The sequence below is a fragment of the Pseudonocardia hydrocarbonoxydans genome (genome assembly GCF_006539565.1).
Lineage (GTDB): Bacteria > Actinomycetota > Actinomycetes > Mycobacteriales > Pseudonocardiaceae > Pseudonocardia > Pseudonocardia hydrocarbonoxydans.
The window spans coordinates 1-51,732 of the sequence record NZ_BJNG01000009.1 but is presented as its reverse complement, the minus strand read 5'-3'; the positions used below and the strand labels follow the sequence as shown (position 1 = coordinate 51,732).

Annotated in this window: 53 protein-coding genes and 1 tRNA gene; 21 read left to right on the top strand and 33 right to left on the bottom strand. The window is 75.2% G+C overall.

Features of this window, described 5'->3' with window-relative positions:
* Window positions 1-162: 162 nt before the first annotated feature.
* Window positions 163-1,185 carry a selenide, water dikinase SelD gene (gene selD, locus PHY01_RS05315; RefSeq protein ID WP_141277394.1) on the bottom strand — a complete coding sequence of 341 codons (1,023 nt, stop codon included), beginning with the start codon at window positions 1,183-1,185 and terminating at the stop codon, window positions 163-165.
* Window positions 1,186-1,208: 23 nt separating this feature from the next.
* Here selD and selA point away from each other — a divergent pair, with 23 nt between their 5' ends.
* From selA to PHY01_RS05295, 4 genes are all read left to right on the top strand, one after another.
* Complete coding sequence (selA, locus tag PHY01_RS05310; RefSeq protein ID WP_141277393.1) at window positions 1,209-2,516, top strand: L-seryl-tRNA(Sec) selenium transferase; 1,308 nt, start codon at window positions 1,209-1,211, stop codon at window positions 2,514-2,516.
* Window positions 2,504-4,282, top strand: a complete 1,779-nt coding sequence (selB, locus tag PHY01_RS05305; protein ID WP_141277392.1) for a selenocysteine-specific translation elongation factor — start codon at window positions 2,504-2,506, stop codon at window positions 4,280-4,282. The genes selA and selB overlap by 13 nt, the downstream gene beginning before the upstream one ends.
* Window positions 4,283-4,300: 18 nt before the next feature.
* A complete protein-coding gene (locus tag PHY01_RS05300) occupies window positions 4,301-4,714 on the top strand; it encodes an STAS domain-containing protein (RefSeq protein ID WP_141277391.1) in 414 nt (137 codons plus the stop codon).
* Between the two features lie 132 nt (window positions 4,715-4,846).
* Window positions 4,847-5,140, top strand: coding sequence for a WhiB family transcriptional regulator (locus PHY01_RS05295; RefSeq protein ID WP_141277390.1), 294 nt, complete (start codon window positions 4,847-4,849; stop codon window positions 5,138-5,140).
* Window positions 5,141-5,207: 67 nt separating this feature from the next.
* On the opposite strand, the gene PHY01_RS05290 is transcribed toward PHY01_RS05295, so the two are convergent.
* The 3 genes from PHY01_RS05290 to PHY01_RS05280 all read right to left on the bottom strand — a co-directional run bounded on the left by PHY01_RS05290 (window position 5,208) and on the right by PHY01_RS05280 (window position 8,770).
* A complete protein-coding gene (locus tag PHY01_RS05290; protein ID WP_141277389.1) occupies window positions 5,208-5,708 on the bottom strand; it encodes a Dps family protein in 501 nt (166 codons plus the stop codon).
* A gap of 107 nt (window positions 5,709-5,815) precedes the next feature.
* On the bottom strand, window positions 5,816-6,427 hold the full coding sequence (locus PHY01_RS05285) for a hypothetical protein (RefSeq protein WP_141277388.1): 612 nt from the start codon (window positions 6,425-6,427) through the stop codon (window positions 5,816-5,818).
* Window positions 6,428-6,598: 171 nt separating this feature from the next.
* Window positions 6,599-8,770 carry a SpoIIE family protein phosphatase gene (locus PHY01_RS05280; RefSeq protein WP_141277387.1) on the bottom strand — a complete coding sequence of 724 codons (2,172 nt, stop codon included), beginning with the start codon at window positions 8,768-8,770 and terminating at the stop codon, window positions 6,599-6,601.
* A gap of 169 nt (window positions 8,771-8,939) precedes the next feature.
* Here PHY01_RS05280 and PHY01_RS05275 point away from each other — a divergent pair, with 169 nt between their 5' ends.
* The 4 genes from PHY01_RS05275 to PHY01_RS05260 all read left to right on the top strand — a co-directional run bounded on the left by PHY01_RS05275 (window position 8,940) and on the right by PHY01_RS05260 (window position 11,855).
* Window positions 8,940-9,332 (top strand): STAS domain-containing protein, encoded by a 393-nt coding sequence (locus PHY01_RS05275; RefSeq protein WP_170183648.1) that lies wholly within the window; start codon window positions 8,940-8,942, stop codon window positions 9,330-9,332.
* Between the two features lie 85 nt (window positions 9,333-9,417).
* A complete protein-coding gene (locus PHY01_RS05270; protein ID WP_141277385.1) occupies window positions 9,418-9,858 on the top strand; it encodes an ATP-binding protein in 441 nt (146 codons plus the stop codon).
* Window positions 9,855-10,634 carry a SigB/SigF/SigG family RNA polymerase sigma factor gene (locus PHY01_RS05265; protein WP_141277384.1) on the top strand — a complete coding sequence of 260 codons (780 nt, stop codon included), beginning with the start codon at window positions 9,855-9,857 and terminating at the stop codon, window positions 10,632-10,634. Before PHY01_RS05270 ends, PHY01_RS05265 begins: the two co-directional genes overlap by 4 nt.
* A gap of 27 nt (window positions 10,635-10,661) precedes the next feature.
* Window positions 10,662-11,855 (top strand): NAD(P)/FAD-dependent oxidoreductase, encoded by a 1,194-nt coding sequence (locus PHY01_RS05260; protein WP_141277383.1) that lies wholly within the window; start codon window positions 10,662-10,664, stop codon window positions 11,853-11,855.
* On the opposite strand, the gene PHY01_RS05255 is transcribed toward PHY01_RS05260, so the two are convergent.
* Entirely contained in the window at window positions 11,852-12,073 is a 222-nt protein-coding gene (locus PHY01_RS05255) for a DUF3618 domain-containing protein (RefSeq protein WP_141277382.1), read from the bottom strand. The two genes, PHY01_RS05260 and PHY01_RS05255, sit on opposite strands and share 4 nt — an antisense overlap.
* Before the next feature lie 81 nt (window positions 12,074-12,154).
* Between PHY01_RS05255 and bcp the strand changes: the two genes are divergently transcribed.
* The 3 genes from bcp to PHY01_RS05240 all read left to right on the top strand — a co-directional run bounded on the left by bcp (window position 12,155) and on the right by PHY01_RS05240 (window position 13,380).
* On the top strand, window positions 12,155-12,622 hold the full coding sequence (bcp, locus tag PHY01_RS05250) for a thioredoxin-dependent thiol peroxidase (protein ID WP_141277381.1): 468 nt from the start codon (window positions 12,155-12,157) through the stop codon (window positions 12,620-12,622).
* 40 nt (window positions 12,623-12,662) lie between these two features.
* Complete coding sequence (locus PHY01_RS05245; protein ID WP_141277380.1) at window positions 12,663-13,340, top strand: HNH endonuclease; 678 nt, start codon at window positions 12,663-12,665, stop codon at window positions 13,338-13,340.
* Window positions 13,305-13,380: transfer RNA gene (locus tag PHY01_RS05240), tRNA-Leu, on the top strand. Before PHY01_RS05245 ends, PHY01_RS05240 begins: the two co-directional genes overlap by 36 nt.
* Here PHY01_RS05240 and PHY01_RS05235 read toward each other — a convergent pair.
* The gene (locus tag PHY01_RS05235) at window positions 13,381-14,025 is read right to left on the bottom strand and encodes a TVP38/TMEM64 family protein (RefSeq protein ID WP_141277379.1); all 645 of its coding nucleotides are present in this window, start codon (window positions 14,023-14,025) and stop codon (window positions 13,381-13,383) included. It abuts the tRNA gene before it with no gap.
* 106 nt (window positions 14,026-14,131) lie between these two features.
* Here PHY01_RS05235 and PHY01_RS05230 point away from each other — a divergent pair, with 106 nt between their 5' ends.
* Entirely contained in the window at window positions 14,132-14,530 is a 399-nt protein-coding gene (locus tag PHY01_RS05230; protein WP_141277378.1) for a carboxymuconolactone decarboxylase family protein, read from the top strand.
* 5 nt (window positions 14,531-14,535) lie between these two features.
* Here the strand turns inward: PHY01_RS05230 and rdgB are convergent, their stop codons facing one another.
* Together rdgB and rph are read right to left on the bottom strand one after the other, a co-directional pair.
* Window positions 14,536-15,129 (bottom strand): RdgB/HAM1 family non-canonical purine NTP pyrophosphatase, encoded by a 594-nt coding sequence (gene rdgB, locus PHY01_RS05225; RefSeq protein ID WP_141277377.1) that lies wholly within the window; start codon window positions 15,127-15,129, stop codon window positions 14,536-14,538.
* Window positions 15,126-15,872, bottom strand: a complete 747-nt coding sequence (gene rph / locus PHY01_RS05220) for a ribonuclease PH (protein WP_174824082.1) — start codon at window positions 15,870-15,872, stop codon at window positions 15,126-15,128. The genes rdgB and rph overlap by 4 nt, the downstream gene beginning before the upstream one ends.
* A gap of 63 nt (window positions 15,873-15,935) precedes the next feature.
* Between rph and PHY01_RS05215 the strand changes: the two genes are divergently transcribed.
* Entirely contained in the window at window positions 15,936-16,406 is a 471-nt protein-coding gene (locus tag PHY01_RS05215) for a DUF2231 domain-containing protein (protein ID WP_141277376.1), read from the top strand.
* On the opposite strand, the gene PHY01_RS05210 is transcribed toward PHY01_RS05215, so the two are convergent.
* The 11 genes from PHY01_RS05210 to clpS form a co-directional block, all read right to left on the bottom strand.
* Window positions 16,403-17,176, bottom strand: coding sequence for an MBL fold metallo-hydrolase (locus tag PHY01_RS05210; protein WP_141277375.1), 774 nt, complete (start codon window positions 17,174-17,176; stop codon window positions 16,403-16,405). The two genes, PHY01_RS05215 and PHY01_RS05210, sit on opposite strands and share 4 nt — an antisense overlap.
* 10 nt (window positions 17,177-17,186) lie before the next feature.
* Entirely contained in the window at window positions 17,187-17,579 is a 393-nt protein-coding gene (locus PHY01_RS05205) for a hypothetical protein (protein ID WP_170183647.1), read from the bottom strand.
* Complete coding sequence (locus PHY01_RS05200; RefSeq protein WP_141277374.1) at window positions 17,572-17,937, bottom strand: hypothetical protein; 366 nt, start codon at window positions 17,935-17,937, stop codon at window positions 17,572-17,574. Before PHY01_RS05200 ends, PHY01_RS05205 begins: the two co-directional genes overlap by 8 nt.
* Window positions 17,934-19,103 (bottom strand): MFS transporter, encoded by a 1,170-nt coding sequence (locus tag PHY01_RS05195; protein ID WP_246085709.1) that lies wholly within the window; start codon window positions 19,101-19,103, stop codon window positions 17,934-17,936. Before PHY01_RS05195 ends, PHY01_RS05200 begins: the two co-directional genes overlap by 4 nt.
* Complete coding sequence (gene murI, locus PHY01_RS05190) at window positions 19,100-19,900, bottom strand: glutamate racemase (RefSeq protein WP_141277373.1); 801 nt, start codon at window positions 19,898-19,900, stop codon at window positions 19,100-19,102. Before murI ends, PHY01_RS05195 begins: the two co-directional genes overlap by 4 nt.
* 13 nt (window positions 19,901-19,913) lie before the next feature.
* On the bottom strand, window positions 19,914-20,525 hold the full coding sequence (locus PHY01_RS05185; protein WP_141277372.1) for a rhomboid family intramembrane serine protease: 612 nt from the start codon (window positions 20,523-20,525) through the stop codon (window positions 19,914-19,916).
* Between the two features lie 65 nt (window positions 20,526-20,590).
* The gene (locus tag PHY01_RS05180; RefSeq protein WP_141277371.1) at window positions 20,591-21,538 is read right to left on the bottom strand and encodes a PLP-dependent cysteine synthase family protein; all 948 of its coding nucleotides are present in this window, start codon (window positions 21,536-21,538) and stop codon (window positions 20,591-20,593) included.
* Window positions 21,539-21,545: 7 nt separating this feature from the next.
* The gene (locus PHY01_RS05175; protein WP_141277370.1) at window positions 21,546-21,815 is read right to left on the bottom strand and encodes a MoaD/ThiS family protein; all 270 of its coding nucleotides are present in this window, start codon (window positions 21,813-21,815) and stop codon (window positions 21,546-21,548) included.
* A gap of 44 nt (window positions 21,816-21,859) precedes the next feature.
* On the bottom strand, window positions 21,860-22,438 hold the full coding sequence (locus tag PHY01_RS05170; protein WP_141277369.1) for a M67 family metallopeptidase: 579 nt from the start codon (window positions 22,436-22,438) through the stop codon (window positions 21,860-21,862).
* 63 nt (window positions 22,439-22,501) lie between these two features.
* Window positions 22,502-23,053, bottom strand: coding sequence for a DUF2017 domain-containing protein (locus tag PHY01_RS05165; RefSeq protein WP_141277368.1), 552 nt, complete (start codon window positions 23,051-23,053; stop codon window positions 22,502-22,504).
* Window positions 23,050-23,349 carry an ATP-dependent Clp protease adapter ClpS gene (gene clpS / locus PHY01_RS05160; protein WP_141277367.1) on the bottom strand — a complete coding sequence of 100 codons (300 nt, stop codon included), beginning with the start codon at window positions 23,347-23,349 and terminating at the stop codon, window positions 23,050-23,052. Before clpS ends, PHY01_RS05165 begins: the two co-directional genes overlap by 4 nt.
* Before the next feature lie 38 nt (window positions 23,350-23,387).
* On the opposite strand from clpS, the gene PHY01_RS05155 reads away from it, so the two are divergent.
* Complete coding sequence (locus tag PHY01_RS05155; protein WP_141277366.1) at window positions 23,388-24,683, top strand: nicotinate phosphoribosyltransferase; 1,296 nt, start codon at window positions 23,388-23,390, stop codon at window positions 24,681-24,683.
* Between the two features lie 13 nt (window positions 24,684-24,696).
* Complete coding sequence (locus PHY01_RS05150) at window positions 24,697-25,239, top strand: isochorismatase family protein (protein ID WP_141277365.1); 543 nt, start codon at window positions 24,697-24,699, stop codon at window positions 25,237-25,239.
* Window positions 25,240-25,400: 161 nt separating this feature from the next.
* On the opposite strand, the gene PHY01_RS05145 is transcribed toward PHY01_RS05150, so the two are convergent.
* Entirely contained in the window at window positions 25,401-26,279 is an 879-nt protein-coding gene (locus PHY01_RS05145; protein ID WP_141277364.1) for a thioesterase family protein, read from the bottom strand.
* 402 nt (window positions 26,280-26,681) lie between these two features.
* Between PHY01_RS05145 and PHY01_RS05140 the strand changes: the two genes are divergently transcribed.
* Together PHY01_RS05140 and PHY01_RS05135 are read left to right on the top strand one after the other, a co-directional pair.
* Entirely contained in the window at window positions 26,682-28,682 is a 2,001-nt protein-coding gene (locus PHY01_RS05140; RefSeq protein ID WP_170183646.1) for an ATP-dependent DNA helicase, read from the top strand.
* 279 nt (window positions 28,683-28,961) lie between these two features.
* Entirely contained in the window at window positions 28,962-29,882 is a 921-nt protein-coding gene (locus PHY01_RS05135; protein WP_141277362.1) for a hypothetical protein, read from the top strand.
* A 520-nt stretch (window positions 29,883-30,402) separates the two neighbouring features.
* Here the strand turns inward: PHY01_RS05135 and PHY01_RS05130 are convergent.
* The 5 genes from PHY01_RS05130 to ctaD form a co-directional block, all read right to left on the bottom strand.
* On the bottom strand, window positions 30,403-32,277 hold the full coding sequence (locus PHY01_RS05130) for an SEC-C domain-containing protein (RefSeq protein WP_141277361.1): 1,875 nt from the start codon (window positions 32,275-32,277) through the stop codon (window positions 30,403-30,405).
* An 80-nt stretch (window positions 32,278-32,357) separates the two neighbouring features.
* Window positions 32,358-33,536: a winged helix DNA-binding domain-containing protein gene (locus PHY01_RS05125; protein WP_170183645.1), complete on the bottom strand. Its 1,179-nt coding sequence runs from the start codon at window positions 33,534-33,536 to the stop codon at window positions 32,358-32,360.
* A 37-nt stretch (window positions 33,537-33,573) separates the two neighbouring features.
* Window positions 33,574-34,260 carry a peptidyl-tRNA hydrolase gene (locus tag PHY01_RS05120; RefSeq protein WP_370467445.1) on the bottom strand — a complete coding sequence of 229 codons (687 nt, stop codon included), beginning with the start codon at window positions 34,258-34,260 and terminating at the stop codon, window positions 33,574-33,576.
* 73 nt (window positions 34,261-34,333) lie between these two features.
* A complete protein-coding gene (gene serB, locus PHY01_RS05115; RefSeq protein WP_141277359.1) occupies window positions 34,334-35,551 on the bottom strand; it encodes a phosphoserine phosphatase SerB in 1,218 nt (405 codons plus the stop codon).
* Window positions 35,548-37,302, bottom strand: a complete 1,755-nt coding sequence (gene ctaD, locus PHY01_RS05110; protein ID WP_141277358.1) for an aa3-type cytochrome oxidase subunit I — start codon at window positions 37,300-37,302, stop codon at window positions 35,548-35,550. The genes serB and ctaD overlap by 4 nt, the downstream gene beginning before the upstream one ends.
* Before the next feature lie 87 nt (window positions 37,303-37,389).
* On the opposite strand from ctaD, the gene PHY01_RS05105 reads away from it, so the two are divergent.
* Entirely contained in the window at window positions 37,390-38,244 is an 855-nt protein-coding gene (locus tag PHY01_RS05105) for an ABC transporter permease (RefSeq protein WP_174824081.1), read from the top strand.
* Here PHY01_RS05105 and PHY01_RS05100 read toward each other — a convergent pair.
* The 3 genes from PHY01_RS05100 to PHY01_RS05090 all read right to left on the bottom strand — a co-directional run bounded on the left by PHY01_RS05100 (window position 38,169) and on the right by PHY01_RS05090 (window position 42,022).
* Window positions 38,169-38,957 (bottom strand): PIG-L family deacetylase, encoded by a 789-nt coding sequence (locus tag PHY01_RS05100; protein WP_141277357.1) that lies wholly within the window; start codon window positions 38,955-38,957, stop codon window positions 38,169-38,171. The two genes, PHY01_RS05105 and PHY01_RS05100, sit on opposite strands and share 76 nt — an antisense overlap.
* A 37-nt stretch (window positions 38,958-38,994) precedes the next feature.
* Entirely contained in the window at window positions 38,995-40,827 is a 1,833-nt protein-coding gene (locus PHY01_RS05095; protein WP_141277356.1) for an AAA family ATPase, read from the bottom strand.
* A 67-nt stretch (window positions 40,828-40,894) separates the two neighbouring features.
* Entirely contained in the window at window positions 40,895-42,022 is a 1,128-nt protein-coding gene (locus tag PHY01_RS05090) for an NDMA-dependent alcohol dehydrogenase (protein WP_141277355.1), read from the bottom strand.
* Window positions 42,023-42,178: 156 nt separating this feature from the next.
* Between PHY01_RS05090 and PHY01_RS05085 the strand changes: the two genes are divergently transcribed.
* The 3 genes from PHY01_RS05085 to boxB all read left to right on the top strand — a co-directional run bounded on the left by PHY01_RS05085 (window position 42,179) and on the right by boxB (window position 46,959).
* Entirely contained in the window at window positions 42,179-43,774 is a 1,596-nt protein-coding gene (locus PHY01_RS05085; protein ID WP_141277354.1) for a benzoate-CoA ligase family protein, read from the top strand.
* A 72-nt stretch (window positions 43,775-43,846) separates the two neighbouring features.
* On the top strand, window positions 43,847-45,544 hold the full coding sequence (gene boxC / locus PHY01_RS05080; RefSeq protein WP_141277353.1) for a 2,3-epoxybenzoyl-CoA dihydrolase: 1,698 nt from the start codon (window positions 43,847-43,849) through the stop codon (window positions 45,542-45,544).
* Window positions 45,545-45,546: 2 nt separating this feature from the next.
* On the top strand, window positions 45,547-46,959 hold the full coding sequence (gene boxB, locus PHY01_RS05075) for a benzoyl-CoA 2,3-epoxidase subunit BoxB (protein ID WP_141277352.1): 1,413 nt from the start codon (window positions 45,547-45,549) through the stop codon (window positions 46,957-46,959).
* 67 nt (window positions 46,960-47,026) lie between these two features.
* Here the strand turns inward: boxB and PHY01_RS05070 are convergent, their stop codons facing one another.
* The 5 genes from PHY01_RS05070 to PHY01_RS05055 form a co-directional block, all read right to left on the bottom strand.
* Window positions 47,027-47,665, bottom strand: a complete 639-nt coding sequence (locus PHY01_RS05070; protein WP_141277351.1) for a hypothetical protein — start codon at window positions 47,663-47,665, stop codon at window positions 47,027-47,029.
* The gene (locus PHY01_RS26215; RefSeq protein ID WP_170183644.1) at window positions 47,662-47,817 is read right to left on the bottom strand and encodes a hypothetical protein; all 156 of its coding nucleotides are present in this window, start codon (window positions 47,815-47,817) and stop codon (window positions 47,662-47,664) included. Before PHY01_RS26215 ends, PHY01_RS05070 begins: the two co-directional genes overlap by 4 nt.
* A 478-nt stretch (window positions 47,818-48,295) precedes the next feature.
* A complete protein-coding gene (locus PHY01_RS05065) occupies window positions 48,296-48,928 on the bottom strand; it encodes a response regulator (RefSeq protein WP_218030012.1) in 633 nt (210 codons plus the stop codon).
* Window positions 48,925-51,111 carry a sensor histidine kinase gene (locus tag PHY01_RS05060; RefSeq protein ID WP_141277350.1) on the bottom strand — a complete coding sequence of 729 codons (2,187 nt, stop codon included), beginning with the start codon at window positions 51,109-51,111 and terminating at the stop codon, window positions 48,925-48,927. The genes PHY01_RS05065 and PHY01_RS05060 overlap by 4 nt, the downstream gene beginning before the upstream one ends.
* Before the next feature lie 2 nt (window positions 51,112-51,113).
* On the bottom strand, window positions 51,114-51,590 hold the full coding sequence (locus PHY01_RS05055; protein ID WP_141277349.1) for a hypothetical protein: 477 nt from the start codon (window positions 51,588-51,590) through the stop codon (window positions 51,114-51,116).
* Between the last annotated feature and the right edge of the window lie 142 nt (window positions 51,591-51,732).

Here is a 51,732-nt window from a genome sequence, read left to right as displayed (position 1 = left end):
CCCCCGCCTGGAGCACCGGCCGGTGCCGGTCGCCTCGGCCGCCGCGCCGCGCAGCTACGCCTGACCCCCGCGAGTCGGGACATTCCTGCGACCGAGTCGGGCCCTCCGTGCGCACGCACCCGGCGGCGGTCTCGGTCGCACGGATCTCCCGACTCGCGGGGGTCAGTGGAGGGTGATGCGGCCCGTGCCCGCGCGGACGGTGCCGATCACCGCGGCGGGCGGGCCGAGCTCGGCGACCGCCTCCGCCGCCCGCTCCGGGGCGGCGCCGAACAGCAGGCCGCCGGAGGTCTGGGCGTCGGCGAGCAGCAGGAGGTCGACCTCGCCGAAGCGCCCCGCGTCGACGCCGGGGGCCACCCAGTCGCGGTTGCGCCGCGAGCCACCCGGGACGGTGCCGGCCTGCGCCAGCGCGCGCACGCCGTCGAGGAACGGGACGGCGGCGACGTCGATCTCCGCGTCGACGCCCGACGCCGCGGCCATCTTGGACAGGTGCCCGAGCAGCCCGAACCCGGTGACGTCGGTGCAGCCGGTGGCGCCCGCGGTGAGCGCGGCGGCCGCGGCGGGGCCGTTGCTGCGCGTCATCGACGCGACCGCCGCCTCGGCGAGGCCCGGGGGCACCGTGCCGGCCTTGATCGCCGTCGTGGCGATGCCGATGCCGAGCGCCTTGGTGAGCACCAGCGCGTCGCCGGGGCGCAGGCCGGTGTTGGTGAGGACGCGGTCGGGGTGCACCTCCCCGACGACGGCGAGGCCGTACTTGGGCTCCGGGTCGTCGACGCTGTGCCCGCCCACGACGGCGAACCCGCTCTCCGCCCCGATCTCCGCGCCGCCGGCCAGCACCTCGCCGAGCAGTGCCATCGGCAGCTCGTCCCGCGGCCAGGCCACGATGTTCAGCGCGAACAGCGGCCGCCCGCCCATCGCCCAGACGTCGGACACCGCGTTCTGTGCCGCGATCCGGCCCCAGGTGCGGGCGTCGTCGACGACGGGGGTGAAGAAGTCGGTCGTCGCGACGAGCGCGCGGTCGGCGTCGAGGCGCCAGACCGCGGCGTCGTCACCGGTCTCGGTGCCGACGAGCAGCTCCGGCGCTCCCGACGGGGTGAGGGCACCCAGGATCTCGGCCAGGTGCCCCGGGCCGAGCTTGCACCCGCACCCGGCCCCGTGGCTGAACTCGGTGAGTCGGCGGCTCGGCATGGGAGGACCCTAGGCTGACGGACGTGACCGACGTGCGACGCCTGGTGCCGCGGACCGACGCCGTGCTCGCCCAGCCCGCCGTCGCCGAGGCGGCGCGGCGGCTGGGGCGGTCGCTGGTGAAGCAGGCCGTGGTGGCCGCGCAGGGCCGGGCGCGGGTCGGCGACATCGACCCGGCCGACGTCGCCGCCACCGCGCTCGCCGCCCTGCCCGCCACCCCGACGGCGCTGACGCCGGTCGTCAACGCCACCGGGGTGCTGCTGCACACCAACCTGGGCCGCGCGCCGCTCTCCGCCGCGGCGCGGGCCGCCCTCGACGTGGCCGCGGGCACCTGCGACGTCGAGCTCGACCTGGCGACGGGCGGGCGCGGCGCCCGCGGTGTCGCCGCCACCGACGCCCTGCTCGCCGCCGTGCCCGGGGCGGCCGCGGCGCACCTGCTCAACAACGGGGCCGCGGCGATCGCGATGGTCGCCGCCGCCCTCGCCGGGGGCGGGCGCGAGATCGTCGTCGCGCGCGGGGAGCTGGTGGAGATCGGCGCCGGCTTCCGCATCCCCGACCTGCTGACGGCCACCGGCGCGCGGCTGCGCGAGGTCGGCACCACCAACCGCGTCACCCCGGCCGACTACGCCGACGCCGTCACCGACGCCACCGCGTTCGTGCTGAAGGTGCACCCGTCCAACTTCGTGGTCACCGGGTTCACCCGCTCGTGTGCCGTCGACGAGCTCACCGGGCTCGGGGTGCCGGTCGTCGCCGACATCGGCTCCGGGCTGCTCGCCCCGCACCCCCTGCTCCCCGACGAGCCGGACGCCGCCACCACCCTGGCGCAGGGCGCCGCGCTGGTCACCGCGTCCGGCGACAAGCTGCTCGGCGGCCCGCAGGCCGGGCTGCTGCTCGGGGGGCCCGGGGAGGGGGCCGGGCTCGTCGCCCGCATCCGGCGCCATCCGCTGGCCCGCGCGATGCGCGTCGACAAGCTCACCCTCGCCGCGTTCGAGGCCACCCTGCGCGGGCCGGTGCCGCCCACCCGCGCCGCGCTCGACGCCGACCCGGCCACGCTGCGGGCCCGGGCGCGGGCGGTCCTGGCGCGCCTGCCCGGGATCGACGCGGCCGTGGTCGACAGCGTGTCCACCGTCGGCGGCGGCGGCGCACCGGGCGTCACGCTGCCCAGCGCCGCGGTGTCGCTGCCCGAGCCCTACGCCGCGGCCCTGCGCGCCGGGCGGCCCGCCGTGCTGGGGCGTCTGGAGCACGGCCGGTGCCTGCTCGACCTGCGCGCCGTGCCCCCCTCGTCCGACGACACCCTGGTCGAGGCGATCACCCGCGCGCCGTGCAGGTCCTAGCCACCGCCGGGCACGTCGACCACGGCAAGTCGACGCTGGTCCGCACCCTGACCGGGATGGAGCCCGACCGCTTCGCCGAGGAGCGCCGCCGCGGCATGACCATCGACCTCGGCTTCGCCTGGACCGACCTGGGTGCCGCGGGCACCGTCGCCTTCGTCGACGTGCCGGGCCACGAGCGGTTCGTCACCACCATGCTCGCCGGGGTGGGGCCGGTGCCGGGTGTGCTGCTGGTCGTCGCCGCCGACGAGGGATGGATGCCGCAGTCCGCCGAGCACCTCGACGCCCTGGTCGCCCTCGGCGTCCGCGACGGCCTGCTGGTGATCACCCGCACCGACCTCCTGGAGCCCGACCTCGCCCTCGACGACGCCCGCGCGCACCTGCGCGGCACGCCCCTGGAGGCGGTCCCGGCCGTCGCGGTGTCGGCCCGCACCGGCGCCGGGATCGACGCCCTGCGCGCCGAGCTGGGCGCGCTGGCGCGGCGCCTGCCCGCCCCGGACGACGCCGCCGACGTCCGGCTGTGGGTCGACCGCTGCTTCACCGTGCACGGCGCGGGCACCGTCGTCACCGGCACGCTGCCGGCGGGCCGGCTGCGCGTCGGCGACGAGCTGGAGACCGCGGGCGGGCGGCGGGTGTCGGTGCGCGGGCTGCAGAGCCTCGGCGCGCCCGTCGGGGAGGCGGGCGGGGTGAGCCGGGTGGCGGTCAACCTGCGCGGCGTGCCGCGCGAGGCCCTCACCCGCGGCGACGCCCTGCTGACCCCCGGCGCGTGGCTGGCGACCGGCACCGTCGACGTCCGGCTGCGGCCCGGCGGCGGGGAGCCGCCGCGCGAGCTGACGCTGCACGTGGGCTCCGCGGCCGTCACCGTCCGGGTCCGCCCGCTGGGCCCCGACACCGCCCGGCTGCACCTGCGCGAGCCGCTGCCGCTGCGGGTCGGCGACCGGGCCGTGCTGCGCGACCCCGGCCGCCGCCGGGTGCACGCCGGCGCCACCGTGCTCGACGTCCGCCCGCCGGAGCTGCGGCGCCGCGGCGCGGCCGCCGCCCGGGCCGGCGAGCTGGCCGCGATGGGCGACCGGCCCGACCCGGCCGCCGAGCTGCGCCGCCGCGGCGTCGTGCGGCGCGCCGAGCTGGCCGCGATGGGGGTGCCCGTCGACGGGCTCGGCCCCGCCCCCGGCGGCTGGCTGATCGACCCGCAGCGGGCCGCCGCGGCCGCGCGCGACCTCGCCGCCGCCGTCGACGCCCACGACCGGGCCGACCCGCTCGACCCCGGCCTGCCCACCGAGGCCGCCCGGCGCGCGGCGGGCCTGCCCGACGCCCGGCTCGTCGACGCCGTGCTGCCCGGAGCGCCCGGGCTCGCCCACCGGGACGGGCGGGTGGTGCGTACGGCCGCCGCCGGGCTGACGCCCGCCGTCGTCACCGCGCTGGAGGCCCTGCGCGCGGACCTCGCGCGGGCGCCGTTCGCCGCTCCCGACGCGGCACGGCTGGCCGGCCTGGGTCTGGGACCGCGGGAGGTGGCGTCGCTGGTGCGCGCGGGCGAGCTGCTGCGCCTGGCCGACGGGGTGGTCCTCCTGGCCGGGGCCGACGACCGTGCGGTGCGGGCCCTGTCCGGGCTGCCCGCGGAGTTCACCGCGAGCCAGGCCCGGCAGGCGCTGGGCACCAGCCGGCGCGTCGCACTGCCGATGCTGGAGCACCTCGCGCGTACCGGCCGGACGGTCCGCACCGCCGACGGGGGCCACCGCCTGCGCGCCCCGGGTGGCACCGGGCCCCCCTGAGCCCTACCGTGTCGGTCGATGTCCGAGACGCGTGAGACCCCGACCCCCGACCCCGCCCCGACCCGTCGTGGCGGTGACACGGACGACCAGATCAGCCTGGAGGTCCGGCCCGCCGGCACCGGCCAGGTCGTGATCGAGGTCGGCGGCGAGGTCGACATGCTCACCTCCCCGCAGCTCCGGGCGGCGGTGCTCGACCGGTTCGCCCCCGACAGCGGCGTGGAGCTGGTCGTCCTCGTGCTCGACGGCGTCACGTTCCTGGGCACCAGCGGCCTCGCCGCGCTGATCGAGGTGCGCGAGGCGGCCCACGCCGCGGGCGTCGAGCTGCGGCTCGCGTGCACCGCCCGGCGGGTCCTGCGCCCGCTCACCATCGCCGGGCTGGTGCCGCTGTTCGACATCCACGACACCCTCGACGCCGCGCTCGCCGCCACCTGAGAGCACCCCGGGCCGGGGTGATTCACGTCACACCGGACGGCTTACCGCGTTTGGTCGACCGCCGGATCGGGAATCAGTGCTCCGATCGCCCGGCAGTTCCGGGCACGGACGCATGATGAGGTGACTTTCGCGATGAGCGACGTTTCCCGGCTCCCCGGTCCGATGGACCACGCCTGGCAGTGGCAGCGCCTCGGCTCGTGCCGTGGCATGGACAGCGCCAGCTTCTTCCACCCGGACGGCGAGCGGAACCCGTCGCGCGCCCGGCGCACCGCGCAGGCCAAGGAGGTCTGCCACCGGTGCCCCGTCATCGACATGTGCCGGGAGTTCGCGCTGGAGACGCGCGAGCCGTTCGGCGTGTGGGGCGGGCTGGCCGAGGCCGAGCGCCGCGTCATCCTCGAACGCCGCGGGGTCCCGCTGGCCAGCTGACCGCCCGGTCACCGCAGACGAGGACGGGCCCACCCGCGGGGGGTGGGCCCGTTCTTCCGTGTCCGGCTCAGGCGCCCTGGTAGCCGATGTTCTGGGCCTGCCACATCCAGCGGGCCTTCTCCAGCTCCGCGACGATGCCGATGAACAGGTCCTCGGTGACCGGGTCGGTCTTGCCGGTCTCCTCGATGCGCGGGCGCAGCCGCGCCACGACGCCGTCGAGCGCCTCGAACACCTGCGCGATGACGTCGCGGTCGCGCACCCAGCCCGCCACCGGCGTGGCGATGCCGGTGGTGGCGGCGACGGTGACCGTGCGGCCGTCCGGGGACACGCCGACGGCCGCGGCCCGCTCGGCGACGGTGTCGGAGAACGTGCGGGCGGTGTCGACGAGCTCGTCGAGGTGCAGGTGGACGTCGTGGAACTGGCGGCCGACCAGGTTCCAGTGCGCCTGCTTCGCGACCAGCGCCAGGTCGACCAGGTCGACCAGCGTGGCCTGCAGCGCGGCGCCGGTGACGTCGCGGGCGGCGTCGTCGAGGGTGCTGGGGATGGGGTGGGCCGGGGATGCGGCCATGACGGGACCTCCAGGGGTGGTGGTGGCGCAGTCGGTTCGGTACTCACCCGTTCCAACGGGTCGTCCGGACCCGCCATTCCACCGCGGCCGCCGACGTGGCGGGCGCCTCAGCCCGGGTCGACGACCGTCAGCTCGTGGCAGCGGTAGCGCAGCAGCGGGATGCCGTAGACCTGCGCGATGCGTTGCACCGCCCGGTCGACGACCACCCGGTCGACGCCCGCGCGCACCGCGTCGACCTGCGGTCCCAGCAGGTAGACCCCCGGCTCCGGGTCGAACCCGACCAGCTCGCTCAGCGCCGCCACCAGGTCGTCCTCGGCACCGGGCCCCAGCGGGGAGCGCAGGCCCAGCCGGTGCACCGTCAGGCCGGGGAGCCCGAGCTCGGCGACGCGGGCCCGCAGCGCGTCGCCGCCGTCCTCGTCGTCCCAGTCGCCGTCCTCGTCGTCGAGGTCGGTCGCGCCGTCGTCGAGCAGCACCGCGTCGCCGACGCCCAGCACCCCGACCGGGGCCGGGCCGCCCACCGGGTCGTCGTCGCAGGCGACCAGCAGGTCGATCGACCGGCCGCCCTCGAGCAGGCGCACGAGATCGGACCCCGGCCGCAGCAGCTCCACGGTGCACACCGAGACGGCGACGAGGCGCCGCTCGGTGACCGGCCGGACGGACCGCCCGGCCGCCGCCGGAGCCTCGGGCGACGGCAGCGCGCCCGCCGGAACCGCGACCATCCACTGCCCCCTCGCCCCGGCCGTCGACACGCTCCGGGACGGGCGCGGATCAGCTCTACCGCGCCGAGTCAACCGTGTCCCGGCGACGGTCCCCGCATCATGCACGGGTACATACGCCCAGCGGCCCGGAACGATCTCCGAGCGGCCGGTCGCCCGGCCGGTGCCCCGGCCTCAGCCGGTGATCCGGACCGCCAGCAGCGCCACGTCGTCCGTCAGGCGGGTGGGCGCGCACGCGGCCAGCACCCGCTCGACGAGGTCCTCCGCGGCGACCCCCGCCGGCTGTGCCGCGACGGTGTCCTCCAGCAGCCGGGTGCGCTCGTCGGCGTCGTGGCCCGCCACGTCGGTGAGCCCGTCGGTGTAGAGCAGCAGGACCGAGCCGCGCGGGCACCGCAGGTCCTCGACCGCCCGCGCGCCGCCCGCGGCGTGCCCGAACAGCGGCACCGCGCCGATCATCGGCGACCGCTGCTCGTCGAGGCGGCGCAGCGAGCCGTCGGGCGCCAGCAGCAGCGGTGCCGGGTGCCCGGCGTTGGCGTAGCGGACCACCCGCACGCCGTCGGCGTCGGGCGCCTCGATGCGGGCGTAGAACGCGGTGGCCATGGCGGCCATCTCCAGGCCCTGCACCAGCTGGTCGCAGCGGTCGAGGACCGAGCCGGGGCCGCGACCCTCCCAGGCGTAGGAGCGGACGACACCGCGCAGCTGCCCCATCGCGGCGGCCGCCGCGAGGTCGTGCCCGACGACGTCGCCCACCGCGATGCCGACGGCGCCGTCGGGCAGCGGCAGCACGTCGTACCAGTCGCCGCCGACCTGGTTGCCGTCGGCGCCGACGAGGTAGCGCGCCGCCACCTGCAGCCCGTCGACCTCGGGCACCACCGGCAGCAGGCTGCGCTGCAGCGTGGCCGCCGCGGCGTGCTCCACCTCGTAGAGCCGGGCGTTGTCGACCGTCAGACCGGCGCGTCCGGCCAGGTCGGTGGCCAGGTGCAGGTCGCGCGAGCCGTAGCGGCGGCCGTAGGGCAGCTGGGTGAGCAGCGTCAGCGTGCCGAGCACCCGCCCGCGCGCCCGGATCGGCACCACCATCGCCGAGCGCAGCCGCAGCGCGTCGTACACGCGGGCGGCCTCCGGGTCGCCGGGGTGCCGCTCGGCCCCGGTGTCGGGCAGCTCCGCGATCAGCTGCGGGAGGTCGCCCGCGAGCACCCGGCCGGTGTCGCTGGACGCGCCGGCGCGGTAGCCCCGCAGCTCGCCCAGCAGGCGCAGCCGGTCCTCGTCGGCGACGTCGCGGGCGGCGACGGCCAGCCGCGTCGGGGCGGCGACGCCCGGCCGGTCGAGCAGGTCGATCGCGCACAGGTCCGCCAGCTGCGGCACCACGATGCGGGCCAGCCGCGCGCAGGCGTCGGCGACGTCGAGGGCCTCGGTCATCTGCGTGGTGGCCTCGGCGAGCAGGCGCAGCTGGCTGCGGCTGGACTCCGCGTCGGCCAGCGCCGTGGCGCGCTCCTGCTCCACCGTCACCCGCTCGGTGACGTCGTTCTGCACGCCGACGAAGTTGACCAGCTCACCCGACCCGTCGAAGACCGGGGAGATCGAGACCTGGTTCCAGTACGCCGACCCGTCCTTGCGGTAGTTGAGCAGCAGCGAGGTGAACGGCTCGCGGCGGCGCAGCGCGTCGGCGATCCGCTCGACGGTGGCCCGGTCGGTGTTGGGGCCCTGCAGCAGCCGGCAGTTGCGGCCCACCACCTCCTCGAAGGAGTAGCCGGTGAGCCGGGTGAAGGAGGGGTTGACCCAGACCAGCGGGTCGTCGGGCAGGCGCGGGTCGGTGATCGTGAACGACATCTCGGTGGCGACGACGGCCCGGTCGCGCAGCACCTCCAGGCGCCTGCGGTCGCCGTGCTCGGTGCCGGAGATCTGCAGGAACACCACCAGGGCCCGGGTCTCCAGCCCGGCCCCCTCCGGGACCGGGCCCGCCCCGGCGAGGCCGAACCCGGTGACCCACAGCAGCCGGCCCTCGCTCGCGTCGCGCTGCTCGGCCGTGACGGTGGACCCGCGCCGGGCGGCGTCGTGCACCGCCACCGGCTCCCCGGCGACGGGCACCCCGGCCGCCACCAGCGACAGCGGCGAGGTCGTGTCGCTCATCCGCATGCCACCGAGGTCGGTGAGCCCGGCCGCGTCACCCCAGGCGTCGACGTCGACGGGCAGGGCCACCCGGTCGCCGGTCAGCTCGATGGCCGCGGCGTTGGCGTAGACGACCTCGCGGCTGGCCAGGTCGATCATCAGGACGGCGGCCGGGGCGCCGTGCAGGACGTGCGGCAGGTCGGCGGCCGCGAGGCCGACCGCCGCGGAGACATCGGTCACGGCGACACTTTAGGAGACGTCGCCAGCGCGCGCCTGCCGCGACCGCCGACGGTAGGGTCGTACCCGAGAGCGGTTGAGTGCACAGCCGCCGCCGCGCGCCGGCCCGACCGGCGCGCCGTCCGCGCCCCTGCCCGCGGACCGTTCTTCCCCTGTGCGTGGAGGTCCCGCAGTGTTCGACACGATTCCGTCAGCGACCGGCGACGACGCCGCCGCGCAGGCGATCGTCACCGCCCTCACCCGCCCGCAGTCGGGTACCGCGCTGCTCACCGTCGCCGGTGAGATCGACACCGTCACCGCCCCGCACCTCGAGGTGGCGCTCGACACGCTGGTCGGCGCCACCGACGGCACGCTGGTGGCCGACCTCACCGGCATCACCTTCCTCGCCTCCAGCGGGCTCGCAGTGCTCATCCAGGCCGCCCACCGGGCCGACCGCTCCGGACGGCGGCTCCGACTGGTCGTCTCCGGCCGCCAGGTGCGGCGCCCGCTGGAGATCACCGGCACCGACCAGCTGTTCGACATGTACACCGATCGCGCCTCCGCAGGCCTCGCCTGCGACGATTGAGCCGCGCCTCGATTGATCTCCCCCGTCCGGGGTAGCAAGATGGCCCCGCACGTCCCCGCGCCCGACCCGGAAGGAGACCGGCAGCGTGTCCGATCTGGACTCCCCCCACCCCGCCGAGACGCTCGACGGGGTGTCCACCGTGGAGGTCCGGACCTCGGCCAGCGCGGCGCTCATCCCGACCATCCGGGCCGTCGCCTCCGACCTCGCCGCGCGGGCCGACTTCGACCTCGACGCCATCTCCGACCTGCGGATGGCCGTCGACGAGGCGTGCGCCACGCTCGTCGACGTCGCCGCGCCGCGCTCGGCGCTGCGCTGCACCTTCCACGTCCGCGTCGACGGCATCGAGGTGCGTGTGGAGGTCGAGGTCGACGAGCCGGCCGCGACGGTCTCCACCGACACCTTCGGCTGGCGGGTCCTGCAGACCCTCGCCGACGAGGTCGACGTCCTGGCCGCCCCCACCGCCGACGGCGGGCGTCCGACGGTGGGCATCCGACTGGACAAGCTCGCCGGCGACCCACCCCGGTGACCAGGGGCGACACCGAGTACGGCCATCTGGTCCCCCTGCTCGAACGCTACGCCGCACTGGCCGAGGACGATCCCGCACGCGAACGCCTGCGGGACGAGCTGGTCACCGGCTACCTCCCCGTGGCCCAGCACATCGCCCGGCGCTTCGCGCACCGCGGCGAGCCCCTCGACGACCTCGTCCAGGTCGCCACCGTGGGGCTGATCAACGCCGTCGACCGCTTCTCCCCCGACCGCGGGACGGACTTCTTCTCCTTCGCCGTGCCCACCATCAGCGGCGAGGTGCGGCGCCACTTCCGCGACCTCGGCTGGTCGATGCGGGTGCCGCGGCGGCTCAAGGACCTGCACGTGTCGATCAACGGCGCGGTGTCGCACCTGGCCCAGGAGATCGGGCGCGCGCCCCGGCCCACCGAGATCGCCCAGCACCTCGGCATCCCCGTCTCCGACGTGCTGGAGGGCCTGGAGGCCTCGGAGGTCTACCGCAGCTCCTCCCTCGACGAGATGCTGTCCTCCGACGCCGGCAGCGCCACCGTCGGCGAGCTGGTCGGCGAGGCCGACGCCGAGCTCGACCGCGTCGACGTCATGCAGGCCCTGCGGCCGGTGATGAGCGAGCTGCCCGAGCGGGAACGCACGATCGTGCTGCTGCGGTTCTTCGGCAACCGCACGCAGACCCAGATCGCCGAGGAGGTGGGGATCTCCCAGATGCACGTCTCCCGGCTGCTCTCCCAGACCCTCGACCGGCTGCGCAGCCGGCTGGATCCCGAGACCCGCGTGGGTTGACCGGGTCGCATGGGTTTGGATGAACCCATGCAACCCGAGCACGTGCTGGTGGTGGGGGCGGGGCTGGGCGGCCTGCGGACGGCGGAGCGGCTGCGCGCGGCGGGCCACCAGGGCCGGATCAGCCTCGTCGGGGCGGAGCCGCACCCGCCCTACGACCGCCCGCCGCTGTCCAAGCAGGTCCTCACCGGGGCGTGGGAGCCGGATCGGGCCACCCTGCGCGACGCGGGCGCGCTCGCCGAGCTGGGCGTCCGGGCGCACCTGGGCACCCCCGCCGTCGCGCTGCGCCACGGCGAGCGCGGCACGATCGCGCTGGAGCTGGCCGACGGGTCGTCACTGCACGGTGACGCCGCCGTCGTCGCCACCGGGGTGGAGGCGCGCATGCTGCCCGGCCAGCCCGCCTCGGCGTTCACCCTGCGCACCCTCGACGACTCCCTGGCCCTGCGCGCGGCCCTGGACGGCGCGTCGTCGCTGCTCGTCGTCGGCGGGGGGTTCATCGGGGCGGAGGTCGCGAGCGCGGCCGTCGGGCACGGCCTGGCCGTCACCGTGCTGGAGGCCGCCGCCGTGCCCGCCGAGCGGGCGCTGGGCCCGGTGCTGGGCGGTCTCGCCGGGCGGTTGATGAGCGAGGCCGGGGTCGACCTGCGCACCGGCACCGCGCTCACCGGGTTCACCGGGGCGGGCGTCGCGCTCGCCGACGGCACCGAGCTCTCCGCCGACGTGCTGGTCGTCGGCGTCGGGGGGGTTCCGCGGCTGGACTGGATCGCCGACGGCCGCGACCTCGACGTCACCGACGGGTTGCCCTGCGGGCCCACCGGCCGCGTGCACGGTCTGCCGGGAGTCTGGGCCGTCGGCGACGTCGCCGCGTGGGACGGGCGCCGCACGGAGCACTGGACCAGCGCGGGCGACCAGGCCGCCGCGGTGGCGCACGACATCCTCGGCGTCGCGCCGCCGCCGCCGCCCGTGCCCTATTTCTGGTCCGACCAGTTCGGGCTCAAGATCCAGCTCGTCGGCCATCCCGACGGCGCCGACGAGGTGCTGCCCCTGCTCGGCGCGGGCCTCGACGGCGGCGCGGTGCGCGGCACGGTGGCCGGCTACCTGGCCGGCGGCAGGCTCGTCGCCGTCGCGGGGTTCGGGGCGGCGCGCCACGTCGCCCGCTTCCGGGCGCCGGTGGCCGACGGCGCCGACCGGGCCGCGGCGCTCGAGCTGGCCGCCGCGCAGCGCTAGCGGAACATCTTCCTCAGGATCGCCAGACCCACGAGCGCACCGACGGCCATCAGGCCGTACTTGATCCGGGGGTCGGCCAGCTTGGCCTGGACCGCCTCGCGGCCCTGGTCGGCGAACCGCTTCGGGCTCGCCTTCTCGCCGAGCGCGTCGAGGCTCTCGGCGAGGGCGTCCCTGGCCTTCTCGATCTCGCGCTGGATGGTGTCCGGGTCGCGGGCCACGACGCCTCCTGTGTAGTACGGCCGGTGCAGGTGGCCACCGTAGATCACACGGTGTCGGGGGGCCGTGCCAGGATCGCGCGCATGACCAACCGCCTCTCCCCCGGTGACGCTGCGCCGGAGTTCACCCTGCCCGACGCCGACGGCAAGCCCGTGTCGCTGTCGGACTACCGCGGCCGCCGGGTCGTCGTCTACTTCTACCCGGCCGCCGCCACCCCCGGCTGCACGAAGCAGGCCTGCGACTTCCGCGACAGCCTCGCCGACCTCGGCGACGCCGGCCTCGACGTCGTCGGCATCTCCCCGGACAAGCCGGCCAAGCTCGCGAAGTTCCGCGACAAGGAGGGCCTGACGTTCCCGCTGCTGTCCGACGAGGACCGCTCCGTGCTCACGGCGTGGGGTGCGTTCGGGGAGAAGACGATGTACGGCAAGACCGTCACCGGCGTCATCCGCTCGACCTTCGTCGTCGACGCCGACGGCAAGATCGAGGTGGCCCAGTACAACGTCCGCGCCACCGGGCACGTGGCCAAGCTGCGGCGGGACCTCAAGGTCTGATCCGCACCCGCATCGAACACATGTTCGATACGATGGGCGGATGCCGCGCCCCCGGAGCTGGACCGACGACCAGCTCGCCGCCGCCGTGGCGGCGAGCCGCACGCTGAGCGAGGTGCACGTGCGGCTCGGTCTGCGGGCCGGGAGGTACGACTCGATGCGGGCGCACATCGCCCGGTTGGGTCTCGACGCGACGCACCTCCCGACGGCCGCACCCGGCTCCCCCCGCAAGCGGCTGAGCTGGACCGACGACGACCTCGCCCGGGCCGTCGCCGACAGCGTCTCGGTCAGCGAGGTTTGCCGCCGTTTGGGATACCGGCCGAGCGGTGGCATGCACCGGCTCATGGTCGGCCACATCCGGCGGCTAGGGCTCGACATCTCGCACTTCACCGGTCAGGGGTGGAACAGGGGCCACACCGGTGCAGGGCGGCGCGTCGTGCCGTTGGAGGGCATTCTGGTCCGTGGCTCGACCTACCGCGCTGGCGGGCGACTGCGAAAACGCCTGATCAGAGCAGGCCTGAAGCCGGGACACTGCGAGGAGTGCAGCCTGGCGGAGTGGCGCGGACGGCCGCTGCCGTTGGCGCTGGACCACATCAACGGCGACCACACCGACAACCGACTGGAGAATCTCCGTATCCTGTGCCCGAACTGCCACGCCCTCACCGACACCTGGTGTGGGCGGAACGCCGGCGTAGCCCAACGGGAGAGGCGCAACTTTTAGGTAGTTGACAGTGCGGGTTCGAATCCCGCCGCCGGCACCACTACCCGGTCGGCACCACGGCGGGCCGCCGGGCCGCGAGCAGCGCCCCGCCGACCCCCACCAGCCCGCCCACCAGCGAGACGGCCAGCAGCACCGGGTGCGGCGTGCCACCCGTCGCGGCGTCACCCAGCACCACCACGGCGACGGTGCCGGGCAGGATCCCCAGGACGGTGCCCAGCACGTAGGGGACGAAGCGCACCCCGGACAGGCCCGCGGCGTAGTTGAGCATCGCGAAGGGCACCATCGGGATCAGCCGCAGCGACAGGACGGCGAGCAGGCCGCTGCGGTCGAGGCGGGCGCGCACCCAGGCCACGCCGCGGCGGTGCGCGTGCCGGTCCACGAACGCGCCGCCGAGCAGCCGCACCAGCCAGAACGCACCGGCCGCGGCGAGCGTGGTGCCGGCGACGGCCAGCAGCACCCCGGTGACGGAGCCGAACAGCACCCCGGCGGCCACGGTGAACACCGTGCGCGGCACGGGTGCCACCGTGACCACCCCGGAGAGCAGCACGAACAGCAGCGGCGCCCACACCCCCGACTCCTCGACGGCCCCGCGGACGTCGGGCAGGCCCACCGAGCGGACGACCAGCACGACGGCCACGGCGGCGGCGAGCGCGACGAGGCCGGCGGCCACGCGGCGGGGGTTCACGGCGACGACGGTACCGACGCCGGGGCCCCGCCGGCCGCCCCGGGTGACGAACCCCCCGCCCCGTCACCCGCCGGACACCCGCCGGTCACCGGGCTACCGTGATCACGTGACCGAACCGGTGCCCCTCGACCTCGATCCCGACGGACTGGCCGTGCGCCGCGAGGTGCTCGGCCCCGAGTACGTCGACGCCGCACTGGCCCGCGTCGACGCGACCACGGCCGACTTCCAGGAGATGATCACGAAGTACGCCTGGGGCCACATCTGGACGCGCCCGGGCATCGACCGGCGCATGCGCAGCGCGGTCACCCTCACCGCGCTGGTCGCGCACGGCCACCTCGCCGAGCTGGAGCTGCACCTGCGTGCCGCGCTGCGCAACGGGCTGACCCGCGAGGAGATCGTCGAGGTCCTGCTGCAGACCGCGGTCTACTGCGGCGTCCCGGCCGCCAACTCGGCCTTCGCCGTGGCCCGCCGCGTCCTGGCCGAGGAGCCGTCGCCGCCCGCCTGACCCGATCAGGTGGAAAGGGCCTCCAGGTGCGGCAGGAGCGCGGCCAGGGCCAGTGCGCGGTGCGAGGCCGCGTCCTTCTCGGCCGGGGTGAGCTCGGCGGAGGTGCGGTCGGAGCCGTCGGGCACGAAGACCGGGTCGTAGCCGAAGCCGCCCGTGCCCCGGGGCGCGCGCACGATCGTCCCGGTCCACTCGCCGTGCACGACGGTCTCGGTGCCGCCGGGGACCACGAGCGCCGCGGCGCAGACGAACGCGGCGCCGCGCCGGTCGTCGGGGACGTCGCCGAGCTGGGCGAGCAGCAGCTCCAGGTTGGCGAGGTCGTCGCCGTGGCGCCCGCTCCAGCGCGCCGACAGCACGCCGGGCATCCCGTTGAGCGCGTCGACGGCGAGGCCGGAGTCGTCGGCCACCGACGGCAGCCCGGTGGCCTCCGCGGCGTCGCGGGCCTTGGCCAGCGCGTTCTCGGCGAAGGTGGCACCGGTCTCGGGCGCGTCGGGGAACTCCGGGACGTCGGCCAGGCCCACGATCTCGAACCCGGCCAGCATCCGACGCAGCTCCACGAGCTTGCCCGCGTTGCGGGTGGCCAGCAGGATCCGGCCGCTCACGTCGGGAGCTCGCCGGGGTAGGGCGCGGCGAGCGCCTCGGCCTGCAGTGCGCACAGCCGCTCGATGCCGCCGAGCGCGGAGTCGAGCATGGCGTCGAGGGTCCTGCGGCTGAAGGTGGCGCCCTCGCCGGTGCCCTGGACCTCGATCAGCGTGCCACGGTCGGTGGCGACGACGTTGGTGTCGACCTCGGCGCGGGAGTCCTCGGCGTAGGGCAGGTCCAGGCGCACGCGCCCGTCCACCACCCCCACGCTGACGGCCGCGACCTGGCAGGACAGCGGCTGCGGGTCGGCCAGGCGCCCGTGCGCGCGGAGCCAGGTGACGGCGTCGGCCAGCGCGACGTAGGCGCCGGTGATGGCGGCGGTGCGGGTGCCTCCGTCGGCCTGCAGGACGTCGCAGTCCAGGGCGATGGTGTTCTCCCCCAGCGCCTTGAGGTCGATGCAGGCCCGCAGCGAGCGGCCGATGAGCCTGCTGATCTCGTGTGTACGCCCGCCGACGCGCCCCTTGACCGACTCGCGGTCGCTGCGGGTGTGCGTGGCCGAGGGCAGCATCGCGTACTCCGCGGTGAGCCAGCCCAGTCCCGAACCGGTGCGCCAGCGCGGCACGCCCGCGGTGACGCTCGCCGCGCACAGCACCTTCGTGCCCCCGAACTCGACGAGCACCGAGCCCGCCGGGTGCGCCTGGAAGCCGCGGGTGAGCGTCACCGGCCGGAGCTCGTCGTCGGTCCTGCCATCGAGTCGGTTCACGCAGGACAGCCTATGCGGGACCCGGTCACACCCCGTCCACCACCGTTCGTGTGGGATGTCCGGATGTACACCGTCGCGGGTCTGCCGCTGCACCCGTTGATCGTCCACGCCGTCGTGGTACTGCTGCCGCTCGCGGCGGTCGGCACGCTGGCCGCCGCGGCGCGCCCGGCGGGGCGGCGCGCGCTCGCGATCCCCACACTGCTGGTCGCCCTGGGCGGGGCGGTCGCGGTGCCGCTGGCGTCGACGAGCGGGTGGCAGCTGCGGCGCACCATGGAGGGCGGCAGCCCGCTGGTGGCCGAGCACGCCGCGCGCGCGTCGTACCTGTTGCCGGCGGCCGTGCTGTTCGTCGCCCTGCTCGCCGCGGTGGTGTTCGCCGACCGGCGGGTTCCGGTGGCGGCGGGCGGCCACGCCGAGCCCGCGCCCCCGTCCCGGCTCGCGCCCGCGCTGGCCGTCGCCGCCGCGGCCGTGGGGGTGGTCGTGGCCGCGCTGGTGGTCTGGATCGGCCACTCCGGGGCCTCGGCCGTCTGGTCCTAGACCTCGTAGCCCGCGTCGGCCGTGACGACCTCCACCGGCCCGCCGAACGCGGCCTTCGCCTCGGCCGCCAGCTCGGCGGCGTCGAACCAGGGCGGGACGTGGGTGAGCAGCAGCCGGCCCACCCCCGCGGCGGCGGCGTGCTCCCCGGCCTGACGCCCGGACAGGTGCACCCCAGGCGGCGGCTCGTCCCACACCGGGGTGACGTGCGGCCAGGTGGCCTCGCAGAGCAGGACGTCGGCCCCGCGGGCCAGCTCGACGAGCGCGTCGGTGGGGCCGGTGTCGCCGCTGTAGACCAGGCTGCGCCCGGCGTGCTCGACGCGCAGGGCGTAGGCGTCGCAGGGATGGTCGACGGGCGCGGTGCGCAACACGAGGTCGCCGATCGCGGTCACGGCGGTGTGCGGGCGGAAGTCGAAGGCGTCGCTCAGGTCGGTCTCCGCCCGCTCGGCGGCGTCGGGGGCGTAGGCGGCGGCGAAGCGGTCGGGCGCCTCGGCGGGGGCGTACACCGGCAGCCTGCGCACCTGCGCGGGCGGGAACGGGTGGTAGCGGCGGTGCACGACCAGCGCGGTGAAGTCGGCGCAGTGGTCGGGGTGCAGGTGGGAGAACGCGACGGCGTCGAGGAGCCACGGGTCGAGGTGGCGCTGCAGCGCGCCGAGGGTGCCGTTGCCGAGGTCGAGGACGACCCGGAGGTCGCCCGCCTCCACCAGGTAGCCCGACGCGGGCGAGTACGGCCCGGGGCCGCTGCCCGAGCAGCCGAGCACGACCAGACGCATGGGCGTCACGCTAACGCGGGCGGGTGCGCCACAGCCACCAGAGGCCGACGAGCGGCAGCACGAGCGGGATGAAGCCGTAGCCCCGGCCGAACGCCGACCACACCGTGTCGTCGGGGAAGTCGCCCGCGTCGAACACCGAGAGCGCGCCGACGATCAGCACCCCGGCCAGCTCGAACCCGACGGCCCCCCAGGCCAGCCGGCGCGCGCCCGGCCCGCGGCGCGCGAGCCCGATCGTGGCCAGGATGTAGACGACGCCCGCGAGCGCGGAGAGCAGGTAGGGCAGCGGGGCCTCGGAGAAGCGGGTGGCGATCTGCACCCCGGCGCGCGCGGTGGCCGACAGCGCGAAGATGCCGTAGACGGTGATCAGCAGCCGGCCGAAGCCGCTGGAGGTGCGCTCAGCCACCGGCGGCGTCCCACAGCCCCTGCAGGCGGACCACCGCCACCGCGGTGCCGACCGCCCCCGCCGCGATGACCGCCCCGCCCCAGCGCGTCGGCTCTGCCGTGGCGAACTGCGTGGCGATCGGCAGCACGCACACCGACACGACCAGGTAGATCAGGAACGTGGAGGTCTCCGGCAGCGCGACACCGGAGAACACCCGCACCGCCGCGATCACCGCCTGCACCACCAGCAGGCCGACGACCCCGGCCACGGCCAGGCGGGTCCAGCGGTCGGGCGGGCGGTTGATCACCGTGGTGACGAGGCCGAACACGGCGAGCGCGGCCAGCGCCGCCACGACGACCAGCACGAGCGCGTCGATCACGCCGCGACGCTACCCGGGCCGCGCACCGGTTCCTGCCGCAGGGCCACCAGGAGCAGGCCGAGGGACAGCAGCGAGAACGCCGCCCCGACCCACGGCAGCGCGAGCACTCCGAGCGTCGCCACGACCACCCCGCCCACGAGCCCGGCGAGACCGATCCCGAGGTAGATCGCCGAGGCGTTGAGCGAGAGCACCAGCGCGCTGCCGCCCGGCGCCAGCTCGATCAGCTGCGACTGCACCGGGGCGTTGACGACGAACCCGCCGCCGAGCACGAACAGCGCGATCCCCGCACCGACCACCGAGGTGACCGTCAACGGCAGCGTCACCAGCGCCAGCGTGATCACCGGCAGGGCGAACAGCAGCGGTCGGCGGCTGCCGAGGCGGTCGGTCAGCCGGCCGCCCAGGTCGTTGCCGACCAGCGCGCCGATCCCGTAGACGACGAGCAGCGCACCGAGTACCGGCCCGGTGACACCGGCGGCCTCCGCCAGCAGCGGGGCGACGTAGGTGTAGACCGTCAGCACCGCGGTCAGCCCGAGCACGGTGATGCCGAGGATGGTGAGCACGCGACGGTCCGCGGCCACGGCGAGGCGCTCGCGCAGCCCGACCGGCGCGGGCGCGTCCACCGTCGGCAGCAGCACCCGGACACCGACCGCACCGGCCAGGCACAGCGCCGCGACCACGACGAACACGCCGCGGTAGCCCAGCGCGCCGCCGATCAGCGTGCCCGCGGGCACTCCGACCACCAGCGAGACCGTGATCCCGGTGTACACCGCCGACACCGCCCGGCCGCGGCGCTCGGGCGGGCTGAGCAGGGTGGCGGCGTGCGTCGCGGCGGGGGTGAACGCGGCCGCGCCCAGCGCCGTGAGCACCCGCCCGGCCATCAGCAGCGCGTAGCCGGGGGCGAGCGCGGAGAGCAGGTTGCCCGCGGCGGCCAGCAGCAGCGCGGCGACCAGCAGGCCGCGGCGCTCCCGGCGGCCGAGCAGCGTGGCCAGCACCGGCGCGCCGAGGGCGTAGGACAGCGCGAACACCGTCGTCAGCTGGCCGGCCGCGGCGACCGTGACGCCGAGCTCGGCGGCGATGTCGGGGAGCAGCCCGGCCACCACGTAGGCGCTGGTGCCGACGGCGAACGCGCCGCCCGCGAGCAGGGTGAGCCGCAGCGGGGAGATCACGACGTCAGGGCGGCGACCGCGCCGACCTCGGGCCCCAGGAAGCGGCGGCCCAGCCGGGCGAAGGGCTCGGGGTCGCCGGTGGCCAGGAACTCGTGCGGCCCCGTGGCCGGCCCCGGCTCCCGCGCGAGCCCGGTCTCGAACAGCACCCGCACGACGTCCTTCGCCGTCTCCTCGGCGCTGCTCACGAGCGTGACCTCGGGGCCCATCACGATCTGCAGCACCGCGGACAGCAGCGGGTAGTGGGTGCAGCCCAGGACGAGGGTGTCGACCTGGGCGCGCTGCAGCGGCTCCAGGTAGCTCTGCGCCAGCCCCAGCACCTGCCGCCCGCTGGTGGTGCCGCGCTCCACGAAGTCGACGAACCGCGGGCACGCCACGGCCGTCACCTCGACGTCGCGGGCGGCGGTGAACGCGTCGACGTAGGCGCCCGAGGCGATCGTCGCCCGCGTGCCGATGACGCCGATGCGTCCGGTGTGGGTGGCCACCACCGCGCGGCGGACGGCGGGCCGGATCACCTCGACGACCGGCACCGGGTAGCGCTCGCGGATGTCGGCCAGGCAGGCCGCGCTCGCGGTGTTGCAGGCGACGACGAGCGCCTTGATCCCGCGCTCCATCAGCGAGTCGCCGACGGCGAGGGCGTGGCGGCGGATGTCGGCGATGGCCAGCGGGCCGTACGGGCCGTGTGCGGTGTCGCCGACGTAGACGACGCGTTCCGCGGGCAGCTGGTCGATGATCGAGCGGGCCACGGTGAGGCCGCCGACGCCGGAGTCGAAGATGCCGATCGGGGCGTCGAGGTCCACGGACCGAGCGTACTTACGGGGCGACCACGGCCGGTCGGTCGGCCCGGGCCACCAGCCACGCCGCGAGCACCCCGGCCAGCGCCCCGAACAGGTGCGCCTGCCAGGAGATCCCCGGCTGCCCGGGCAGCACCCCGAACAGCACCCCGCCCCAGATCAGGAACAGCACGACGGCCACCGCGATCTGACGCCCGCTGCGCGCGAAGAAGCCGCGCGTCAGCAGGAACGCGAGCCAGCCGAACACCAGCCCGGACGCGCCGATGTGGTAGGTCCCGTCCTCGCCGGTGAGCCACACCCCCAGGCCGCCGAGCAGCCAGATCGTGGCGGTGACCAGCACGAACTGCCGCACCCCGCCCGCCATCGCGAGGAACCCGAACACCAGGAACGGCACGGTGTTGGCGGCCAGGTGCGCCCAGTCGCCGTGCAGCAGGGGCGACCACAGGATCCCGTCGAGGTCGCCGGTCTCGCGCGGCTGGATGCCGTTGCGCTCCAGCGCGTCGCCCGAGATCACGTCGGCGATCTCCACGACGTAGAGCAGCGCGGTGAACACCAGCATCGTGACCGCCGCACGGGCCGGCTGCGGGGGCAGGACACGGCCGATCGTCCGGCGCGGGACGGGTGCGGTCATGGTGACGAGCGTACCGGCGCGGCGACGGTGCCGGGCGGCGTCGATCCGCCCACCGCACCGCACCGCTACGCCCAGAGGTGGCCCTCGATGCCGTCGGCGGCGTCGTCGAGCTCGCCGCTGTAGGCGCCCGTCGACAGGTACTTCCAGCCCGCGTCGCAGACGACGAGCGCGATGTCGGCGGCGTCGCCGGCCCCGGCGGCCTTCTCGGCGACGGCCAGCGCGGCGTGCAGGATGCCGCCGGTGGAGATGCCCGCGAAGATCCCCTCCCGGTCGACGAGCTCACGGGTGCGGCGCAGGGCGTCGTGGCTGCCGACCGAGTAGCGGGCCGTGAGCACCCCCGGGTCGTACAGCTCGGGCACGAAGCCCTCGTCGATGTTGCGCAGCCCGTAGACCAGCTCGCCGTAGCGCGGCTCGGCCGCCACGATCTGGACGTCGGGCTTGTGCTCGCGCAGGTAGCGACCGACGCCCATCAGCGTGCCGGTGGTGCCCAGACCGGCGACGAAGTGCGTGATCGTCGGCAGGTCGCGCAGGATCTCCGGGCCGGTGGTGCGGTAGTGCGCGTCGGCGTTGGCCGGGTTGCCGTACTGGTAGAGCATCACCCAGGACGGGTTCTCCGCCGACAGCTCCTTGGCCATCGCCACGGCCTGGTTCGACCCGCCCGCCGCGGGCGAGGAGACGATCCGGGCGCCGTACATCTCCAGCAGCTGGCGCCGCTCGATCGAGGTGTTCTCCGGCATCACGCAGATCAGCGAGTAGCCCTTGAGCTTGCAGGCCATCGCCAGCGAGATGCCGGTGTTGCCCGAGGTCGGCTCGAGGACCGTGCAGCCGGGGGCGAGCAGGCCGTCGGCCTCCGCCTTCTCGATCATGGCCAGCGCGGGCCGGTCCTTGATCGAGCCGGTGGGGTTGCGGTCCTCCAGCTTCGCCCACAGCCGCACGTCGGCACTGGGCGAGAGGTTCGGCAGACCCACCAGCGGCGTGTCCCCGACCGCCGCGATCAGCGAGTCGTACCGCATCCCGGGATCAGCCGCCCGCGACCGCGGGCAGGATCGTGAACGTCGAGTTCTCCTTCACCGGGGCGTCGAGGCCACCGGAGAAGCGGACGTCCTCGTCGTCGACGTAGATGTTGACGAAGCGGTGCAGCTTGCCGTCGTTGAGCAGCCGGCCCGCGATGCCGGCGTGGCGCGACTCGAGGTCGGCGATCACCTCGGAGACGGTGCTGCCCTTCGCCTCGACGGACTTCTCGCCGCCGGTGTGGGTGCGCAGGATGGTGGGGACGGACACGGTGGCCATGCGGATGCTCTCCTGGAGGTGGTTCGGGACGGGCGGGACCGGCGTCAGCCGAGGTCCGGGACGTCGTCCGCGCCGGTGTGCGCGAACATGTAAGTCTCCACGACGTCGACTTCTTCCTCGGTGACCACACCGTCCACGATCCGGAACGACCGGAGGTCGTGGCCGTGCACACGCGGCTCGGCGTCGGGGCGCGTGGAGACGATCACGTAGTGGATGCGCGGGTCGTTCGCCGGGCCCGACGCCACGTCGATGTCGACCTGCGAGGGGTAGGCGGGGCTGCGCGTGTGCGAGTGGTAGATGACGACCGGCCACTCGTCGGCGGCGTCCATCTCGCGCTGCGCGCGCAGCCGTTCCTTCACGTCCCAGGTGTAGTACGTCAGCGACGAGCGGCGCTCGCCCTCGTACTCGGCGTGCGCCTCGCCCAGCACCAGCGCGCGGTGGGCCTGCTCGCGCTCCTCGGCGGCCGCGTCACCCGAGGGCTTCGCCGCGTTGCGCATCCGGAAGAAGCGCTCGGGCCGCTCGGCGCCCTCGGGACCGGCGATCATCCCGCACGCCTCGTGGGGGTGCTCCTCCCGGGCGTGCGCCATGATCTCCTCGACGAGGTCGGCGCGGATCTGCAGCACCCCGCCAGCCTACGTGGCGTCCCCGCCCGGTCGCACCCGGCAGCGCCCTCGCTCACACCCCGCTCAGCGGACCTGCATCCGGCTCTGCACCAGCGCGTCCTGCACGAAGGTCAGCCACTGGTAGACCCCCAGGTGCGACGCGCGGGGGTCGTCGGGGTCGAGCTCGTCGGGCATGTCCTCGCTGACGTCGAGCGCGGTGCCCAGCGCGAGGCGGACGTCGTTGAGCGCGGCGAGCCAGACGTCGGCCTGCTCGACGGTGAGCTCGATCCGCCCGCCCGTGTCGGGCAGCGTGTCGAGGACGAGCGCGGCCGCGGCGTCCTTGGCCTCGATCAGCTCGGGCTCGTGGATCGAGCGCAGCCCGGCGGCGAGGTCGGCGTCCTCGGTGGTGAAGTCGGGCAGCAGCCGGGCCAGCACGCGGTCGTCGGGGCGGGTCGACGGGCCGGTGCGGATCCCGGTGATCGCGGCCAGCTCGTCGGCCGGGTTCTGCTCGACGCGGCCGGCGAGCATCTGCCGGACCTCGGCGACGAGCCCGCGCAGCACCGCGGCCTCCTGGGCCTCCAGCGACGCGACCAGGCGCACCTTCGCCCCGCGGCCGGCCTTCTTCCAGCCGTTCACGAGCTCTTCTGCATGGTCGCCCACAGGCCCGCGGCGTGCAGCTTCGCGACGTCGGCCTCGATCTTGTCCTTGTCGCCCGCCGACACCGCGGCCTTGCCCTTGTGGTGCACGTCGAGCATGAGCGCCGTGGCCTTCGGCTCGGGGTAGCCGAACAGCTTCTGCAGCACGTAGGCCACGTAGGACATGAGGTTGACGGGGTCGTTCCAGACGATCGCCTGCCACGGCACGTCTCCCGCGACGTCCTCGTCGACTGCGGTGTCCGTCTGCCGGGTCGGGGCGGGAAGCGGCGCCGTCATGCTCCCCATGGTGGCACGGGCGCCTAGGGTCACGTGCCATGAGTGGCAGCCCACAGTCGGCCGGGGTCTCGACGGCCCTGCTCACCGACCGCTACGAGCTGACGATGGTGGCCGCGGCGCTGGCCGACGGCACCGCCGAGCGGCGCTGCGTGTTCGAGGTCTTCGCCCGGCGCCTGCCCGAGGGGCGGCGCTACGGCGTCGTCGCGGGCACCGGACGCCTGCTGGAGTCGATCACCCGCTTCCGCTTCGGCGACGAGGAGCTGGCCGCGCTGGCCGACGTCGTCGACGGCCCGACGCTGGACTGGCTGGCCGCCTACCGCTTCTCCGGCGACGTCGACGGCTACCCGGAGGGCGAGCTGTTCTTCCCGGGCTCGCCGGTGCTCACCGTCCGCGGCACGTTCGCCGACGCGGTGCTGCTGGAGACGCTCGCGCTCTCGGTCCTCAACCACGACTGCGCGGTGGCCTCGGCCGCCGCCCGGATGGTGACGGCCGCGGCCGGGCGCCCCCTGATCGAGATGGGGTCGCGGCGCACCCACGAGGCCGCCGCGGTGGCCTCGGCGCGGGCCACCTACCTCGCCGGGTTCGGCGCCACCTCCAACCTGGAGGCCGGGCGCCGTCACGGCATCCCGACCGCGGGCACGGCCGCGCACGCCTGGATCCTGCTGCACGACGACGAGCTGGGCGCCTTCTCCAGCCAGGTCAAGGCGCTCGGGCCGGACACCACGCTGCTCGTCGACACCTACGACATCCGCCGCGGCGTCGAGCTGGCCGTGCAGGCGGCGGGCCCCGGGCTCGGTGCCATCCGGATCGACTCCGGCGACCTCGGCGAGCTGGCCCGCCAGGCCCGCGACCAGCTCGACGCGCTCGGTGCGACCTCCACCAGGATCGTCCTGTCCGGGGACCTCGACGAGTACGCGATCGCCGCGCTGCGGGCCGAGCCCGTCGACTCCTACGGGGTCGGCACGTCGGTCGTCACCGGGTCCGGGGCACCGACGGCGGGGATGGTCTACAAGCTCGTGGAGGTCGACGGGCGGCCGGTCGCCAAGCGCAGCGCGGCGAAGGAGTCGCGCGGCGGGGCGAAGACGGCCGTGCGCCGCTACAAGCCGACCGGCACCGCCGTCGAGGAGGTGGTGTGCGCGGCCGCCGCACCGGTCCCGGTGGGCCCGCACGACCGTGTGCTGCCGGTGCCGCTCATCCGCGGCGGGGAGCCGGTGCCCGACCTGCCGACGCTGGAGGGTGCCCGCGAGCACCTGCGCGCCGCGCTGGTGTCGGTGCCGTGGGAGGGCCTCAAGCTCTCGCGGGGCGAGCCGGCGATCCCTACGGTGTTCGTGTGAGGACGGTGTTCGCGTGAAGGCTCTGGTGATCGTCGACGTGCAGAACGACTTCTGCGAGGGCGGCTCGCTCGCCGTCGCCGGGGGCGCGGCGGTGGCCGCCGCGGTCTCGGCCCGGATGGGCGACTACGAGCTCGTCGTCGCCACCCGCGACCTGCACGTCGACCCGGGCGACCACTTCTCCGACACCCCCGACTTCGTGGACAGCTGGCCGCCGCACTGCCGCGCGGGCACCCCGGGCGCGTCGTTCCACCCCGCCCTGGACGTGGGTCCGGTGCAGGCGGTGTTCGCCAAGGGCGAGTACACCGCGGCCTACTCCGGCTTCGAGGGCACCGACCCCGCCGGGGTCACGCTGCGCGACTGGCTCGTCGAGCGCCGGGCCGACGCCGTCGACGTCGTCGGCCTGGCCACCGACCACTGCGTGCGGGCCACCGCGCTCGACGCCGCCGCGGCCGGTTTTTCCACGGTCGTGCTGCTCGACCTGTGTGCCGGGGTGGCGCCGGACTCGACCGCCCGCGCGCTCGACGAGCTGCGGGCGGCCGGCGTCACGGTGGTCTAGGAGGGTCCTGAACGACTCCGGCCGTAGCGAGCGGCGGCCAGGTGGTGGCATCGCAAGGCGGGCAGGTGCGGCGATACCGCTGTTGTATCGCCGCACCTGCCCAACGCAGCGAGGGCGCCGCCTGGGCGTCGCGCAGTAGGCCCGAGTTGTTCAGGGCGCTCCTAGATCGCCCGCATCCGGAACGGCTCCAGCGCGGCGGCCAGCTCGACGGGCCCGCCGTCGCCGCCCCGCGCGTGGTGGGCCCCGGTGGCCCGGGCGAGCCCGATGCAGCGGGGGCCGTCGAACAGGCCGCAGGCGTAGGTCACCGTCTCCTCGTCGAGCTCCAGGACGCCGACGCGCAGCTGGTGGATGCCCGGGTAGTGCACCTCGGCGAGGTACTGGACGGTGAGCGAGCTGGGCTGCAGCCCGTCGAGCGGGCCGCCGGTCGGGTAGCCGAGGACGTCGAGGTGCAGCTCGGCGAGCGCGTCGAGGTACCAGCCGGCCAGCGCGACGTTGTTGACGTGGCGGTTGGTGTCGAGGTCACCGAAGCGGGTGCGGACGTCGAGGCGGAACGGATAGGCCTCACGGACGACCAGATCGCGGTCGCTGCGCGGCGACGGTTCGCCCGCCACCCGCAGCCCGTCCAGCGCGGTGCGCACCGCGTCGGGCAGCGGCGCGGGGCCGTCGGCGGTGGCGTGCACGCTGACCGACTCGCCGGTGGCCACGCACTCGTCACCGGCGAACACGGCGTAGACGTAGGTGAACGAGGTCGTCCCGACGGCGGTGACCCCGAGGCCGATGCGGTAGCGACCGGTCACCCGCAGCGGCGCGAGGACGTCGACACGGACCGCGGCGAGCAGCAGGCGCATCTCGCCGCGCAGGCGGGTGTCGAGGTCGCCGCCGAAGGCGTCGCGCTCCACGGCGACGCGGGCGTCCTCGAACCAGCGGACGAGCGCGTCGCGGCCGATGCGGCGGCTGGGGTCGAGGTCGCTGTAGCGGGCGGGGTGCTCGACGAGCACGGGGAACGAGGCGGGTTCGAGCAGCAGCTGCGTGGCGGTCACTTCCCGCATTGTGCCGCCACCCGTTCCGGTGACGGACCGGACCCCGGACAGCCGAACGCCGCCCGCGTGGAGGCGGGCGGCGTCCGAAGACACGGATCAGCGGGTTACCAAGCGTGCGCAGTCGGCCGTGTGGGTGGTCTCGGCATCGATGGGCGATTGTCGCCGACCGCTGCAGACCCACGACCTGGTGCCTCCGCGGCGTGCTCCGCGTGGGTACCCGGTGTCCGTGCCGGGAACTGCGACCGGGAGGACGGATCTTCTCCACCGATCCGGCCTTGGCCTGCCGCCGTTCCGTGGGTGATTTGTACCCTCGATGTGCCCATGGTCACAAGGGGGTCACGGGGGGTGTGCGCCGAACGGACGCCCCACGGTCGGACGGGGTGCCCGGGTAGCCTCCCTCGGGTGCCGGCCAAGACGTCCCTCCCAGGTGTCGCCGAGCTGCTGGAGGCCGCGGTCGAGGCCGTCGGCGGCACGCGGCGCGAGGGCCAGGACGCGATGGTGCAGGCCGTCCGGAAGGCCCTGAGCAGCGGCGAGCACCTCGCCGTGCAGGCCGGCACGGGCACCGGGAAGTCGCTGGCCTACCTCGTCCCCGCGATCCACCACGCCGTCGCGAAGGACCGCAGCGTCGTCATCTCCACGGCGACGATCGCGCTGCAGCGCCAGCTCGTCGACCGCGACCTGCCCCGTCTGGCCGCGGCGCTGAAGCCCCTGATCGGCCGGGCGCCGACGTTCGCGATCCTCAAGGGCCGGCGCAACTACCTGTGCCTGAACAAGCTGCACGGCCCCGAGGACGACGCAGCCGTCGAGCCCGAGCTGTTCGACCCGTTCGCGGTCTCCGCGATGGGGCGCGCGGTCAAGCGCCTGCACGAGTGGGCCGACACCACGAAGAAGGGCGACCGCGACGAGCTCGTGCCCGGCGTCACCGAGGCGGTGTGGCGGCAGGTGTCGGTCACGGCGCGGGAGTGCGTCGGCGCGTCGAAGTGCCCGGTGGGCGACGACTGCTTCGCCGAGCTGGCCAAGGCCGAGGCCGGGAAGGCCGACATCGTCGTCACCAACCACGCGCTGCTCGCCATCGACGCGCTGGAGGGGCGGCCGGTGCTGCCCGAGCACGACGTCGTGGTCGTCGACGAGGCCCACGAGCTGGTCGACCGCGTCACCGGCGTCGCCACCGCGGAGCTGACCTCCGGCATGGTCGGCGCGGCCGCCCGGCGGCTGGGCAAGCTGGTCGACCAGGCCGTCGCCGACCGGCTCGCCGAGTCCGGCGAGGGCCTGGCGATGGTGCTCGACGACCTGCCGCCCGGCCGCTGGGACGCCCTGTCCCCCGCCGCGTCCGGGGTGCTCGCGACGATCCGCGACAGCGCCGGGGAGTGCCGCCAGGCGCTGGGGCCCGAGCGCAAGGAGGATCCCGACGGCGCGGTGGCGCGCAAGCTGGCGCTCGCCGCGCTCGACGAGGTGTCCGAGGTCGCCGTCCGCCTGATCGAGGCGTTCGCCGAGCCCGACCCGTCCCAGCGCCGTGACGTCGTCTGGCTGGGTGAGCAGGGGCCCGACGGCGCCCGGCACAAGGTGCTGCGCGCCGCGCCGCTGTGGGTCGGCGGGCTGCTGCGCGAGCGCCTGTTCGGCCGCTCGACGGTGGTCCTGACCAGCGCCACCCTCGCGCTCGGCGGCAACTTCGACGCGCTGGCCCGGCAGTGGGGACTCCCGCCGTCCGACGCCCCGTCCGACGAGCCGGGCACCCCGAAGTGGTCGGGCATGGACGTCGGGTCGCCGTTCGCGCACGCGCGCAGCGGCATCCTCTACGTCGCCCGGCGCCTGCCCCCGCCCGGGCGCGACGGGCTCGCCCCGGCCACCCTCGACGAGATCGCCGGGCTGGTGGCGGCCGCGGGCGGGCGCACGCTCGGGCTCTTCTCCTCGACGCGGGCGGCGAAGCAGGCCACCGAGGCGCTGCGCGGGCGGCTGGACACCCCCCTGCTGTGCCAGGGCGAGGACTCCACGATGCTGCTGGTGAAGAAGTTCGCCGAGGACGACGCCACGTCGCTGTTCGGCACGCTGTCGCTGTGGCAGGGCGTCGACGTCCCCGGCCCCTCGCTCTCCTGCGTGATCATCGACCGGATCCCGTTCCCCCGGCCCGACGACCCGCTCGTCGCCGCGCGACAGCGCGCCACCGACGCCCGCGGCGGCAACGGCTTCCTGTCCGTCTCCGCCACCCACGCCGCCCTGCTGCTCGCCCAGGGCGCCGGGCGGCTGCTGCGCGGCATGGACGACCGCGGCGTCGTCGCCATCCTCGACTCCCGCCTGGCCACCGCCCGCTACGGCGGCTTCCTCCGCGCGAGCCTCCCCCCGTTCTGGGCCACCGACGACCGCGACACGGTCCACGCCGCCCTCCGGCGCCTGCGCGGGGCCTGAGCCGCACCCACCACCCGTCCCGCCCCACCCGTCCGCGCGCACATCGCCCCCGGCACGTCCGCCCACGCACGTCGCCCCGGCCCGTCCGCCCACGCACGTCGCCCCACGCGCACGTTCCACCCCCACGCGCACGTTCCACCGCCGCGCGCACGCTCGAGCGTGCGCGCGGAGCCGGAAGGTGCGCGCCCGGCCGGTGGGTTGTCCACATCGGAGGCGGCCCGTCCACAGCAGCGGGGGCGGGGCTTCCCGAGCTGCCGTGATCGCCGCAGAGTCGTGGCCATGGCCATCCCCCCGCTCACCCTGCGTCGTGAGCTCCTCGGCGCCGGCTGGACCAGCGCCGAGGTGCAGCGGCTGCGGCAGTCGGGCGTGCTCAACCCCGTCCGCCGCGGCAGCTACGTCCGGCCCCTCGATCCGCAACCCGACACCCCGGAGGCGCAGCACCTCCTCCTGATCCGGGCCACCCTCCCCCACCTCGCACCGGGCTGGGTCCTGAGCCACGCCTCCGCCGCCGTCGTCCTCGGACTGCCGGTGTGGGGCCAGGACCTGGGCCGCGTGCACGTGACGCGCGACGGGAGCGGCGGCGGCCGGCTCACCCGCGGGGTGCACCGGCACGTGTCGCCGCTGGACGAGGACCAGACCACCGTCGTCGACGGGCTGCGGGTCACCTCGCCGGCGCGCACCGTCACCGACGTGGCGCGGACGGTGTCGTTCGAGCAGGCGGTGGTGGTCGCGGACGCCGCCCTGGCCACACTGCCGCTCGACCCGGCGGCCCTCCTCGCCGCGCAGGCCCGGTCCGGGCTCTGGAGAGGGGCCCCGCAGGCGCTGCGGGCGATCCGGTTCGCCGACGGCGGAGCCCGCAGCCCCGGTGAGTCGCGCAGCCGGGTGGCGATGCACCGCGCGGGCCTGCCCCGGCCCGTGCTCCAGTACGAGATCTTCTCCGACGCGGGCGGGTTCGTCGGGTGTGTCGACTTCGCCTGGCCGAACCTGCGCACCGTGGGCGAGTTCGACGGGCGGATCAAGTACGGCCGGCTGCTCGAGCCCGGCCGCGACCCGGGCGACGCGGTCTTCGCCGAGAAAGTGCGCGAGGACGCCATACGTGCCTGCGACTGGCGGATGACCCGCTGGATCTGGCCCGACATCGACTGCTTCGACCCGGTCGCCACCCGGCTCCGGCAGTGCTTCGCGCGGACGGGGTGCTGAGGCGTACGCGGCTCGGACACGCCCCGCGCCCCCGCCCGTGGATCGGGCGACGCCCGGTCCCCCGCGCACACTCGCTCCCCACGCGCACGCTCGACGGTGCGCGGGGCGGCGGGGGATACGCGTGGGTGCGGGCGGATCGGCACCGCGCTCCGCACAACGCCGACGGTGTGCAGAGAGCCGGGGGCCGGGTGGCCAGGTGGCCGGGGGCCGACCGAGCCCCGCGCGCACCTTCGCCCCGCCCGCGCACCCTCGACGGTGCGCGCGGCCGCCCAACGTGCGCGCGGCCGCCCAAGGTGCGCGCAGACACCCCGGACGCCCAGCCGCTCAACGTGCGCCCCGCCGACCACGGTGCCCGCGGCCGCCGCCCAGCTGCCCCACGTGCGCCCGGCCGCCCGAGCTGCCCGCGGCCGCCCACGGTGCGCGCATCAGCGAGGTGCGCGCAGCCGCGAGCAGTACGCGCGGGGCGTGCCCTCCACCGGGCCCGCCGCACCGGCCCCGGGCGGGCGGGGCGGGAGCGTCGTCAGGTCCGGGCGGGGGCCACCGGGACGTGGGTGGCCGCCCAGCCCAGGAGCAGGGACGGGTCACCGACCTCGAGCAGCTCGGCCAGATCGGCCTCCGCGTCGGCCGGGACCGGGAGGACCGCCCCGACGAACCGGAGCCCGCCCCCACCGTCCGGGACGGCCCGGGCGCAGAGCACGGCACCCACCTGCACCGCCCCGCTCGCCGTGCGCTCGACGACCGTCAGCGGTTCGCCGCCGCGGCGGTCGCGCACGTCGAGCCCGTGGCCGGGGCGCACGGCGAGCACCTCGTACAGCGCGCGGTCGGCGTCGGGCCAGGACGCCCCCAGCTCCGCCTCGTCGGCGGGGAGCAGGGGGCCGCGCTCGACGAGGAACTGCGCGAACCAGCCGCCCTCGTGCAGGGTGGCGTCGACGGTGAACGGGTCGTCGAAGGCCGCGTCCGGGTCGCCCGACTCCCCCGCGCGCCACGCCGCGTAGTCGGCCAGGTCCTCCTCGGCCGCACCGCCGCGCCGCTCCAGGTACGCGACCGCCTTGCGCCACAGCCCGCCCACCCGCTCCGGCAGCGGCGGGGCCATCGGACGGCCGCTGTGGCACTGCTTGAACTTGCGCCCGGACCCGCACCAGCAGGGCTCGTTGCGACCGGGCTCCGGGCCGAGCCCGGCGGCGGCACGTGCGGCGGCGGCGAGGTCGGGATCGTCGTCGGGGGTACCGATCGAGCGCCAGCGCCCGGCGGCCGCCGCCGCGTCCCCGCGGTCGGCCTCGTACCAGGCCAGCCGGTCCTCGACGAACGGCCAGCCCTCGGCCTCGCTGCACGCGGCGCGCAGGTGCGACTCGGCGTCGAGGGCCCGCCCGTCGCGCTCGGCGGCGACGGCGGCCATCCAGCGCGCGACCGCGGCCCGGGGCGTGGTGCCCGCCGCGGCCACCATGCGGTCGGCCAGCGCGACGAACGGGGCGAGCCGGGCGGGGTCGTCGCCGGCGAGCAGTTCGTCGGTGACCGCGACCAGGACGTCGGGCTCCTGGAGCAGCTCCAGGGCGCGGCGCAGGGTGCCGGGATCGCCCGCGGGATCGGCCAGCAGGTCCAGGGCCTCCAACGCGGTGGTCGCGTCGCCGTCGGTGCCGAGGCGGTCGATCAGGCGCCAGTGCCGGTCGGCCTCCTCCCCCGCGGCCCACACCGACCCGGTGTGGGCGAACTCCGGCCCGCGCCGCTCGAGCCCGGCGGCCGCGGCCAGCTCGACGAGCGGCGGCACCGGCGAGACCAGCGCGCCGCGGTCGGCCACCCGCACCCCGAGCAGCAGGTTCTCCGCCGACACCGGCAGTCCCGGCTCGTCGGGCGAGTCCAGCTCCGCGTCGTAGACCGCCCGCAGCCGCTCCACCAGCCCCGGCGGGACGGCCGGGTCGGCGTCGGGCACCGAGACCTCGACCGCACCGTCGTCGGCGACGCGCACGGCGAGCAGGGCGTCGGCGGGGTGCGCGGCGAGCCAGTCCTCGGGGCCGATCCAGGCGGGCTCCCCGTCGACGTCGTCGACGGCCAGCGGCCCGGCGCCGGTGTGCGGGCCGGGCACGCGCAGGAACCCGGCGAGGTCGACGTCGAGGACCAGGTAGCCGCCCGCGCGCTCGTCGGCGGTGAGGCGGTGGGTGAGCACCGCCCCGGCCATCAGCGCGGGGGCGTGCACCACGGTCTCGGGCGCCAGCAGCGTGAGCGGCGAGTACGGGTCGAGCATCGCCTCGTCACCCGCGTCGAGGAGCAGCTCGTCGTCGGACGGGAGGCCGAACCGGCCGGCCAGCTGCGCCTCCAGCTCCGACGCCGCGAGCGCGATGCGGGTCCGTGCCAGCTCGGCGTAGGCCGCCGCGACGGTCTCCACCGGCGGACGCTCCACGGCCGCACCCGGACGCCCACGCCGGGTCCCGCCGCGGGCCAGTACCCGCTGTCTCGAGGTATCCACCCCTCAACACTGGTTCACGCGAGGAGCTCGGCCTGCACCGGGGCCGGGTCGCGCACGGCGAACCGGACGTCGCCCAGCAGCGCCTCCAGCTCGTGGGCGTGCCGTTCGAGCTCCGCCGCGGCCTCCGCCCCGACGTCGGTGAGCAGCCTCGTCGCGATCGCACCGTCGCGGCGCTGCACCCAGCTCCCGACGATCCGCCCGTCGACCCACAGCGTCGGTCCGCCGTTGCCGTTGCGGTCGAACAGGAGCGGCACGTGGTCCGGGTCGAGGTGGAACGCCCGCTGCTTCCACCCCATCGTCGACGGGTCGAGGCCGGGCAGGAGCCGGGCGGAGGGCTCCGGCGGCGCCACGGGGTCGACGTCGTCGGGCAGTACCCAGCCCGGGCCCTCGTCGAGTTCCACCTCGACGGCCCCGACGTCGGCCAGCGCGGCCTTCGTGGTGGCGACCGTCCATCCCGCCCACCACGCCAGGTCGGTGCGGGTGCCCGGCCCGAACGCGCGCAGCCAGCGCCGCGCCAACCCCGCCGCCGACTCCCGCACGTCGGCCTCGCCGAAGCCGCCGGGCAGCCAGCGGTCGGCCGCGGCCCAGCGGTACTGCCCGTTGATCCAGGTACCCGTCGGGCGGGCCCGGACGACCCGCCCGGTGAACCCCAGCACCAGCAGGACGCGGGAGTGCGCGGCCTGCGTGGTGGCGAACCTCCCCCCGCCGACCGTGAGGGGCCGGGTCAGCTCGGGCAGCCGCGCGCCCACCTCGCGGGCGGTGAGCGGGCCCTCCGCGGCGAGCAGAGCGTGCACCTGCTCGTCGGCGGCGGCGAGCCAGGCCTGCGGGTCGGCGACACCGCTCGCGCCCAGCGACGCCAGCAGGTCGCGGCGCTGCACCCGCGCGACGGCCAGGGTGGCCCCGTGGTGGGCCAGCCGGGCGGTGTCGTGGCCGAACACCCAGAGCGTGCGGCGCATCGCGTGGTGCCGGATCAGCGTGCGGTCGTCGTAGAGCGCGGCGGCGAGCGGCTCCAGCGCCGGGGTGCGCATCCGGGCCGCGACCGACAGGTACACCGTGACCGGGTCGGTGGAGTGCAGCGCCACCAGGTCGTCGGCGATCGCGACGACGTCGTCGGTGCGGGCGGACGGGACGTGCCGGTGCCGCACCACGAGGCGGGCGCGGCGCTCGGCGGCGTCGATGCGGCGGACGGTCACCGGCGCAGCATGCCAGCGACCCCCGACACCGCAGGTGTCAGCGGGCGAGGCAGGTGACCGTGCCCGGCGCCACCTCGGTGAACCCGGCGTCACGCACCGGGACCGCGGCCGGGTCGGCGCACAGCCGCGCCCAGTCCCGGGGACCGGCCGCGCGGACCGCGAACGCCGGGACCGCGGTGAGGCCGTGCACCGCCGCGTAGAGCATCGAGGCGTGCCCCACCTGCGCCGCGGCCTTCCCCACCGTCATCTCCAGGGCCGCGTTCACCCAGATCACCGGGCCGTCCGGGGGCGGGCCGGGATCGTCGGGGGCGAGGTCGGTGCCGCCGATCTGCAGCCGGGCGACGACCCGGGGCACGTCGTCGACGGGGCCGGGCAGCAGCGCGCGCACCTGCGCCTCCCCCACCGTCCAGGTGACGCCGGGCAGCTCCTGCACGGCCTCCCAGTGCGCCCCGCGGGCCCGCCGGGCGATCTTGCGGATCCGGCTCGCCACCCAGCCCGACACGGCGTCGTGCCACTCCCCGCCGGGTTCGGCGCGCGGGTCGAGACAGACGGCGAGCGCGGCCGCGGCGGCCGCCTCCAGCACCGGGGTGCGCGCGGCGGGCGGCTTCTCCAGCCGCAGCACCAGGGGCATCGCGCGGACGACGCCGTCGGGCTCGGGCGGGAACCGGCGGGCCCGGAGCGGCGCCAGCACCGCGGCGCGCACGGGCGGCGGGGCCCCGGTCACGCCCGCTCTCCGCCGATGCCCGTCGTCGCCGCGCCCAGCGGTACCGCGCCGGACGGTGACCTCGCGGGCCCGCTCACGCGATCGGCACGCGCCGCGCGATGCCCTCCGCGGCGTCGGCCCGCTCGACGTCGTCGCGGGTGATGCCCAGGACGAACAGCACGACGTCGAGGTAGGGGTGCGACAGCGCGGTGTCGGCCACCTCGCGCAGCGCCGGCTTGGCGTTGAACGCGATGCCCAGCCCGGCCGTGGCCAGCATGTCGATGTCGTTGGCCCCGTCGCCGACGGCCACGCACTGCTCCAGCGGCACGCCGTGGGCGTCGGCGAAGCGGCGCAGCGCGACGGCCTTGCCCGGCCGGTCGACGATCTCGCCGACGACGCGGCCGGTGAGCCGCCCGTCGACGACCTCCAGCTCGTTGGCCGCACAGAAGTCCATGCCGAGCTCCTCGGCCAGCCCGGAGATGACGCGGGTGAACCCTCCCGAAACCACACCGCAGCGGAAGCCCAGGCGCTTGAGCGTGCGGATCGTGGTGCGCGCGCCGGGTGTCAGCTCCAGCTCGGCCGCCACCTCGGCCAGCACCGACTCGGGCAGCCCGGCCAGCACCGCGACGCGGCGGCGCAGCGACTCGGCGAAGTCCAGCTCCCCGGCCATCGCCGCCTCGGTGACGGCCCGGACCTCGTCCTCCGCGCCCGCCCGCGCGGCCAGCATCTCGATGACCTCGCCCTGGATGAGCGTGGAGTCGACGTCGAACACGATGAGCCGCTTGCTGCGCCGCGCCAGCCCCGCCCGCTCGACGGCGACGTCGACGCCCGCCGAGCGCGCCACCTCGACCAGCTTCGTGCGCAGCGTGCCGGGCGGATACTCCCGCGAGCTGTGCCCGGGGACGGGCGAGACCATCAGCTCCAGGCCGGTGACCGGGTAGTCGGCCACCCGGCGGATGGCGTCGATGTTCGCCCCCGCATCGGCCAGGGCCTGGGCGATCGAACCGAACGCCCGGGCCGTGATCGGGCGTCCTGTCACGACGACGACGTGCGTCGAGAGCCGCACCGACGGGTCGGCCCCCAGGGAGGTCTGCACCTGCATCGAGATGCTCGCCATCGCCTGCTCGACGGCCTCCTGCAACCCCTCGGGGTCGTGGTGGGCGGTCACCAGCGCACCGAGGGTGAGCCGGCCGCGGATGACGACCTGCTCGACGTCGACCAGGTCGACCCCGTGCCGGGTCAGCGCGGCGAAGAGCACCGAGCTGACACCGGGACGGTCGGGACCGGTGACCGTGATCAGGACACTGGTCAACGGGACTTCGGGTCGCCGTTCGGCTGCTCCTCGCGCCCGACCCGCTGCGTGAGCATCTCCGACGGTGCGGCGTGCCCACCGACGTGTGCCTCCTCGCGGAAGCGCTCGACCAGGTGCGGGTAGTGCAGCTCGAACGCCGGGCGCTCGGAACGGATCCGGGGCAGCTCGGTGAAGTTGTGCCGCGGCGGCGGGCAACTCGTGGCCCACTCCAGCGAGTTGCCGAAGCCCCACGGGTCATCGACCGTGACGACCCTGCCGTAGCGGTAGCTCTTGAACACGTTCCAGATGAACGGCAGCGTCGACGCCCCGAGCACGAACGCCCCCACCGAGGAAATCGAGTTCAGCACGGTGAACCCGTCCTGCGGCTGGTAGTCGACATAGCGCCGCGGCATACCCGCGTTGCCCAGCCAATGCTGCACCAAGAAGGTGAGGTGGAAGCCGATGAACGTGGTCCAGAAATGGAACTTGCCCAACGTCTCGTCCATCATCCGGCCGGTCATCTTCGGGAACCAGAAGTAGATGCCGGCGTAGGTGGCGAACACGATCGTGCCGAACAGCACGTAGTGGAAGTGCGCCACCACGAAGTAGGTGTCCGACACGTTCAAGTCGATGGGCGGTGACGCGAGCAGCACGCCCGTGAGACCACCGAACAGGAACGTCGCGAGGAAACCGATCGAGAACAGCATCGGCGTCTCGAACGTGATCTTGCCCTTCCACATCGTGCCGATCCAGTTGACGAACTTGACGCCCGTCGGGATCGCGATGAGGAACGTGGTGAAGGAGAAGAAGGCCAGCAGCACCGCACCGGTGGCGTACATGTGGTGCGCCCACACCGCCACGGACAACACCGCGATGGCGATCGTCGCGTAGATCAGGGTCTTGTAGCCGAACACCGGCTTACGGCTGAACACCGGGAAGATCTCCGAGACGATGCCGAAGAACGGCAGCGCCACGATGTAGACCTCGGGATGGCCGAAGAACCAGAACAGGTGCTGGTAGAGGATCGTGCCGCCGTTGGCCGGGTCGAACACGTGCGCGCCGAGGCGCCGGTCGGCCAGCAGCCCGAACAGCGCGGCGGTCAGCACCGGGAACGCGATGAGGATGAGCAGCGCCGTCACGAAGATGTTCCACGTGAAGATCGGCATCCGGAACATCGTCATGCCGGGGGCGCGCATGCACACGATCGTGGTGATGAAGTTGACGGCGCCGAGGATCGTGCCCAGACCGGAGACGATCAGACCGACGGCCCACAGGTCACCACCCACGCCCGGCGAGTAGGTCGCGTTCGAAAGGGGCGTGTAGGCGAACCACCCGAAGTCAGCCGCGCCACCCGGCGTGAGGAAGCCCGAGACGACCGTGAGCCCGCCGAAGAGGAACAGCCAGTAGGAGAAGGCGTTGAGCCGCGGGAACGCGACGTCGGGCGCCCCGATCTGCAGCGGCACGATGTAGTTCGCGAACCCGAACAGGATCGGCGTGGCGTAGAGCAGCAGCATGATCGTGCCGTGCAACGTGAACAGCTGGTTGTACTGCTCGTTGGACAGGAACTGCTGCCCCGGCACGGCCAGCTCGCCGCGCATCAGCAGGGCCATCGCACCACCGGCCAGGAAGAAGCCGAACGACGTGACCATGTAGAGGATCGCGATGTCCTTGGGGTCCGTCGTCCTGATCATCTTCAGGAACGTGGAACCCTTGCCGGTACGGCGCGCCGGGTACGGGCGCGACGTGATCGGCGTGGGGGCGACGGCTGTCACGTGTTCACTCCCTGCGGTGGTCTGTTGAGCTCGGGAGGAGCTTAGCTCTACCCGCCGTCGAAGACACGTCGGGCATCATCCGCATCCGTGAACATCGTCATGGGCCCGGCGCTGGCCGTCGCCATGGTCGTGGCGGTGCTGCTGGGCGCCGCGGTGGCGTGGGCGGCCCGGCTGGGCACCTCCCGCGCCACGGTGACGGCCGCGGTGCGGGCCACGCTGCAGCTCGGGGCCGTGTCGCTGCTGATCGGCGCGATCGTGGGCTCGTTCGCGCTGAGCGCGCTGTTCGTCGCGGTGATGGTGGTGGTCGCCGCACGCACCGCGGGGAAGCGGATGACCGACAGCCGCAGCGGGTGGTGGGCCGCGCTGCCGATCGCGGTCACGCCGCTGCCCGTCGTCGGGGCGCTCGTGCTGGCCGGGGTCGTGCCCGCGACCGGGATCTCGGTGATCCCGACGGCGGGCATCCTCATCGGCGGCACGATGACGGCCACCGCGCTCGCCGGGAAGCGGGCGCTCGACGAGCTGGAGGCGCGCAGCGGGGAGGTCGAGGCGGCGCTGTCGCTCGGCTTCGTCGCCCGCGACGCCGCCGTCGAGATCGCGCGGCCCGCGGCGGCGTCCGCGCTGATCCCGGTGACCGACCAGACCCGCACCGTCGGGCTCGTCACCCTGCCCGGCGCGTTCGTGGGGATGCTGCTGGGCGGGGCGTCACCGGTGGAGGCGGGCGCGGTGCAGCTGCTCGTGCTGGTGCTGCTGCTCGCCGTCGAGACCGTGGCGGTGGCGCTGGCCGTGGAGATGGTGTGCCGCGGCCGGATCCACCGCGCCACCGAACCGGCCGAGATCACCGCCGAGCGGGCTCACCCCCGGGTGTTTCAGCGCAGCGGCAGGAACAGCTCCTCGAACAGCTCCGGCGCCGACGCCGGGTTGACCGGCGGGTCGACGATGTAGAACTCGGTGCCCATCCCGAGGGCGAACATCGGGTCGGGCATCGACAGCAGGAAGTGGTCGGGGCCCATCTGGCTGGCGTGGGCCCGCATCGAGGCGCGCTTCTGCTCCACGAAGTCGACGGCGTCGACGCGGTGGGTGATCTCCGACTCGGGCTTGCCCATCGTGTCCATGCCGGGGGGCGGGGTGAAGTCGGGGTTCTGCGCCTTCATGCCGCGCAGCATCCAGTCGCGGTTGATCGTGCCCTGCGCGACGACCGGCACCGCCGACAGCTCCGCCGCCCGCCGGCCCACCCGGTGCACCTGGATGTGGTCGGGGTGGCCGTAGCCGCCGTTGTCGTCGTAGGCGGTGAGGACGTCGGGCTCCTCCTCGTCGAGGATCACCGCGAGGCGCCGCGCCGCGTGCTCGACGTCGGCCTGCCAGAAGCAGTACGGCGCCTCGTTGCTCGGCTCGCCGATCATCCCGGAGTCGGTGTACCCCAGGAACTCGACGCGCTTGGCGCCGATCGCCGCGGCCGACTCGTAGCACTCGGCGGAGCGCCGCGTCGACAGCGGCTCCCCCGGCTCCAGCACGCCCGGGACGGGCTCGCCCAGCTCGCCGCGCGTGGCGAAGACCAGCACCACCCGGTGCCCGGCCGCCGCGGCGCGCGCGAGGGTGCCTGCCGAACCGATCGACTCGTCGTCGGGATGGGCGTGAAAGGAGACGATGGTTCCCACGCCGACGAGCCTACGACGACCGGCACCCCGGACGCCGTCAGGCCAGGATGCGGGTCAGGGCCGGGGCGATGTCGGCCAGCCGCGCCACCACCTGCGCCCGGCCGCCGCCGCGTGCGGCCAGCGGGAACGCCGCCGCCTCGGCGTCCGCGCCGCCGAGCGGCACGAGGACGTGCAGGCGGTCGATGCCGCCCAGCGCCTCGGCCGGGTCGTCGCCCGCGGTGTGCAGGCAGTCCGACAGCAGCACGACGAAGCGCTCGTCGGCGACCGCGGACGCCAGCTGCTTGGACGCCTCCCGCAGCCCCGCCGCGAGGTCGGTGGTGCCGTGCCCGCGCAGCGCGATGAGGTCCGACAGCAGGTCCTCGGGCGGGCGCCGCACGCCCTGGGCCTGCAGCACCTGCACCCCGGCCCCGAACGCCAGCACCGAGGGCTGCAGCTGCGGCGGCCCGTTCTCGTTGGCGACGACGACCCCGGCCGCCGCGACCGCGGCCAGCGCCACCGCCAGCCCCTTCATCGACCCGGAGATGTCGACGACCAGGCAGACCGCGCGCCGGTGCGCCGTCCAGGTGCGGGTGACCAGCTCCTCGGGCCGCCGCGACGCCGACGGGTCCCACGCCTCCAGCGTCCGGTCCAGGTCCAGGTCGCCGTCGAGGCGCCGTGACGGGCCCAGCCGCCGCGTGCCCCGCGCCTTGGCCGGCCCGACCCGGCCGAGCCGGATGAACACCCGCCCGGCGAGCCGGCGGGCGGCCGCCCGCAGCGCCACGTCGGTGGCCACGGCCATGTCGGCGAGCAGCGCCGCCGCACCCTCCGGGTCCTCCCCCGCGAGCCGGTCGAAGGCCTCGACGTCGAGCTCGCCCGGCTCGGGCGACACCTCGTCGAAGGACGGGTGGTTGGCCGCGATCTGCCGGCGGCCCTGGGTACGGCCCGGCTGCTCCCGGCCGGGGCGCGAGCGCTGCTGGAAGCCCGGGTTATGCCCCGGGCTGGGTGCTTTTCCCTCGGCGTCCGGGGAGTCCGCGTCGTCCGGCGGCTCCGCCGGTTCCTCGGAGGGCCAGTGCGCGTCGAGCAGCTCGTCGATCACCGACTCGGCCGTGCGGTCCACCCCGTCGACGATCCGGATGCGGCCCGACAGCGCGGCGTAGGCGGCGTCCCGCGCGGTGTCCCGCGACGGGTCGGCCTCCTTGCGCAGCTCCGCCAGCCCGGTGAGCACGAGCGAGAGGTCGATCGCCCCGCGCACCGAGCTGCCCATGCGGACGTCGCGGTGCTCGCGGGTGGCGCGCGTCAGGGTGACCGACAGGTCGACCCAGCGACCGGCCAGCCCGCTCACCGACGACGTGATCGCGCGCTCGCCGTCGAGGTCCTGGTAGCCGAGCACCACCCGGCACATGCGGTCGGCGATGGCCTGTGACACCCGGGCGGTGCCCACGGCGTCGAACGGGTTCATCGCCGCGATCAGCCGGAAGTCCTTGCCCGCGTGGACGGTGCCCAGCCGCGGCACCGCGATCTCGCCCTCCGTCAGCACGGTGATGAGGACGTTGAGCGTCTCCTCGGGCACCCGGTTGAGCTCCTCCATGTAGAGCAGCCCGCCGGTGCGCATCGCGGTGATCAACGGGCCGTCGACGAAGGAGTCGGGCTGGTAGCCGGTCGCGAGCACCTGCGACGGGTCGAACTGGCCGACCAGGCGCGCGGGCGTCAGCTCGGCGTTGCCCTCGACGAACACGACCTCCTGCCCGGTGTCGGCGGCGATGGAACGCAGCAGGGTGGACTTCCCGGTGCCGGGCGGCCCTTCGATGACGACGTGGCGCCCGGTGAGGAGCGCGACCGTCAGCACCTCGCGCTCGCGGCGCAGCCCGACGACGGGGGTGGGGGCGTTCATGGGGACCTCTCGTGGACGCGCGAACGGCACCCCCGCGGGGGTGCCGTTCGCTCGGGGGTGCCGGTCGTCAGCTGTAGACGATGACGCCCTTCTGGTTGGTGCCCGCGTGCATGGCCTCGTAGCCGGTGCCAATCTGGTCGAGGCTGTAGGTCGTGGTGATGACCTCGTCGAGCTTCAGCACGCCCGCCCGGTAGAGCTCCACCTGGCGCAGGATGTCCCAGTTGGGGTTCGACTCGCCGAACAGCGAGCCCTGGATGCGCTTCTGGAACAGGGTGACGTCGGCCAGCGAGACCGGCAGCGGGGTGGTGTCGGCGATGTTGCCCAGCGCGGTGACGACGACGGTGCCCGCCTTGCGGATCGAGGCCATCGCCTGCCCGACGTACTCGGGCTTGATGACGCCGACGGTGATGATCGCCGAGTCGGCGCCCTGGCCGTTGGTGAACTGCTTGGCGAGCTCGGTGGCCTCCTCCATCGTCTCGACGCCGTGGGTGGCGCCGAGCTGGGTGGCGTTCTCGCGCTTGAGGGCGACCGGGTCGACGGCGATGATGTTGGCCGCGCCCGCGTGGGCCGCACCCTGCACCGCGTTGATGCCGACGCCGCCGATGCCCATGACGATGACGGTGTGCCCGGGCTGCACCTGGGCGGAGTTGACGGCCGCGCCCCAGCCGGTGCCGACGTTGCAGCCGAGCAGGCAGATCTTGTCCAGCGGCAGGTCGGAGTCGACCTTCACCACGGAGTCGGCGGAGACCGTGGTGGTCTCCACGAACGTGGAGATGCCGCACATCTGGCCGACCGGGGCGCCGCCGTCGGACAGCTTGAGCCGGAAGCTGGAGGTGTCCTCCCAGCGGGAGCCGGCGAGCAGCCCGGCGCCCAGGTCGCACAGGTTCTGCTGGCCCGAGGCACACCAACGGCAGTGCCCGCAGGACGGGAGGAAGGAGAAGACGACGTGGTCGCCCTCCTTGATGCCCTTGTGGTTGGGCGGGGCGGCGGTGACGATGCCCGCGCCCTCGTGGCCGCCGGCGAACGGGTACACGCCCACCGGGATGTCGCCGGTGGCGACGTGGTCGTCGGAGTGGCACAGGCCCGACGCGACCAGCTTGACCTGCACCTCGCCGGGACGCGGGTCGTCCACCTCGAGGTCGACGACCTCGTACTTGCCCGGTGCCTGACGGACGATCGCTCCGCGGGTCTGCATAAGTTCTCCCTTGAACAGTTCGGGGTCTCGGTAGCCGCTGTGCGGCGCGCCACACGGTTCATAGCAGGGTGCGCATGTCTTGGGAAGCTCTACGGAACCGTTGACGGCCGGTTGCCCCCCAGTAGAGTCCGGTGACCCCGAACACGGAGCGCCACCATGACGGAACCGTTCAACGCCGCCACGTTTCTGACCGAGGACCGCGTCGCCGCGGGGGACGCCGACCGGGTCGCGATCCACCATCCCCGGGGCTCCCACACCTACCGGCAGCTGACCGAGGAGATCCGCCGCGTCGCCGCCGGGCTGGTGGCGATCGGGGTGCGGCCCGAGGAGCGGGTGCTGCTGGCGATGGTCGACGACGTCGAGCTCGTCACCGGCATCCTGGCCGCGATGTACGTCGGGGCGGTCGCCGTGCCGTGCTCGACGATGCTCACCGGTCCGGAGCTGGCCAAGCTCGTCGTCGACTCGCGCGCCCGGGCCCTGCTGGGCAGCAGCGAGTTCGCCGCCGCGGTCGTCACGGCGGCGAGCGGCGCCCCCGACCTGCGCCACCTCGTCCTCACCGGCGACACGGCCCCGGAGGTCCCCGGCGTCACGACCCGCACCTGGGACGAGCTGCGTGCTGCCGAGCCGCTGGACGCCCCCTACGCCACCTGGGACGAGTCGCCCGCACTGTGGCTCTACACCTCCGGCACCACGGGCACACCCAAGGGCGCGATGCACCGCCACGCCGACATCCGGTTCGTCTGCGAGACCTACGCCCGCGAGGTGCTGCGGATCGGGCCCGCCGACGTCTGCCTGTCGGGCGCGAAGCTGTTCTTCGCCTACGGCATCGGCAACTCGCTGTTCTTCCCGCTCTCGGTCGGCGCGTCCGCGGTGCTCGAACCCGCCCGCCCGAACCCGGCCCGGTTCGGCGAGCTCACCGAGCGCTACGGCGTCACGCTGTTCTTCGCCGGCCCCAGCTTCTGGGGCCCGCTGATGGCCGCCGACCTGCCCCCCGCGCAGTTCGCGACCGTGCGCAACGGCGTGTCGGCCGGGGAGGCGCTGCCCGCGCGCATGTTCCACGGCGTCCGCGACCAGTACGGCTTCGAGATCCTCGACGGCATCGGCTCCACCGAGGCACTGCACATCTTCATCTCCAACGTGGCCGGTGCGGTGGTGCCCGGCAGCTCCGGGTTCCCGGTGCCGGGCTACCGCGTGGAGCTGCGCCGCGACGACGGCAGCGTGATCTCCGGCGCCGACGAGCCCGGCATGCTCTACGTCGCGGGCGACTCGATCTGCACCGGGTACTGGTGTCGCACCGAGATCAACCGCCGGGTGTTCCAGGGCGAGTGGATGCGCACCGGCGACCAGTACGTGCGCGGGGCCGACGGCAGCTACACCTGCCTGGGCCGCGCCGACGACGTGCTCAAGGTCGGCGGCATCTGGGTGAGCCCCACCGAGGTCGAGACCCGGCTGCTGGAGCACCCGGGGCTCGCCGAGGCGGTCGTCGTCGGGGTGCCCGACGCCGACGGGCTCGACAAGCCGGTGGCCTACGTCGTCCCGAAGCCGGGGGTCGCCGTCGATCCCGACGAGGTCATCGCGTTCTGCCGCGCCGGGCTGGCGTCGTTCAAGCGGCCGCGGCTGGTCGTCGAGGTCGGCGAACTGCCGCGCACCGCGACGGGCAAGATCCAGCGCTTCCGCCTGCGCGAGCTGGCGGCGTCGACCGTCGCCCCGGCGCCGCAGGCCGCCACCGACGTGGCGGAGGCCCAGGGCTGAGCGCGGGGTCCGCCGACACGGATCTTCTACAGAACCTTGACGGACAGCGTCGACTGCGTAGAGTATTAGGGCATGTCCACCACGGCCGACCCTGACCAGGTCGAGGTCCCGCAGGTCTCGTTCGACGCGGAACCGTCGACCTACCGCCACTGGAAGCTCGACGTGCAGGGCGAGGTCGCCTATCTCCGCCTCGACATCGACGAGACCGCGGGGATCGTCCCGGGCTACGAGCTGAAGATGAACAGCTACGACCTGGGCGTCGACATCGAGCTCTACGACGCCACGCAGCGGCTGCGCTTCGAGCACCCCGGCGTCAGGGCCGTGGTGCTCACCAGCGCGAAGGACCGCAACTTCTGCGCCGGCGCCAACATCCGGATGCTCGCGCAGTCGAGCCACCCGTGGAAGGTGAACTTCTGCAAGTTCACCAACGAGACCCGCAACGGCATCGAGGACGCCACGGCGAACTCGGGCCAGACCTGGATCGCGGCCGTCAACGGCACCGCGGCGGGCGGCGGGTACGAGATGGCGCTGGCCTGCGAGCAGATCCTGCTCATCGACGACAACTCCTCCGCGGTGTCGCTGCCCGAGGTCCCGCTGCTGGGCGTGCTGCCCGGCACCGGCGGGCTCACCCGCGTGATCGACAAGCGGAAGGTGCGCAAGGACCGCGCCGACGTGTTCGCCACCAAGTCCGAGGGCGCCCGGGGCAAGCAGGCCGTCGAGTGGAAGCTCGTCGACGAGGTGATCCCCAAGCGGGCCTGGGACGAGACGGTGGCCGAGCGCGCCGCCGCCGCCGCGGCCCGCTCCACCCGCCCCGCCGACGCCACCGGCGTCACGCTGCCGCCGCTGCAGCGCGAGGAGGACGCCGACGGGATCCGCTACCGCCACGTCACCGCCGAGTTCGACCGGGACGCGGGCCTGGTGAACATCACCGTGCACGGTCCGGAGGGCGACGTCCCGGACACCGTCGAGCGCGTCCACGAGCTGGGCGCGGAGTTCTGGCCGCTGGCCATGACCCGCGAGCTCGACGACCTGATCCTGCGGCTGCGCGCCAACGAGCTCGAGCTGGGCACCTGGATCGTCCGCACGAAGGGCGACGTCGAGGACGCGCTGGCCTTCGAGCGCGTCATCGAGCAGTTCTCGGGTTCGGACTGGCTGGTCAACGAGATCCGGCACTACTTCAAGCGCGTGCTCAAGCGGCTCGACGTCACCTCGCGCTCCCTGATCGCGCTGATCGAGCCGGGCTCCTGCTTCGCGGGCGCGCTGCTGGAGCTGGCACTGGCGTGCGACCGGCAGTACATGCTCGACGGCTTCATGGAGGAGGCCGACGAGGAGGGCGAGCCCGCGCAGCTGGTGCTCTCGGCGTCGAACTTCGGGACCTTCCCGATGTCCAACGGGCTGTCCCGGCTGGGCAGCCGGTTCTACGGCGACGACGACGCCGTCGCGAAGCTGCGCCAGGAGACCGGCCGCCGCATCGACGCCGTCGAGGCGATGGAGCTGGGGCTGGTCACCGACGCCCCCGACGACATCGACTGGGACGACGAGGTCCGGATCATGCTCGAGGAGCGGGCCTCCCTGTCCCCCGACGCGCTCACCGGCATGGAGGCCAACCACCGGTTCGTCGGCCCGGAGACGATGGAGAGCCGCATCTTCAGCCGGCTCACCGCCTGGCAGAACTGGATCTTCGTTCGACCCAACGCGTCCGGTCCGGACGGTGCGTTGCGCAAGTACGGCACGGGACGCAAGGCCGATTTCGACAGGAAGCGGGTCTAGCCATGAGCATCGACTACTCCGAGAAGATCCCCAACAACGTCGACCTCGCCGGCGACCGCAAGCTGCAGCGCGCGCTGGAGTCCTGGCAGCCCAACTTCATCAACTGGTGGAAGACGATGGGCCCGGCCGTCCCCACCGAGGACGTCTACCTGCGCACCGCCGTCGACGTCGGCCGCGAGGGCTGGGCGTCGTTCGGCCACGTCGCGATGGAGGAGTACCGGTGGGGCGTGTTCCTCTCCGAGCACAACGCCGACCGCAAGATCGCCTTCGGTGAGCAGAAGGGCCAGCCGGTCTGGCAGCAGGTGCCCGGGGAGTACCGCGCCGACCTGCAGCGCCTGATCGTCATCCAGGGCGACACCGAGCCCGCGTCGGTCGAGCAGCAGCGCCGCCTGGGCGAGACCGCCCCGTCGCTCTACGACCTGCGCAACCTGTTCCAGGTCAACGTCGAGGAGGGCCGCCACCTCTGGGCGATGGTCTACCTGCTGCACGCCTACTTCGGCCGCAACGGGCGCGAGGAGGCCGAGGCGTTGCTGCAGCGCAACTCCGGCGACCTCGACAGCCCGCGGATCCTCGGCGCGTTCAACGAGGAGACCCCCGACTGGCTGAGCTTCTTCATGTTCACCTACTTCACCGACCGGGACGGCAAGTACCAGCTCGGCACGCTGAAGGAGTCGGCGTTCGACCCGCTGAGCCGCACGTGCGAGTTCATGCTCAAGGAGGAGGCCCACCACATGTTCGTGGGCACCACCGGCATCGACCGCGTCGTCACCCGCACCGCCGAGCTCATGCGCGAGCACGACACCGACGACGTGTCCCCCCACGGCGGCATCTCGCTCGACGTCATCCAGAAGTACGTCAACTTCCACTACTCGGTCAGCCTGGACCTGTTCGGGTCGGAGAAGTCGACGAACGCGGCGAACTACTTCACCGCCGGGCTCAAGGGCCGCTGGCAGGAGGAGCGCCGCAAGGACGACCACCAGCTCACCGAGGACTCCTCCCACGTCGACCTGGTGCGCGACGGCGTCGTCACCACCGAGGAGGTCTCGGCGCTGGTCGCGCTCAACCACGACCTGCGCAACGAGTACGTCCAGGACTGCGCCACCGGCATGAAGCGCTGGAACCGGGTGCTGGAGAAGGCCGGGATCGACCGCCGCCTCTCGCTGCCCCACGTCGGCTTCAACCGCGAGGTCGGGCTGTTCTCCGGGCACCACGTCACCCCGAAGGGCGACGTCGTCGGGCCCGACGTGTGGGAGGCCGGCAAGGACCGGTGGCTGCCCAGCGAGGCCGACAAGGTGCACGTCCAGTCGCTGATGCGCCCGGTCTACGAGCCCGGCAAGATCGCCGGCTGGATCGCCCCGCCGAGCAACGGCATCAACGACAAGCCCTTCGAGTACGAGTACGTGCACTTCCCCTGATCCCGGCCCGCACGGACGGCCCGCCCACCCGACCTGTCCGGGTGGGCGGGCCGTTCGCGTCGGGGGGTCAGGTGGTGCCGGCGCCCGGCCCGTCCGCGGCCCGGTGCGGGATCGCGCACGCCATCGCCAGCACCGCCATCGACGCCGTGTAGAGCACCGCGACCCAGGCCCCGCGCGGGGTGCCGGGCGCCAGGTGCGGGACCCGGTCGCCGATGACGGCCGCGCCGGCCGCCCATCCCAGGATCCCGATCGACGCGACGACGCCCGCGGCGACGCGGCCCGCCCTGCGCCCGCGCCCGGCCAGGGCGTACCCACCCGCGATCCCGAACAGCGGGACGGCGAGCGCGGCGCCGCCGATGCCGCCCTCGGTGACGACCGTGACGAACGCGTAGGGGTTGGCGACGACGAAGGCCAGCGGCGCCGCGGCCAGCAGGCGCCGGAACCGGTCGTCGCCCGACCGGCGCAGGTGCTCGGCGCGGCCCAGCAGCGCGCCGGTGACCGCACCGGGGAGCAGGATCCCCCCGAACGTCGCGAGCCAGCCGACGGTGGTCTCGGCGCCCGCGACCTCGACCATGAACCCGCGCAGCCCCGCGGCCCAGGCCAGCCCGGCGACACCGCCGGCGACGACGTACGCGACACCCCGGCGGGCCGGGGCTCGGGGCGCGGCCGGGCGCGGGATCGCGACCCCGCCCGCCGGCCGGTTCACCTCCGCCTCCCGGTGGCCAGTGCCACGCCGAGCACGGCCCAGGTGAGCAGCCAGCTGCCGAGGGCGAGCGCACCGGACGGGCCGTCGTCACCGAAGAGCCACCCGACCGCGAGCAGCCACAGCGCGCAGAGCAGGGGGTCGCGCGCCGCCATCCCGACCAGCGCCGGGCCCGCAGCACCGCGACCCCGGCGGCGAGCATGCCGACGAACAGCAGCGCCGTGCCCACCACGTACACCGCGACCGGGTCGCTGCGGACGGTCCCGGCCACGACGTTCGCCACCGCGGTCACCAGCCAGCCCAGCGACGCCACCGCGAGGCCCGCCCGCGCGGCGACACCCGCCCCGGCGGCCCCGGAACGGTCGAGGGCCACCGGCCCCGCGGCCAGCAGCACCGACCCGGCACCGGCCAGCAGCAGCGGCCACGCCGCGCCCGGGTCCGCCACCTGCGCGGGCAACGACACCAGGTACAGGATCGCGCCGGACGCGCACGCCGTGCCGCCGGCCGCCGTCGGCCCCGCCGCCCGCGGGGCACTTCTCGTCTCGGTCATCGCACGAGGATGCGGCCGGACCGTCCCGGCCGTCTCGGGTCGGGCGTCCCGGACCGGGCGGGAAGCGGTCCCGGGCGCCGGCGTCAGGCCCGCCCCAGACCGGCCTCGCGGGCCGCGGCGATCGCGCCGGCGCGGTCCGCGGCGTGCAGCTTGACCAGCACCGTCGACACGACGTTGCGCACGGTCTTCGGGGCGATCCCCAGCCGGGCGGCGATCGCGGCGTTGCCCAGGCCGCGGGCGACGAGGTCGAGCACCTCCCGCTCGCGGGCCGTGAGCTGGGCGAACGGCTCGGCCCGGCCGACGGCGAACCAGGTGGCCAGCCGCGCGGCCAGCGCCGGCCCGAACACCGCCTCGCCGCGCGCGACGGCGCGGACGGCCTGCAGCACCGCGTCCGGGTCGCTCTCCTTGAGCAGGTAGCCCCGCGCCCCCGCCCGCACGGCGTCGACCACCAGCGCGTCGGCGTCGTCCATCGTCAACACCAGCACCCCGAGCCGCGGCCGGGCCGCCAGCACCTGCCGGATCGCCGCGATCCCGCCCAGCACCGGCATGTGCAGGTCGACCACCAGGACGTCCGGGCGGAGCCGGCCGGTCAGCTCGACCGCGGCCCTGCCGTCGCCACCGGTGCCGACCACCTCGACGTCGGGCGCGGTGCCCAGCAGCCCGGCCAGCCCGTCGCGGAACACCGGGTGGTCGTCGACGAGCACCACCCGGATCACGACGGCCCCCGCAGCGGCACGGTGACGGCCACCCGCGCGCCCCCGCCGGGGGCCGCGTCGAGCGTGCACCGGCCGCCGAGCTCCCCGGCCCGCTCGCGGATCGAGGTGATCCCGACGCCGGCCCGGAAGCCGTCGGTGAAGCCGGGGCCGTCGTCGTCGACCCGGACGTCCAGCGCGTCGCCCTCCCGTGCCACGTGCACGCGGCAGCGGCGCCCGCCGTGCCGGGCCGCGTTGGTCATGGCCTCGACGACGATCCGGTACGCCGCCACCTCGACGGCCGCGGGCAGCCCGTCGGCCGGGTCGATCCCGACGTCGACCTCCAGCGGCTCGAGCCGCCGGGCCTGCTCCCGGATCGCCCCGGCCAGCCCCAGCTCGTCGAGCGCGGGCGGGCGCAGGTCGTAGGCGAGCCGGCGCAGCACGCCCGCCGCGTCCGTCGCCTCCCGGCGCAACCGGTCCAGCTCGGAGTCCACGTCCGGCGCACCCGCGCGGAGCAGGCGCCGGGCGGTCTCCGCCCGCAGTCCCAGCGCCGCCACCGACGGGCCGATCTCGTCGTGCAGGGCCCGGCGCAGCGCGCGGCGCTCCTCCTCACGGGCGAGCACCAGCCGCTCCCGCGAGCGCTGCAGGTCCATGTCCAGCGCCAGCACCCGCGCGGCCGGGGCGAGCCGGCCCGCGAGGTCCGCGAGCAGGGCGCGGTCGGCCGGTCCCGGCCGCTCCCCCACCTCCCGGGGCGCGACGACGAGCGCGCCGACCACCTCACCGCCGTGACGCAGCGGTTCGGACCACAACGCCACCCCGGCCGGCTCGGTGCCGGCGACGGCGACGTGCACCGGGTCGCCACCGCCGCGCAGCACCTCGATCCTGGCGAACGGGACCCGCAGCGCCGCCACCACGTCGGCGGCGGCCACCGGCAGGACGTTCGCCGGGGTCGCGGCGAGGTGCCCGCCGAGGCGGCGCAGCGCGGTGGCCGGGTCGTCGCGGTCGCCGTAGAAGGCCCGGCCGACCGCGCGGTGCAGCAGCAGCCGCAGCGGGTTGACCAGCAGCGCGACCGCGACCGCGCCGGCCACCGCGACCGGCCCGGTCGCGCTCCCGGGGAGGCCGGCCGCGGACACGGTGACGACGACCAGGTAGAGCGCGACGACGGCGACGGTCAACGCGGCGTAGACCATCGTGCGGCGCAGCACGACGTCGAGGTCGAACAGCGTCAACCGCAGCAGCGCGACGGCCAGCGCCACCACCAGCGCGAGGCCCGGCAGGCCCAGCCAGGAGGCCGGGAGCAGCGGCGCCCCGGTGATCAGCGCCGGCACGAACCAGCCCGCGAGCACCAGCGCGGAGGCCGTCCAGCCGCCGGCGCCGATCCAGCGCAGCTGCCGCCCGGCCACACCGTCGCGGTCGGCGCGGCGGAACCGCCGGGTCCCGATCGCGAGGCCGGTGGCCAGCGCCGCGACCGTCAGGGCCGACTGGACGACGATCATCCCGCCGACCCAGCCCGGGGACCCCACCGGTCCGGGCAGCAGCGCGGCCGCCGCGGCCAGCACGGCGAGCGGGACGGCGTACACCGCGGCGAGCGTGCCCCGGCGCGGTCGCGACGGCGCCGGGAACAGCAGGGTGAAGGCCACCAGCCCGCTCCAGGCCACGGTGTAGACGACCTGCACCGCGAACAGGAACAGCCACTGCCCACCCGTCCCCAGCGCCGCGGCGGGCAGGCCCAGCACGGTGACGACCGTGCTGCCGAGCAGGCCCGCGGCCAGCACCGCCAGCGCGGCGGCGGCCGGGTCCCGTCCGCGGCCGCGCACCAGCGCGTAACCGGCCAGCACGGCGAGGCTCAGCACGAACAGCAGTGCGGACCAGCCGGCGGCGAGGGCCTCGCCCCACCGTCCCGGGACGGCCGGCTCGGCGACGGCGCGCAGCGTGCCGTCGCGGCGCACGGTGTAGCCACCGGGGGCGACGGCGACGACGGTGTCGCCGGGCCGCAGCGCGGCGCACCGGCCCCGCAGCTCGGGGTGCACGCCGTCGGCGCGCCAGACCCCGACCGCCGGCGTCAGCACGGCGCAGTCGCCCGGCGTGACCGTCCACCATCCCGCGTACCCGGCCGCCGGGACGAGGGCGACGGCGAGCGTGACGGCCACCGCCGCGGCCCGGCCCGCGCGCGGCCCCGCGGCGGCGGACCCGGTCGGCGGCGCCACCGTCACAGTGTGGCGGAGCCGGGAACCCCCTCGCGGTGCCGTCGGCCGGGCCGCGGCCGCGGCCCGGCCAGCAGCACCGCGGCCGTGCGGGCCAGGCCGAGCGGCGGCCCGAACGGCAGTGCGAACCCGGTCCAGAACACGAGCTCCACGGGCAGCAGGAGCAGCGCAGGCCTCCGGCCGCGACCCCGCCACAGCAGCACCGCCAGCCCGGTCTCGGCCGCGCAGACGGCGACGAACGCCCCCAGCAGCGGGACCGACGCCGGCAGGCCCACGGCGTCGAACGGGCCCTCACCGTAGGTCGGCAGCCCGAACAGCCGCCAGACCTCGCCGTGCTCGGCGAGGTACCCGACCCCGACGACGCCCGGCACGCCGAACCCGAGACCCGCCACCGCGGCGGCGACGGAGCCGCAGCGCAGCAGGGCCGTGCGCCGCCGGTCGGGGGTGCTGGTGCGGCCGGGCGGCCGGGTCGTCGCCGACATGGTGTCGAGGGTGGGCGTCCGGCGTCCCGGAGCGCACGGGCCGCCCGTCCCGGACCGGCCGGGATCCTGTCCCGGACCGGGGGCGGCGTCCACCGGCGCGGCCCGCCCGCCGCCCCTCCTCCGGGTGGCCGGGCCGCTAGGG

What these genes read in the sequence shown, in the direction of transcription:
- clpS (WP_141277367.1), bottom strand. Translation starts at nt 23,349, where the DNA reads ATGACGGCGCCGCTTCCCGCCCCGACCCGGCAGACGGACACCGCAGTC.
- PHY01_RS05095 (WP_141277356.1), bottom strand. Translation starts at nt 40,827, where the DNA reads ATGAACGCCCCCACCCCCGTCGTCGGGCTGCGCCGCGAGCGCGAGGTG.
- PHY01_RS05215 (WP_141277376.1), top strand. Translation starts at nt 15,936, where the DNA reads ATGTACACCGTCGCGGGTCTGCCGCTGCACCCGTTGATCGTCCACGCC.
- PHY01_RS05300 (WP_141277391.1), top strand. Translation starts at nt 4,301, where the DNA reads ATGTCCGAGACGCGTGAGACCCCGACCCCCGACCCCGCCCCGACCCGT.
- PHY01_RS05185 (WP_141277372.1), bottom strand. Translation starts at nt 20,525, where the DNA reads ATGACCGCACCCGTCCCGCGCCGGACGATCGGCCGTGTCCTGCCCCCG.
- PHY01_RS05155 (WP_141277366.1), top strand. Translation starts at nt 23,388, where the DNA reads ATGAGTGGCAGCCCACAGTCGGCCGGGGTCTCGACGGCCCTGCTCACC.
- PHY01_RS05090 (WP_141277355.1), bottom strand. Translation starts at nt 42,022, where the DNA reads ATGCAGACCCGCGGAGCGATCGTCCGTCAGGCACCGGGCAAGTACGAG.
- selD (WP_141277394.1), bottom strand. Translation starts at nt 1,185, where the DNA reads ATGCCGAGCCGCCGACTCACCGAGTTCAGCCACGGGGCCGGGTGCGGG.
- PHY01_RS26215 (WP_170183644.1), bottom strand. Translation starts at nt 47,817, where the DNA reads ATGGCGGCGCGCGACCCCCTGCTCTGCGCGCTGTGGCTGCTCGCGGTC.
- PHY01_RS05135 (WP_141277362.1), top strand. Translation starts at nt 28,962, where the DNA reads ATGGCCATCCCCCCGCTCACCCTGCGTCGTGAGCTCCTCGGCGCCGGC.
- PHY01_RS05180 (WP_141277371.1), bottom strand. Translation starts at nt 21,538, where the DNA reads ATGCGGTACGACTCGCTGATCGCGGCGGTCGGGGACACGCCGCTGGTG.
- PHY01_RS05245 (WP_141277380.1), top strand. Translation starts at nt 12,663, where the DNA reads ATGCCGCGCCCCCGGAGCTGGACCGACGACCAGCTCGCCGCCGCCGTG.
- PHY01_RS05055 (WP_141277349.1), bottom strand. Translation starts at nt 51,590, where the DNA reads ATGTCGGCGACGACCCGGCCGCCCGGCCGCACCAGCACCCCCGACCGG.
- PHY01_RS05210 (WP_141277375.1), bottom strand. Translation starts at nt 17,176, where the DNA reads ATGCGTCTGGTCGTGCTCGGCTGCTCGGGCAGCGGCCCCGGGCCGTAC.
- boxC (WP_141277353.1), top strand. Translation starts at nt 43,847, where the DNA reads ATGTCCACCACGGCCGACCCTGACCAGGTCGAGGTCCCGCAGGTCTCG.
- PHY01_RS05290 (WP_141277389.1), bottom strand. Translation starts at nt 5,708, where the DNA reads ATGGCCGCATCCCCGGCCCACCCCATCCCCAGCACCCTCGACGACGCC.
- PHY01_RS05260 (WP_141277383.1), top strand. Translation starts at nt 10,662, where the DNA reads ATGCAACCCGAGCACGTGCTGGTGGTGGGGGCGGGGCTGGGCGGCCTG.
- PHY01_RS05085 (WP_141277354.1), top strand. Translation starts at nt 42,179, where the DNA reads ATGACGGAACCGTTCAACGCCGCCACGTTTCTGACCGAGGACCGCGTC.
- PHY01_RS05175 (WP_141277370.1), bottom strand. Translation starts at nt 21,815, where the DNA reads ATGGCCACCGTGTCCGTCCCCACCATCCTGCGCACCCACACCGGCGGC.
- boxB (WP_141277352.1), top strand. Translation starts at nt 45,547, where the DNA reads ATGAGCATCGACTACTCCGAGAAGATCCCCAACAACGTCGACCTCGCC.
- bcp (WP_141277381.1), top strand. Translation starts at nt 12,155, where the DNA reads ATGACCAACCGCCTCTCCCCCGGTGACGCTGCGCCGGAGTTCACCCTG.
- PHY01_RS05285 (WP_141277388.1), bottom strand. Translation starts at nt 6,427, where the DNA reads ATGGTCGCGGTTCCGGCGGGCGCGCTGCCGTCGCCCGAGGCTCCGGCG.
- PHY01_RS05295 (WP_141277390.1), top strand. Translation starts at nt 4,847, where the DNA reads ATGAGCGACGTTTCCCGGCTCCCCGGTCCGATGGACCACGCCTGGCAG.